Raw genomic sequence first — 56,954 nt, 5'->3', positions numbered from 1 at the left:
GAGCAATCAACCGCAGGTTGTGCTGCGAATAAGCACGCAGCATCAATACGCTAACCAGCATCATGGTCAGCCCGACCATCGCCACCGAAATCAGCGCAACGCTCAAACTGCCGCGCAAAAATGCCCAGCGCAGCGGTAGTCGTTCGGGCTGGCGGATGAACAGCAAACACCTCATGGCCGCTGCCTTGCCAGCTTGAGCACATTGGGATGCACGCGCACCGTACTGCGCGAGAGCGAATCCAAATTAATATTGAAATTCACCTGCTGCTTGGTAACCGCAAGACAAAACATATTGCCGAGCACGCATTCATCGTCCGCTTCGCTAATCAAAAGCGTTGACTTGCCCAAAAAGCGGGCGAACAGCGCCTGCTGAGTGGCGGCTGGCAGCTTGCCCAAATACAGTGCGTTGCAGTTAGGCGGCAGCGCATCAGCACTGGCATAGTGCTGCACGCGCAGCGCTTGACCATTAGCTTGGCGCAAGTCATCGGTCAGCAACGAGGCAAACTGCACTTCACCTACGACACAAAGGGTTAAATGCTCAGACGGCCACGGCCAGCGGACGAAACTCAAGATACCCAGTACCGTGCGTGTTACTGCAAGGCTCGCCTGCTCGCGTTCTTGTGCAGGCAAAGCTTGCTCGGCCAGCGAGCCTTTGCCAAGACTTGCCAACAACAAAACAAACACCACAAACCATCGATACAAGCGCGATGCAGCCACAAAGGCTCCTGATACAACAATGAGTTAATGCATCAGTTTAACCGGTTTGCCCGCCCGTTGGGTTAGGGTTTGTTCCCGTTTCAAACCCTATCAGGCTACCCCCTTATGGCATAATCGCCGGTCTTCTTTTTCAGGTAGTTAACATGTCCGCCTTGCTTTACGGCATTAAAGCCTGCGACACGGTTAAAAAAGCACGCCACTGGCTGGATAGCCATCAAGTGGCTTATCAGTTTCACGATTATAAAACGCAAGGCATTGACCAGCCTCGCTTGCAACAATGGTGCAGGCAGCACGGCTGGGACAAAGTGCTTAACCGAAACGGCACGACCTTTCGCAAATTGGATGATGCGCAAAAGCAGGATTTAAACGAAGACAAAGCCATTGAGCTGATGCTGGCGCAGCCTTCAATGATTAAACGCCCCATGCTTGATAACGGCGAACAAAGCTTGCTCGGATTTAACGCAGAACGTTACGCCGCCTTCTTTAATCTGTAAGGATATTGCCCATGTCATGTTTTGCTCTCGCCTTTGGTATCGGCAGTCAAAATCTTCAAGGCCAGTGGCTGGAAGTCTTCTATCCCAAGCCGCTGCTTAATCCGCCTGATGCGCTGCTGGCCGCCGTTAAGCAGTCACTCAAGCTCGCGCAAGAAAACTGCGCCCTTGCCCTTAGCAGGGAGCAGGTCAAGACGCTGGCAACGGCTTTGCAATCCGTCGATAGCGAACAGGCCGCTTTGCTTATCCAGCTTGCGCAAAGCCGCAAACCCTTGGTTGCCACGCTATTACTGCAAGACTGCGCTCCTGCCTCTACCCCCGAGGCCTATCTTAAGTTGCACCTGCTCTCACACCGTTTAGTTAAGCCGCACGGCGTGAATTTGTCCGGCATTTTTGCGCTGCTGCCGAATGTCGCCTGGACTAATGAAGGTGCCATTGATTTGGCCGAGCTGCCGGCGCGCAGGCTCGCGGCTCGTTTGGCTGAACGCAAGCTTTGCGTCACCTCGGTGGATAAATTCCCCAAGATGACCGACTACGTCGTCCCCAGCGGCGTGCGCATTGCCGATACCGCGCGGGTGCGCTTGGGCGCTTATCTGGGCGAAGGCACCACGGTAATGCACGAAGGCTTTGTCAACTTTAATGCCGGTTGCGCAGGTCCGAACATGATTGAAGGGCGGATTTCCGCCGGGGTGTTTATCGGTAAGGGTTCCGATTTGGGCGGTGGCTGCTCAACCATGGGCACACTCTCAGGTGGCGGAGAGGTGCTCATCAGTGTGGGCGAAAACAGCCTGATTGGTGCCAACGCCGGTATCGGTATCCCGCTAGGCGACCGTAATACGGTCGAGGCCGGGCTTTATCTCACCGCAGGCAGCAAAGTCACTTTATTGGACAGCGACAACCAGCCGCTCAAAGTCGTTAAAGCACGGGAACTGGCTGGCAAGCCCGACCTGCTATTTCGCCGCAATTCACAAACTGGCGCGATTGAATGCAAAGTCAGCCAAAGCGGCATTGAACTAAACGCCGTGCTGCATGCGCACAATTAAACCCCAATGACTGACCCAATGCTCTCTCCTACCGCGATTCTTGCTTGCGAGCTTATCCGCCGTCCTTCCATCACGCCGGATGACCAAGGCTGCCAGCAACTGATGATGCAACGCCTTGAATCCATCGGCTTTCGCTGCGAAGCCATGCGCATCGGCGAGGTGGACAACTTCTGGGCGCTGCGCGGGACAAGCGGTCCTGTGCTCTGTTTTGCCGGACATACCGATGTGGTGCCGATTGGCGATTTAGCGGCCTGGACCTACCCGCCCTTTGCCGCACATATCGACCAGGCAGGCATGCTGCACGGGCGCGGTGCCGCCGACATGAAAGGCAGCCTCGCCGCCATGCTGGTTGCGGTGGAGCGTTTTGTCGCCGAGCACCCAAGCCACAGCGGGCAGATTGCCTTTTTGATTACCAGTGACGAAGAAGGCCCGGCCGTGCACGGCACTAAAGCCGTTGTCGAGCGTTTGCAGGCACGCGGCCAGCCGCTTGACTGGTGCATCGTCGGCGAGCCGTCTTCCACCGAACGCTTAGCCGATGTGGTGAAAAACGGGCGGCGCGGCTCGCTAAGCTGCGATATTCGCGTACGCGGCAAGCAGGGGCACGTGGCCTATCCGCATTTGGCACGTAACCCCATTCATCTGGCCGCGCCAGCGCTTGCGCAATTAACCGCTGAGCACTGGGATGCGGGCAATGATTTTTTCCCGCCGACCAGTTTCCAGATTTCCAATATTAAGGGCGGAACCGGCGCGGGCAATGTCATCCCAGGCGAGCTCTTGGTGCAGTGCAACTTTCGTTTTTCCACCGAATCGAGCGTAGACAGCCTAAAGCGGCGCGTTATCGCCATTTTCGAACAACACGCACTGGACGTGGAACTGAACTGGACATTGTTTGGCGAACCCTTTTTTACCGCTCCGGGCGTGCTGCTCGATGCGGTTTGCCAAAGTGTCCAGCAAGTCTGCGGCTACCGCCCCGAAGCACAGACCACAGGCGGCACTTCCGACGGACGCTTTATCGCCAAAATGGGCTGCCAAGTGGTCGAACTTGGGCCACTTAATACGACTATCCACCAGATTGACGAGCAGGTTTGCTTAAACGACCTTGAGCGTCTTACCAGCATCTATCAAAACTGTCTAAAACACCTGCTGCTTTGAACCTAAAAAAACCTTTGCTTTTTTGCCTTAGTCGATAGAATGCGCGCCGCTTGACTGCTATAACGCAATGACCATAAGCCAACCGAGGTTGTACGATGAGCGCGGATAATTTGGAACAAGATAACCTTTGCGGCGTTGAAGACGATGAGCCTTTAGCCGAAGCGGATGTTGAAGAAGAAGCTGAAGATGCAGGCGATACAGAAGTCGCCGCGATACCTTCCAGCAAAAAATCCACTAAAACCGCAGCCGTCGCTAATCCCGACGAACTGCCCAGCTTGGAAGCCAAGCAAAAAGAACGTGAAGCGCTGGACAAAGCCATTGCCGAGTTCCTCGCCCGTGGCGGCAAAGTACAGGAAATCGGCAGCAACGTGCTCGCCGACCCGCCTAAAAAACCCGAAAACAAATACGGCAGCCGCCCCATTTAACGCCTTGCCCTCTCCCATTGATGGGAGAGGGCTGTCTCTCTACTCTGCCCTAGCCACCAAGCGATTCCACAACCGATAAATCGGCGAGGCCAGAAAGACCAGTAAAAACAAACGCAGCACCTGCAAAGCGGCTACCAGTGCCACGGATAATTGCAGGGCTTCGGCGCTGAGTGTCAGCTCGGCAATACCGCCTGGCATCATGCCCAGCATCAAGCTAAAGCTATCGACCTTGGCAAAGCTTGCAAGCAGCCAGGCGAGCGGCACTATGCCGAGCATGCCGAGCAAGGTCGAAAGCAGCACGAGGCCTAAAAAGCGCGGTGCGCTGCGAAAAAAACTGCGATCAAAATAGCAACCGAGCGAACAGCCAATCAGCCACTGTCCCAGTTCGCCAAACCCCAACGGCAGGCTCAGTTGCCAATCAAGGACAAGGCTAATCGCGGCGCTGCTGCAAAGCGGCCCGAGCATCCACGGGTTAGGCTGCCTCAAACGTGACCAAAGGAGGGCGACGGCTGTGCCTGAAAGCAAAAGCAAAGCCAGTTGCGCGGCACTTGCCACTTGGCTTGCCAGGTGAATGCCGGTTTTCGGCAGATACCAAGCAAACAGTGACGGCACCAGCAAGACCACCAATAAAAGACGCAAACTGTGTGCCGCAGCCACTCGCGCCGGATCTGCGCCAAAGCGCAGTCCCAGCATGACCATTTCGGACGAACCGCCGGGCAGGCTGGCAAAAAATGCCGTCGCTCGATCGACCCCGGCGCGGCGCAGCAGCCACATGCCCAGCAAGGCCAGCAGCAGTGTGCAGCAAGCTCCCAGCAGTATCAGCAGACCATGACTTGGCACCTGCTGCCCTACCTCGCGGGTAAAGTGCAGGCCAATGCCGCTGCCGACCAAGCAAAGCCCCAGTCTGCGCCCGCTGGCAGGCAGTGCTTTGGCTTGCGGCTGCCACAAGCAGCGCAGCGCAATCACCGCCAGCAAACTGCCCAGCACCCAAGGCAGCGGCCAGTGCACAAGGCTGGCACAAAGGCCACCCGCCGCACCGGCCAAAGGCACTTGCCAGTGCTGGCTAAACGCGCCTTTTAGCCGGGTAAAACGCATTCATCTAAACCTTGGGAAGTTTCTCGCGGCTCAGTTTAGGGCGCAGCACGCGCCAAATGGGCAAAATCACCATCAGCGCGGTCAGCGCCCAAGCGCCCCAGGTAATCGGGCTGGCGAACAGTATGCTTAAATCCCCGTCGGAAATGGACAGTGCGCGGCGCAGGCTTTGCTCCATCATCCCACCCAGAATAAAACCCAAGAGGATGGCCGACAGCGGAAAATCCAGCTTGCGCAGCAGGTATCCGGCCACACCAATGGCAATCATCAGGTACAGGTCAAAGGTCGTGGCATGCACGGCGTACACGCCAATCGAAGTGATGATGGCAATCGCCGGTACCAGCGCCCAGTACGGCACGGCGAGGATGCGGGTGAAGACTTTAATCAGTGGAATGTTCATCACAATCAGCATCAAATTGGCGACAAACAATGAAGCAATCAGCCCCCAGACGATTTCCGGCTGATGCTGAAAGAGCAGCGGCCCGGGCGTGATGTTGTACAGCGTAAGCGCCCCGAGCATCACCGCGGTTGTTCCTGAACCCGGCACGCCCAAGGTCAGCATCGGTACCATCGAGCCGCAAGCCGAGGCGCTGTTGGCGGTTTCCGGCGCGGCAAGGCCGCGTAAATCGCCGTTGCCGAAACGGTTGCCTTCTTTCGCCAAGCGCTTTTCACTCATATAAGCGACTGCGCTCGCGAGCGTTGCGCCCGCACCGGGCAAAATCCCAAGGCCAAAGCCCAGCGCGCCGCTACGCAGATTGGTCGCCAGCACCGATGCGCCTTCTTTAAGGTTAAACAGCATGCGTCCACCGGCTTTAATGGCTTGCTGCCCTTGGTGACTGCGTTCAAGCAAGACCAGAATTTCGCTGACGGAAAACAGCCCCAGCACCAGCACGACAAACTGAATGCCGTCGGCCAGCCCCAGGCTGCCGAAGGTAAAGCGGTACACGCCGCTGCCCGAATCAATGCCGATACAGGACAAAAACAGACCCAGACAGCAGGCGATTGCGGTTTTCAGCGGCTTGTTACCGGCCATCCCTGCGAGGCAGGTCAAGGCAAAGACCATCAGCGCAAAGTATTCCGCAGGACCAAAGGCCACCGCCCATTTAGCCAAAAGCGGGGCAAACAGCACCACGCCTAGCGTGGCTATCAGTCCGCCGATAAACGAACTCCAGGCGGAAATGGACAGCGCAATCCCGGCCTTGCCCTGCTGTGCCAAGGGATAGCCATCGAGTGTGGTCATCACTGCCGAAGCTTCGCCTGGAATATTGAGCAAGATGGAGGAAATCCGCCCGCCGTATTCGCAGCCCAAATACACCGCGGCGAGCAAAATCAACGCGCTTTCCGGCGGCAAGCCCATGGCATAGGCAATCGGGATCAGTAGCGCCACTCCGTTAATCGGCCCGAGACCTGGCAGCAAGCCCACCACCGTGCCAATCAGCGTGCCTGCCAAGGCGGTGGCCAAGTTGTAGGGCGACAGCGCAACGCCAAAGCCTTGTTGCAAATACTCTAAGGTGCCCATCCGTTAAATCTCCCAATCCGACAGCACGCCCAGCGGCAGCGGTACGTCCAACGCCTTGTCAAACAGCAGGTAAAGCCCTATCCCCAAGATCAAGCCGCTGGCCAGCGCAAGCGACCAGCGTCCGTCGTACAGCCGCGCCAAGCCCACTCCCAGCAGCATGGCCGAAGGAATAAAGCCCAAGGTTTCAAACAGCGCGGCATAAATCAGCAGCAGCAGCACGCAGCCGCTCACTTTGGCCGATAGCCGATAGTCGGCCTTGGGCTTTTCTTCGCTTGCTTTGACTTGTGGGGAAAGCAGCAGCGCCAGTGCGCCCAGTCCCAGCAAAGCGAGCAGTATCAAAGGCCAGGCACGGGGGCCTACCGGTTCGTAGGAAAACGGCGCTTGATAGCCAAAGGCCACCACCGCAAGCGCGGCGCAAATCAGCAGCAGCAAGACGGAAAAACTTCTTTGCAACATAAGAAAATCCTCTGCATTGCGCCTTTGTTTTTTCTTAAGGAGCAATGGACAGGTTGTTTATTGGGGATGTAAGTGTTAGTTCCTGCACTTAAAACGCTGCTCGTGCTTCCCTATCAATAGGAACAATTCCCCTCGCCCGCGTGCGGGAGAGGGGAAGGGAAAGAGGGTGCGAAGGATTAGCGAATCAGGCCAAATTCCTGTGCCAATTCGCGGTACTGCGCCACTTGTTGCTTAACAAAAGCGTCCAGCTCTTCCCCGCTTAAGGCGAACGGATAGAGTTCGCGTTCTTCACGCAGCTTGGCAAAATCCTCTGAAGCCAGCAGTTGGTCAAAGGTGTTTTTCCACCATTGATAATCCTTATCGCTGACTTTCGGGCCGACATAAAAACCGCGTACCACCGGCCAACTGACATCCACGCCCTGTTCTTTGGCGGTGGGGATGTTTTCCGTGGTGGCACCCGGCAGGCGTTCATCAGCCAGCACCGCCAAGATGCGCATATCGCCGCTTTGCACGTGCGGAATGGAGTCGGAAATATCGGTACTGGCGACCTTGATATGCCCGCCCAGCAGCGCCGTTGCCAGTTCGCCGCCGCCTTCCATCGCCACATAGCGCAGCTTGTGCGGGTCAACCCCGGCGACGCGGGCAAGCAGCGCCACTTGCATCCAATCCTGACTGCCCACCGTGCCGCCTGAACCAATCACCACTTGGCTGGGGTCTTGTTTAAGCGCTTCAATCAACTCCGGCAGCGTTTGCCAGGGCGCGTCTTTACGCACGACGATGGCGCCGTAGCTGGTGCCGACGGCTGCCAGCCATTTCACTGCGTTTTCATCAAAGCGGCCAAACTTGCCTTGCGCCAAATTCAGCAGCGAGCCGCTGGAAAACGCGACGATGGTGCCGGGATCTTTCGGGCGCTGCGCGACTACCGCGTTGTAGGCCACCGCGCCAATACCGCCGGGCATATAGGTGACGCGCATGGGATTGCTCAAATGTTTTTCCTGCACCAGCGCGGTTTGCGCGAGCTTGCAGGTCAAGTCAAAACCGCCGCCGGGTGCCGCCGGAGCGATACATTCCGGGCGGCGCGGCTCGCCCGCCTGCACAGTGCAGGAAAGCGCCAAGCCAAGCGCTGTTATAGCGCGAATGATCGATAAGGGTTTCATCGTTTTTCCTTATAGTCAGCTCTTATGGCAGAGCATGGGGAGTTACAGCAACGACAGGCTATAACTAATAATCAGGCGGGTTTCATCCGCGTCGCGGGAAAACTCGCTGCGGTACTGAGCGTTACGCAGGCGTAATGACAAGCCTTTAAACCTTCCTTGTTGCACCTGGTATTGCAATTCCAAATCGCGCTCGCGTTCGGCATAAGCGCCCGAGCGACCTGGAATATGCGCGCTGCGGCCTTGCAAATAACGCGCCATAAAGGAAAGCCCCGGCATAAGGTCTTTAAAGTCAAAGTCGTAACGGCCTTGCCAAGAACGCTCGCCCGCCTCGCCAAAATTACCTATCTGCACAAAGTTGACGAGATAAGGATCTCCGCCACCAATATGAGCAAAGCCCGTTTTGCCGTCCATCTGCTGCCAACCAAGACCGACTTTTTGTGCGCCCAACTTGTAGCTAAATAAGCTGCTAAAGGCGTGGTTATCGACTTTTCCGGCGAGTGACTGGCCGCTGTCTTTACTGCGGAAAAAGCGCACATCGGCACTCACTGTGCCAGCAGGCAGCTTGTGGCTGGCGGTGAGCCCGACAAATTGCTGCTGGTAAACGTCTTTTAACTCGGACTGCCAATAACGCGCGGTGATGTCTTGAGTCACCTTCCAGTCCGCACCGAACAGGCTAAGGTGCTTGCTTTCTACGCCGCCGCGGTAGCGGCCACCGTTACCCGCTAGCGTCAATTTTTCGGCGTTGGTGGAAGCACGGTCAATGACCTTAGAAAATCGCGCGGCGGTTAGCGCCAAGCCATCCACTTCAGCGCTTTGCAGCGTCGTACCTGCAAACACTTGCGGCAACAGGCGTGAAGTGCTGCTTGAGACCACCGGCAGTTTCGGCACGTGCGAGCCAAAACGCAGTTCTGTAGCAGAAACCTTGGCCTTGGCGGTTGCCTGCAAGCGGCTGAACTCATCCGCCGAATGCCCATCATCGTGCCTTGGCAGCAGGCCGGTACCGGTGCGGCCACCGCCGGAGTCAAGCTTTAAACCTAACGCTGCGTTAGCATCAAGACCGAAACCGACCGTACCTTCGGTAAAGCCTGAGCGCATCTCCAGCGCAAAAGCCTGCCCCCATTCTTCGCGCTTGTTCTGCCCCGAGCCTTCACGGAAATCGCGGTTAAAGTAGATATTGTTGGCGGAAAACTTGACCTTGCTATCCTCAAGCAAAGCCGCCTGTGCAGGCAGGGCGGCAAGACTGGATGAGGCGGCGAGCATTACAATGTTTTTTTTAGCTAAAGCAACTTTCATCAGCGGGTTTCCTGGCTTGTTTTTTATTCCTCTGCACGACGACAGAGGGGCATTTTTGCCAAGCCTAAAACGCCAACCTTTCAGCAGCCTTTCAATGCGCCCTTTTTTGCCATGCGGATTTTATTAGTCGAAGACCATCCCACCATCGCGCTAAGCATTCAAAACGCGCTGCAAGCGGCCGGTTTCGCTGTGGATAGTCTGGCCGACGGCATTGTCGCCGACCTTGCGCTACAGAGCAGCGACTACGCGCTCGCGATTATCGATGTCGGCCTGCCGCGCCTCGATGGTTTTGCCCTGCTCGGCAAACTGCGCAGTCGCGGCCAGCGCCTGCCGGTCATGATGCTGACCGCTCGTGGTGAAGTGCGTGACCGCGTGCAGGGACTTAATCTGGGTGCGGACGACTATCTGGCTAAACCCTTTGCTTTGGCTGAACTCGAAGCCCGTGTGAAAGCGCTGCTGCGCCGCACTCTGGCCGATGGCGAGAAGCAGCAGCAATGCGGCGCTCTGCTCTATGAGTTAAGCCAGCGCCGTTTTAGCTTAAAGGGTCAGCCGCTACCCTTAACCGCGCGTGAACAGGCCGTTTTAGAAAGTCTGATCAACCGCCCCGGGCGGGTACTGAGCAAGGAGCAACTGGCGGCTAAAGTCTTTGGTGTTCATCAAGAGGCGAGCCTTGATGCGATTGAAATTTACATCCACCGCCTGCGCAAAAAGCTAAGCGGCAGCGGCGTACAGATTGTCACCTTTCGCGGCCTGGGTTATCTACTGGAAGACCGCACGTCATGAAATTGCGTTTTCGCAGCCTTCGCTCGCGCTTGCTGCTGCGCATGAGCCTACTGCTGCTGCCGCTTTTGGTATTGTCTTGCCTGCACGCTTATTTAACGGCGAGCCAGGCGGCCGATACCGCTTACGACCGCAGCCTGCTGCTCGCCGCACGAAGCATTGCCGAGAGATTGCACGATGCGCAAGGCCAGTTACTGCTGCAAGTGCCTTATCTGGCGCTGGATAACCTCGCCTGGGACAGCAGCGGGCAGATTTACTATCAAATTCTTAACCAAAACGGCGAGTTATTGTCCGGCTACGAAAACCTGCCCGCGCCGCCCGAAGATACGCCATTAACCACGGATTATCCGGCGCTGGCACGGTTTTACGATGGCGACTACCAAAACCAGCCGGTGCGCCTGATTAGCCTGTTGCAGCCAGAAGCCTCTGGCATGCTGGAAATTCGCCTGGCGGAAACGCGCAGTGCACGAAAGCGCCTGGAGGGTCGTCTGCTTAGCGTAAGCCTTTGGCATTTGGGGCTACTCGCCGCCAGCGTGCTGCTGCTGTCGGTGTTCGCCGTACAACTGGCGCTGCGTCCGCTCGGTACCTTGCAACAGATGCTAAGCCAAAGGCGCAGCGGCGATTTACAGCCACTTTCGCTTAAGCGGCTGCCACGCGAAGTGCTGCCGCTGGTAAAAACGCTCAATCACTTCCACCGTAAATTGCGCCGTTTATTCAGTCAGCAGAGCGCTTTTATCAGCGATGCCGCCCATGAGCTACGCACCCCGTTGGCGGCGCTCAAAGCACGGATTGAACTCGGCCAGCGCAGTGCACAGCCTGAAGATTGGCAACTCGCCTTAAAACAAGCAGGCGAGCAAAGCGAGCGGCTGATAAGCCTTGCCAATCAACTGTTATCGCTGGCACGGATTGAAAGCGGCGCACAGGCGATTGCAGATGGTGCCAGCCAACCCGTTAATTTAACCCTGCTCACCCGCGAAACCGCGCAGGCATTAGCCGCGCTCGCCCATCAACGCGGCCTTACCTTGGAGCTTTTCGCCGCGCAGCCGGTTTGGATTAAAGGCGAGGCCAATCTGCTCTGCGAACTACTCGGCAACCTGATCGATAACGCACTTTGCCACGCGCAAAGCCGAGTGATTTTGCGCGTATCGGAAAGCGGCCTGCTGGAAGTCGAAGACGACGGCTGCGGCCTGCCCGAGGCCGATTACAGCAAAGCCTTTGCCCGCTTTTGGCAACAGCAAGACCGCCAAAACCGAAGCGGCGTGGGGCTTGGCCTTGCCATCGTGCAGGAAATCTGCCGCGCCCATCAGGCCAGCATCAGCCTGCATCCGGCGCAGCCCTCTGGTCTGTTGGTGCGCGTGCAATTTGCCCGGTTGGCCGCAGCCGATATTGCTCCGGCACCTGCGCCAAGCCGCGCACGGTGACTTTTAAATCCTTCCAGATACCATCTTTAATGCCGTAGATACAGCCGTGCACGGCAAGGCTCTGCCCGCGCTGCCAAGCGTTTTGCACAATGCCGGTATGACTGACATTGGCGACTTGCGCGACCACATTAAGTTCACACAGGCGGTCTACTTTGTCCTCCATCGTGGGGAAACGCGCAAGGTCTTCGCGTTTCTCCCAAGCAAGCTCGCGGATGCTGCGCAGCCAGCCGTCAATCAAACCCAGCTGGGTATCCTGTAATGCCGCACGAATACCGCCGCAGCCGTAGTGGCCGGTGACCAGAATATGCTTGACCTTAAGCACATCGACGGCGTATTGCAGCACCGACAAACAGTTCATATCGGTATGCAAAACCAGATTGCCGACATTGCGGTGGACAAATAAATCCCCCGGCAACAGCCCAACAATCTCATTGGCCGGAACGCGGGCATCGGAGCAGCCAATCCACAGATATTCCGGCGCTTGCTGACGCGCAAGGCGAACAAAAAACTCAGGGTCCGTCTCCTTGATTGATTTCGCCCAGCGGGCATTGTTCTCAATCAAATCCTGTAATTCGCTCATAAGGGGTCTGCTCTGCGCTAAAGACGGAGGAAAGGGCGCGGCAGCGCACCTTAAAAGGTTGCCGGCCACTTTTCAAATGCGGCAAAGTACGCGCCCCTTCACCTTGAGACAGTCAATGAAACAACAAGCCCTGCGTGCTGATTTTTTAATGTTGCTGGCGGCCATGATTTGGGGCGCTTCCTTTGTGGCGCAGCAAGTGGGCATGGAGTATATCGGTCCACTGGTATTTACCGGCACAAGGATGTTGTTGGGCGCGTTGGTGTTACTGCCGCTACTGAGATTGCGCCGTGCGGGCAGAAGCCATGACTTTACCCGCCGCGACCTATGGCTAGGTGGCACGCTGATGGGGCTGGCATTGGCGCTGGGTTCCAATTTGCAGCAGGTCGGGCTTTTGTTTACCAGCGTGACCAATTCCGGCTTTATCACCGGTCTTTACGTGATTATCGTGCCACTTTTGGGACTATTTTTCGGCCAACGCAGCCATTTGGGCATTTGGCTGGGCGCAAGTCTTGCCGTGATCGGCATGTTTTTGCTGTCGGTTGGTGAAGGCTTTTCGGTTGCCTCTGGCGACTGGCTGCAACTCGCCGGGGCTTTTGTTTGGGCGAGCCATGTGCTGCTGATTGGCTATTTTGCGCGGCGCGCCGACCCTATCGGGCTAAGTATTATTCAGTGCTTGGTCTGCGCGCTGATCAGCCTGATACTCGCGCCGTTTTTTGAACCACTTAGCTTAGATGGCTTAAACAAAGCGCTGCCTTCTCTGCTGTTTGCCGGGGTCGCCTCGGTCGGTATTGCTTACACCTTGCAAGTCTTTGCGCAGCGTCACGCGATTGCTTCACACGCCGCCATTATTTTATCGCTGGAAGCGGTATTCGCCGCGATTGCCGGAGCGCTAATGCTGGATGAATCCTTAGGACTACGCGGCTATATCGGCTGCGCACTAATGCTTGGCGGCATGCTGGTCGCGCAGCTTTGGCCGAAGAAGCAGCAAGCGCCGGCGTAATCTTCCCCAGCCCTCGCCCGCTTGCGGGAGAGGGCTGAGGCGCCTTTCGTTTACTGCTCTTTAATACCCAGCAATTCCACATCAAATACCAGTACCGAATTAGGCGGAATGTCGGCGCTGGGGCTTTGTTCGCCGTAGGCGAGATTGCCCGGGAGATACAGGCGGTATTTCTCGCCAACCTGCATCAGTTGCAGTCCTTCCGTCCAACCTTTGATCACACCGCCTAGCGGGAACTCAACCGGCTCGCCGCGGGCGATGGAGCTGTCAAACACTTTGCCGTCTATCAATTTGCCCTCGTAGTGCACGCTGACCACATCGGTTTCTTTGGGTTTGGCACCCGTGGCTTTTTTCAGCACTTCGTATTGCAAGCCGGAGGCCGTGGTCACTACGCCTTTGCGTTTACCGTTGGTTTCGAGGAATTTTTTACCGGCGGCGGCGTTTTCTTCGCCCAGTTTGGCAAGCTTCTCCTCAGTGTCGCGCTGCAAAAAGACAAAAGCGGCGTCCAGTTCCGAATCACTTAACCTGGACTCTTTATTGCCCAGCGCATCTTCAATACCCAGGAAAAGCGCTTTTAAATCAAGGTCATTTAATCCGCCTTGCGCCAGACTTTTGCCCATGTTAAGGCCGATGCCATAGGCGGCTTTTTGCGGTTCAGTGCCCTTTTTAATATCCAAGGGCGCGGCGACAGCGGAAAAACTCAGTCCCAGCAGCACAAAAGCCGCCGCGAAATAAGGTTGTTTCATTGGGTTTCCTTGTGAGCGTAGTAAAAGATGCCCGAAGCAGGCGGGCGCTGTATCATAGACTCAATCAATCCACTCCATGCCATCAATCAATTTAATCTTTCAATGGCCTTGTGTCAGGATGCAACCCATGCCTTGAGCCAAGGCCTTCACCCCTAAAGATAGGAGCTGTAAACCATGTCGCTTATCAATACTCAAGTGCAACCTTTTAAGGTCAGTGCTTTCCATAACGGCCAGTTTGTTGACTTAACCGAACAAAGCCTGCTCGGCAAGTGGTCGGTGCTGATTTTTATGCCAGCGGCCTTTACCTTTAACTGCCCGACTGAAGTGGAAGATGCCGCAGACAGCTACGCCGAGTTCCAGGCCGCTGGTGCAGAGGTCTACATCGTCACCACCGATACGCAGTTTTCGCACAAGGTCTGGCACGAAACCTCGCCAGCCGTCGGCAAAGCCAAATTCCCGCTGATTGGCGACCCCACCCACCAATTGACCCGCGCTTTTGGCGTGCATATTGAAGAAGAAGGCCTCGCTCTGCGCGGCACCTTTATCATCAATCCAGAAGGCGTGATCAAGACGCTGGAAATCCACTCCAACGAAATCGCTCGTGATGTGACAGAAACCCTGCGCAAGCTCAAAGCCGCACAGTACACCGCCGCGCACCCGGGCGAGGTCTGCCCGGCCAAGTGGAAGGAAGGCGCAAAAACCTTAACGCCCTCGCTGGATTTGGTCGGCAAAATCTAACCCCGCTGCATCCTTTCGGTCTGCCTTTATTGGCAGACCGAAGCCTGCCCGGTGTCCCGGGCATTTTTTTGTCCGTTATTTTTGTTTTAAAGAGTAAAAACCGTGTTGGATGACAGTATCAAAAGCCAATTAACCAGCCACTTTGCCCATATCAAGCAACCCTTTGTCATCACCGCTTCGCTTGATGAAAGCGAGCAATCGAAAGAAATGCTTAGCCTTTTACAAGATATTGTCGGTTTAACCGACAAAATCACTCTGCGCACCGATGGTAACGCCTCGCGCCGCCCCTCTTTTGCGTTAAACCGTATCGAATTTGTCGGCCTGCCGATGGGGCATGAGTTCAGCTCCTTAGTGCTCGCACTGCTGCAAACCGGCGGGCATCCATCCAAATTGGACGAACAAAGCATTTCGCGCATCCAAGGCATTGAAGGGCGCTTTGAGTTTGAGACCTGGTTTTCGCAGTCCTGCCAGAACTGCCCGGATGTGGTGCAGGCGCTTAACCTGCTCGCGGTACTTAATCCCAATATTCGCCATCAGGCGATTGACGGCGCACTCTTTGCCGATGAAGCCGAAGGTCGCCAGATTTTGACCGTACCCAGCGTTTGGTTAAACGGCGAACCGTTCGCCCAAGGGCGAATGGAAGTTACGGATATTCTTGCCAAAATCGATAGCCAAGGCAGCGCGCGTGAAACCGCAGCGCTTAGCGAAAAAGCCCCCTTTGATGTACTGGTATTAGGCGCAGGCCCTGCCGGTGCGGCGGCTGCCATCTACGCCGCACGTAAAGGTATTCGTACCGGTTTGGTGGCTGAACGCTTTGGCGGACAGGTGCAAGATACGATGGCGATTGAGAACTTTATCTCAGTCACCCATACCGAAGGCCCGCAGCTTTCCCGCGCCCTGGAAGAACACGTCAAATCCTATGAGGTGGACATTATCCGCGCTCAGCGTGCAGAACAACTGCTGCCTGCTGCCCATGCCGGGGAACTGCACCAAGTCACACTTGAAAGCGGCGCGACGCTTAAAAGCAAGACGCTGATTATTGCAACCGGTGCCCGCTGGCGCGAAATGGGCGTGCCTGGCGAACAACAATACAAAGCGCGCGGCGTATGCTTTTGCCCACACTGCGACGGCCCGCTGTTTAAAGGCAAGCGCGTGGCGGTGATTGGCGGCGGCAATTCCGGCGTGGAAGCGGCCATTGATTTGGCCGGGATCGTTGCCCATGTCACTTTGCTTGAGTTCGATAGTCAATTACGCGCCGATGAGGTATTGCAGCGCAAACTGGCAATCCTGCCCAATGTACAAGTGATTACCCACGCACAAACCACCGAAGTCTTGGGCGATGGCAGCAAAGTCACCGGCCTGCGTTACCAGCCAAGAAACGGCGGCGAAGGTCAAGAGCTGGCACTTGAAGGCATCTTTGTACAGATTGGCCTGCTGCCCAATACCGACTGGCTAAAAGACCAGCTTGCCATAAACCGCGGCGAAATCATCACCGATGCGCGTGGTGCCACCAGCATCGGCGGCATCTTTGCCGCAGGCGACTGCACCAACGTGCCCTACAAGCAAATCGTTATCGCCACTGGCGAAGGTGCCAAAGCCGCGCTGTCGGCCTTTGACCATTTGATTCGAACCTGTTGAAAGACTGCTAAAATCCACTCCTTTTTAACCAAGGCCTGATGATGTCGCAAAGCCCCTTGCCGACTGCTACCGGTCGCCGCGTGATGGTCGGCATGTCCGGCGGAGTGGATTCCTCGGTCGCTGCCTTGTTGCTTTTGCAGCAAGGTTGGCAGGTCGAGGGGCTGTTTATGAAGAACTGGGAAGAGGACGACGGTAGCGAGTACTGCACGGCAATGGCTGATTTAGCCGATGCCCGCGCAGTTTGCGAGCGTTTGGGCATTCGTTTGCATACGGCAAACTTTGCCGCCGAATATTGGGACAACGTATTTGAGCATTTTTTGGCCGAATACCAAGCCGGTCGCACACCGAACCCGGACATTCTGTGTAACCGTGAAATCAAGTTCAAAGCCTTTCTCGATTACGCCTTAAGCCTTGGCGCAGACTTTATTGCCACCGGCCACTACGCCCGTTTGCGTGCGCGTGACGACAAGCAGAGCGAGCTGCTCAAAGGCTTGGATGCCAATAAAGACCAGAGCTACTTTCTGCACGCGGTGGCCGGCGAGCAATTAGCTAAAAGCCTGTTTGTGCTGGGTGAACTGGAAAAACCCGCGGTTCGCGCGCTGGCCGCCAAACACCGGCTGGCGACGGCCAAAAAGAAGGATTCCACCGGCATTTGCTTTATCGGCGAACGACGCTTTCGGGATTTTCTCGCGCAATACCTGCCCGCGCAGCCCGGTTCGATTGAAGATACCGATGGCAAAATCCTTGGCCAGCACAACGGCTTGATGTACCACACCATCGGCCAACGCCAAGGGCTTGGCATCGGCGGGCAAAAAGATGCAGGCGAAGAACCTTGGTACGTACTCGCTAAAGACTTAACGCGCAATGTATTGATTGTCGGCCAGGGCAATGACCACCCGCTGCTTTTTTCCAGCACCCTTTATTGTTCACATATCCATTGGATAAATCCCATCGACTATAAGCAGCCGCTGCACCTTTGCGGCAAAGTGCGCTACCGCCAAGCTGACCAGCCCTGCCTGCTTAAACAAAGCGCAAAAGGCTGGCAAGTCGAGTTTGAGCAACCGCAACGCGCGGTCACGCCTGGGCAATCGGTAGTTTTCTATCAAGGCGAGCGCTGCTTAGGTGGCGGCGTGATTGAGCAGGTCAAAGGATAACCGCATGGCACAACTGCAAGAACAACTGACAGCACTCGGCGGCCTGTTCGCTTGTGCGGCGGCGGTTGACCGTATCGCCCACGGTGAGCGCATGGGCGAAACGGTGCTGGCAAGCCTGCTCGGCAGCCTGTTGGTACGCGACCCACAAACCACGCTGGAAGTTTATGGCGGCGACGACTTCAGTCTGCGCGAAGGCTACCGCGCCTTGCAGGGCATGCTCGAACGCGACCCGCAAAGCCTGCAACGCGAAACGCTGCGCTATGCGCTTTCGCTGATCACGTTGGAGCGTAAACTGGCGCAGCGCGGCGATTTACTGGATAAAATCAGCAGCCGCTTAAATCAAATCCAGCAGCAAGTTGCGATGTTCGGGCAAACCCATGACAACGTGATAGCCTCCTGCGCCGCGCTCTATCAAGACAGCCTAAGCGCCTTTCGCCAGCGCATTTTGGTACACGGTGACATGCGCACGCTGGAACAACCGTCCAATGCCGCCAAAATCCGCGCCCTGCTGCTTGCCGGTATCCGCTCAGCCAGACTTTGGCGGCAATTGGGTGGGCGGCGCTGGCACCTGCTGTTTGCCCGCCGCAAGCTGCTGCAAGCCCTGTACAACTTGCAGCGCGGGCATTAACCATGAAAGTACGCTGCAAAATCTGCGGCATTACCCGCCCGCAAGATGCACTCGCTGCGGTACAGGCCGGAGCCGATGCGCTGGGCTTGGTGTTCTATGCCGAAAGTCCCCGCGCGGTCAGCCTTGCACAAGCCAAAGCCATCCGCGCCGCACTGCCACCTTTTATCTGTTTGACCGGACTTTTCGTCAACGAAAGCCGCGAGCAAATCGCACAAACGCTGCGCGAAGTGCCGCTCGATTTATTGCAGTTTCACGGCGACGAAACACCTGAGGACTGCGCAGGCTTTGGCCGCCCTTGGATTAAAGCGCTACGCGTTGGCGCTTTTGATGACATCAAAAGCCAAGCGGCAGGTTACCCAAACGCCTGCGGGATTTTGCTGGACAGCCAAGTCGCCGGACAATACGGCGGCACTGGCACCGTATTTGACTGGAGCCTGATCCCCACAGACTTAAGGTACCCGCTGATATTGGCCGGCGGACTTAATCCGCAAAATGTCGGCAAAGCCATTGCCCAAGTGCGCCCGTTCGCGGTGGACGTGAGCGGCGGGGTGGAAGCGGCCAAAGGCATCAAAGATGCACAAAAAATGCACGCTTTTATCCGCGAAGTACGCAAAGCAGAGCAAGCCATAAACAACCCGTCATAACCTGCTGGTACAATTCGCGCCTGCTAAAAACTGCCCGCAACCGTTGCGGCTTTGGAGAAACACTGCATGAGCAACTGGCTGGTAGACAAGCTGATTCCTTCCATCATCCGTTCCGAAGTGAAAAAAAGCTCGGTACCGGAAGGACTTTGGCACAAATGCCCGTCCTGTGATGCGGCGCTGTATCGCCCTGAGCTGGAAAAAAACCTCGAAGTTTGCCCCAAGTGCGACTACCACATGCGCATTGGCGCACGTAAGCGGCTGGATATTTTCCTCGACCAGGAAGGCCGCGAAGAAATCGGCGCAAACCTGGAACCCATCGACCGCCTGAAATTCCGTGACAGCAAGCGCTACAAAGACCGTATCGCTGCGGCACAAAAGCAAACCGGCGAAAAAGACGCACTGATTGCCTTTAAAGGCTGCGTGCAAGATTTAGCACTAGTCGCCTGCGCCTTTGAATTTGAATTTATGGGCGGTTCAATGGGTGCGGTGGTTGGCGAGCGCTTTGTCCGCGCAGCAAAAGTTGCACTTGATGAAAGGCTGCCGCTTGTGTGCTTTTCCGCCTCTGGTGGCGCTCGCATGCAAGAAGCGCTGATTTCACTGATGCAAATGGCAAAAACCTCAGCAGCACTGGCAAGGCTGCGCGAAGAGGGTCTGCCGTTTATTTCCGTATTGACCGACCCGGTCTACGGCGGCGTTTCCGCAAGCCTTGCCATGCTCGGTGACGTGATTATCGGCGAACCCAAAGCCTTAATCGGCTTTGCCGGGCCGCGCGTGATTGAGCAAACCGTACGCGAGAAACTGCCAGAAGGCTTTCAGCGCAGCGAATTTTTACTGGAACACGGCGCCATCGACCTGATTATCCATCGCCGAGACTTGCGCGAACGCCTTGCCAAACTACTCGCCCAATTAACCGGCCAGCCAAGCCCGCAAACCGGCAGCGAAGTGGCGGCCTTTGCATAATGGATTGCTTGGCTCCCAGCGCAGGCAGAGCCGCTAGCGCCTACGACTTAACCCGCTGGCTCGCTTATCTGGAGCGCCTGCACCCCACCAGCATTGAACTGGGTCTTGAGCGCGTAGCAATGGTGGCTCAGCGTTTAAAGCTGCAACGCCCAGCCAAGCAAGTGATTACCGTCACCGGCACCAACGGCAAAGGCTCCACCTGCGCCCTGCTCGCCGCATTGCTGCAAACACAAAAGCTCAAAGTAGGCGTTTACAGTTCACCACATTTGCTGCGCTACAACGAGCGCGTGCGCATTAATGGCATTGAAGCGAGCGACGGTGAACTGTGCCGAGCCTTTGCCGCCGTGGAAGCGGTGCGCGGCGATACTTCGCTGACCTACTTTGAAATGGGCACCCTCGCCGCCTTCTGGCTGTTTGAACGCGCAAAGCTGGATGTCGCCATCCTCGAAGTGGGTCTTGGCGGGAGGCTGGATGCCGTTAATCTTATCGATGCCGACCTTGCACTCATCACTAATATCGCACTCGACCACAGTGAATGGTTAGGCCATTCGCGCGCACAGGTCGCCTTTGAAAAAGCCGCCATCTTTCGCCCTGGCCGCCCTGCCCTGTGCGGCGACCAAGACCCACCGCCGGCTGTTTTCGATACGGCAAAACAACGAGCCGCACCGCTGTTTTTGCGCGGGCGCGATTATGATTTTGCGCAAACCGATAGCACTTGGCATTGGCGCGGACAATGCCTGCAAGGTACACAACGGCAATGCCACGACCTGCCATTGCCATCCTTGCCACTGCCTAGCGCGGCACTGGCACTGCAAGCTTATGCACTGCTCGATTTACCTTGGCAACAGGACCTGTTGGCCGATGCACTGGTTCACACTCAGCTTGCCGGTCGCATGCAGCGCCTTTCGCTAAACTGGCAGGGAAAATCCTTGAGGCTACTGCTGGACGTCGGCCATAACCCCAATGCTGCCGACTATTTAGCCGAGCAACTGGCCGCAAAACCAGCCCACCAGCATCTGGCGGTCTTTGGCCTGCTGGGTGACAAAGATTTATCCGGCGTGATCACGCCCTTATTGCCCTTGCTGCAACATTGGGCGGTGGCCACACTGCCCACGCCGCGCAGCCTTGCAGCGGGCGAACTCGCCACCGCCCTGCAAACCTCGGGCGCTGCCGTTAAGCCTTATCCAACCATTATTGATGCCCTGAAAGCGCAATGCGAACAAGCACAAGAAGGCGATGAAATAGTGGTATTCGGCTCGTTTTATTGCGTGAGCGAAGCGCTTGACTTTCTACAGAGCTTGGCTCATCCGTAATAAAACGCACGGGCAAGCCAAGCACAATGGATTTAATTCACCCGCAACTTACTGCGGTTTTTCTCCAAAATAGCCGCGCCTATGCCTTTGACTTCCAGCAACTCATCCACCGAAACAAACGGCCCGTGCTCCTGCCTGTAATCCACAATAGCTTTGGCCTTAACCGCACCAACACCCGTTAACGCCTGCTGCAAAGCCTGCGCATCAGCACTGTTAAGATCAATGGTTTGTTCGCCAGTAACGACTGCGGTGGACTGAGCATCCACACTCACCACTTCACCGGCCGCGCTGACAAACAGCGGCAGGCTGGTAAAAACGATAAAAATCAAGCGTAAAAGATAGTGTTTCATGGTAGAAGTTCCTTTTCTTTGGATTTGTAAGGTCGCTATCTGCGGTACTTTTGAACCGCTTAAAAAGGCTAGGCCACATCTGCAAAAATGCAAATAAATCCATAAAAAGGATGTCTGCGGAGAGTCAGAAATTCTTTGCCCATTCAACAAATCCGGCGGACAAGTCCGATTGGCAGTTACTGAAGGGCCACCTTTCCTGTGTCGGCGAACTGGCGGCGCGTAATGCCGCCCATTTCGACGCGGCGCATCTGGCCAGGCCCATGGGCTTGCTGCACGATCTCGGAAAATACACGAACGCATTCCAAAAGCGCCTGAGCGGCGAATTTCCGAAGGTGGACCATTCCACCTGGGGCGCACGAATCGCGCAGAAAGAATACGGGGAGCTGGGCCTGTTGATGGCTTATGGCATCGCCGGCCACCACGCTGGCCTCGCCAACGGCAGGCGGAGAAAGGCACGGACGACGCTCCAGGAACGGCTGCAAAACGAACTGCCCAAACTGCTGCCGCAGTGGAAGACGGAAATTAACCTTCCCGACGCTGCGGAAATCAACAAACTGCCCAAGGATTTCAAGATTTGCAGCGAGCGCGTCGCCTTCCAATTCGCGCTATTGACCCGGATGCTGTTTTCCTGCCTGGTCGATGCCGACTTCATCGATACCGACAATTTCTACCGCCGGATAGAAGGGCGGCCGGCCCGGGACGGCACGTCCCGCCCCAGCCTGGCGCAGTTGCGGGAGCGTCTCGATGCCAGGCTCTCGGATTTTCGGGGCGACAGCGAGGTCAATCGTCTACGCGCCGGCATCTTGTCCCACGTGCGCGGGCAGGCGGCGCATGAGCCGGGGCTGTTTTCGCTCACTGTCCCGACGGGGGGCGGCAAGACCTTGGCTTCACTGGCTTTCGCGCTGGATCACGCCATCGCTCATGGTCTGCGCCGGGTGATTTTCGTGATTCCTTTCACCAGTATCGTCGAGCAGAATGCGCAGGTGTTCCGCGAAGCGTTCGGCGAGCTTGGCGAAAGCGCGGTGCTGGAGCATCACAGCGCTTTTGTCGACGATCCTGAAAAATTTGTCGACGATCCTGAAAAATCCGCCCAGTCCAGGGAAAAACGCCAGTTGGCCATGGAAAACTGGGATGCTCCCGTTATTGTCACCACCGCCGTGCAGTTCTTTGAAAGCCTGTTCGCCGACCGTCCTTCGCGCTGCCGCAAGCTGCACAACATCGCCGGCAGCGTCGTGATCCTGGACGAGGCGCAGACGCTGCCCCTGAAACTGCTGCGCCCTTGCGTGACTTTGCTGGACGAGCTGACGCTCAATTACCGCACCAGTATCGTTCTGTGTACCGCCACCCAGCCTGCCCTTAATGACGCCGACGGTTTTCGCAACGGACTAAAAGGTGTACGTGAACTGGCCCCCGACCCCGCCGACCTGTACCGGCGACTGCGCCGGGTCAACGTGCGCCACCTCGGCACACTGGACGACGAGGCGTTGGCCGGCCACTTGCGGCAACGCGAACAGGTGCTGTGCATCGTCAACAACCGCCGCCATGCCCGCGCGCTCTTTGACGCCATTGCCGATCAACCCGGTGCCTGTCACCTGACCACGCTGATGTGCGCCAAGCATCGCAGCGCGGTGCTGGGCGAAATCAGGCAGCGGTTGAAAGACGCTCTGCCATGTCGCCTGATATCGACGTCGCTGATCGAGGCGGGTGTGGACATCGACCTGCCCACGGTGTTGCGTGCGCAAGCCGGCCTGGATTCGATTGCCCAAGCCGCCGGCCGCTGCAATCGCGAAGGACGGCGCGAGCCTGCGGACAGCGAGGTGCTGGTTTTCGCCACCGCAAACCCGGATTGGGCCGCGCCGCCTGAGTTAAAGCAGTTCGCCCAGGCGTTTCGCAGCGTCGAGCCGCGCTATCGTGACGACTTGCTGGCGCCGGAAGCCATACGGGCCTATTTTCGTGAGATTTACTGGCAAAAAGGCGACAAGGAACTCGATGCCTGCGGACTGTTGGACCTGCTCAAAGCCAGCCGGGAGGACAGTCTGCCATTCGAAAACCTTGCATCTGATTTCCGGCTGATCGAAACCACGATGCGCCCGGTCATCATCCCTTGGGACGACATCGCCCGGGATGCCCTGGCCAAGCTGCCATTTGCGCAGGGTTGCGGCGCCATTGCCCGCCGTTTGCAGCCCTATGTGGTGCAACTGCCCAAGCAGGCCTACGACGCGCTATCGCACGCCCATGCGATACAGGCGGTGCGGCCAGATATCTACGGCGAACAGTTCATGCAGTTGGTTAATCCCCGGCTATATGACGAACGCTTCGGCCTGCACTGGGACAATCCGCAATTTATTCAAGCCGAACGCCTCGTGTATTGATGCCGTAATGATTTTTTGAAAATTGTCATAAAAAGATTATAAAAACCGCCTAAAGCTTGCAAAATAGTAAAAATAGGGACGACAAGAAACATGGCTTACGGCATCAAACTCCATATTTGGGGCGATTGGGCGCTATTCACCCGTCCAGAAATGAAGGTGGAGAGAGTCTCGTACGACACGATCACACCGTCCGCCGCCCGCGGCGTCCTGGAGGCGATCCACTGGAAGCCAAGTATTCGTTGGTGCATCGACAGCATCCAGGTACTGAAGCCCATCCGCTTCGAGGCGATCCGGCGCAATGAAGTCGGCAGCAAGATTTCCGCCGCCAGCGTCGGCAAGGCAATCAAGGCCGGACGCACCGACGGTCTGGTCAACTACGTCGAAGACGATCGCCAGCAACGCGCCGCCATTGTGTTGCGTGATGTCGCCTATGTGATAGAAGCCCACTTCGAGTTGACCGATCGCGCAGGGCCGGACGACAGCGTTGGTAAGCATCTCGATATCTTTAACCGCCGCGCCCGCAAGGGCCAGTATTTCCAGGCACCTTGCCTGGGCACGCGCGAATTCCCCGCCAGTTTCGTGCTCCTGGAAAGCGGTGCCTGCGCACCGCCGGTCCACGAGGCCTTGTCGGGAGAGCGCGACCTGGGCTGGATGTTGCACGACATCGATTTCGCCGACGGCATGACGCCGCGCTTTTTCCGCGCCCGCATGATCGACGGACGGATCGCCGTTCCCGCTTTCGCAAGCGCAGAGATCCGCTCATGATTCTATCCGCGCTCAACAGTTACTATCAGCGTCTGCTGCTGGACAGCGATTCCGGCATTTCCCCACCCGGATATAGCCAGGAAAAAATCAGCTACGCGATCGTGCTCGGCTCGGACGGGGCCGTCGTCGATGTCATGGACATCCGCGATACCAGCGGCAAGAAGCCAACGCCGAAGAGCCTGAGCGTGCCCGCATCGTTCAAGCGTACAGTCGGCGTAAAGTCTTTCTTTCTCTGGGATAAGACCAGCTATGCGCTGGGCGTCAGCGCCAACAGCAAGCGCTGCGAACAGGAGCACGCCGCATTCCGGCTGTTGCATGAACAATCGCTGGCGGGGACGGAGGATCCGGGATTGAAAGCGCTGCTGGCCTTTCTCGAAACCTGGACCCCAGAACAATTCCAGAAGCACCCGGCATTCGTCCCGCATCGCGAGGCCATGCTGGATGCCAACATCGTGTTCCGGTTCGACGACTTCGCCGACAAGCACCAGTATCTGCACCAACGCCCCGCTGCCGACCAGGCCTGGTCGAAGCTGTTCGATGGAGACGCTGAAGACCGCCAGGGCATTTGTTTGGTGACGGGCGAGCGAGCACCATTGGCGCGCCTGCATCCCTCCATCAAGGGCGTCAGGGGTGCGCAAAGTTCCGGTGCCTCCATCGTCTCCTTCAACCTGGAGTCGTTCACTTCCTATGGCAAGGAACAAGGCGAGAACGCCCCCATATCCGAGCAAGCCGCTTTTGCCTACACCACGGCGCTGAACCACCTGTTGCGCCGCGAAAGCCGCCAGCAAATCCAGATTGGTGATGCCACGGTCGTCTTTTGGGCACAGGCGACGGATGCCGATCAAGCGGAAAATGCCGAGTCGCTGTTGAGCCTGTTCTTCGACCCGCGGGACGAAGACCCGCGTGAAATACAGAAACTGCGCGATGCCCTGGACCAGGTCCGGCAAGGGCTGCCGCTGCAAGCGCTCGATCCCGGGCTGAATGATGGTACCCATATCTTCGTGCTCGGCATTTCGCCTAATGCCGCGCGCTTGTCGATCCGTTTCTGGGAAACGCAGACGCTGGCGACTTTCGCGGCGCGATTGGCGCGCCACTTCGATGATCTTCGGCTTGAGCCGTCGCCCTGGCGCGCGCCGCCGGCGATCTGGCGCCTTTTGCTTGCCTGCGCGCCCTCGCGCGATGGCCGATCCAAGAATGAGGACGTACCGCCCTTCCTGGCTGGCGAAACGACCCGTGCCATTCTCGCGGGCACCCCTTATCCACGCAGCCTGCTCGGCACCATCCTCATGCGCCTGCGCGCCGATGGCCACATCTCCGGCACGCGCGTGGCGTTGTGCAAAGCTATCCTGGCCCGAGATGCGCGGCTGGGCAACATCAACAAGGAGCCACCACCCGTGAGTCTCGATTCGACCAACACCAATCCGGGGTATCTGCTCGGACGACTGTTCTCCACCTTAGAGCGTGTGCAAGGCGACGCCCTGGGCCCCCAGATTAATGCCACCATCCGCGATCGCTATTACGGCGCCGCCTCGGCGACGCCCGCCATTGTATTTCCGCTGCTTTTGCGCAATGCCCAAAACCATTTGAGCCGCGTGCGCAAAGACAATCCGGGTCGTGCCGTGAACCTGGAAAAGGAAATCGGCGAGATCATTGATGCGCTGGGCACCACCTTTCCGCGCAGCCTGCGCATGGAGGCCCAGGGCCATTTTGCCATCGGTTATTACCACCAGAAGACCAAGCCGCGCTCCGCCCGCCCTGATACGCAGACCACCACTGACAACGATTCCGCAGGAGAAAATGAATGAGCACCCTCAGCCACCGTTACGAGTTCGTCTACCTGTTCGATGTCACCAACGGGAATCCGAACGGCGACCCCGACGCTGGCAATCTTCCACGCCTGGATCCGGAAACCAATCGCGGCCTGGTCACTGACGTCGCGATCAAGCGCAAGATTCGCAACTATGTGGCGTTGGAGAAGGAAGGCGAACCGGGTCACGCGATCTACATGCAGGAAAAATCGGTCCTGAACAAGCAGCACAATCAAGCCTATGCTGCCCTGGGTATCAAACCTGAGGCCAAGAAGCTGCCCAAGGACGAGGCGAAGGCCCGCGAGCTGACCGCCTGGATGTGCAAGAACTTCTTCGACGTGCGTACCTTTGGTGCGGTGATGACGACTGAGGTCAACGCCGGCCAGGTGCGCGGCCCGGTGCAGATCGCCTTCGCCACCTCCATCGACCCGGTGCTGCCGTTGGAAGTCGCGATCACCCGTGTCGCGGTCACCAACGAGAAAGACGCGGACAAAGAACGCACCATGGGCCGCAAGCATATCCTGCCCTATGGCCTGTACCGCATGCACGGCTTTATCTCGGCCAAGCTGGCCGAACGCACCGGGTTCTCCGAGGACGACTTGCAGTTGCTGTGGCGCGCGCTCACCAATTTGTTCGAACACGACCGCTCTGCTGCGCGTGGCGAGATGGCCGCGCGCAAGCTGATCGTATTCGAGCACGAGCACCCGATGGGAAATGCGCCGGCCCATGTGTTGTTTGACCGTGTCAAGGTGCGTCGCATCAATGGGCAGGATGATTCCCCGGCGCGCAATTACGCGGACTATCAAGTGGATATCGACCGCGACAAGCTGCCTGCCGGCGTTTCGATTAACGAAATCTTTTGACCGCAGGGCGGACTGACGTGGATGACGCAGACCTGATACCCATTTCCGCCCTCCAACATTACCTGTATTGTCCACGTCAATGCGCGCTAATCCATGTCGAGCGGCAGTGGGCTGAGAACCGGCAAACGGCGCAAGGTCGGCTGCTGCATTCGCGTGCGGACCAGCCCCTGTCCGAGCGGCGTAAAGGGGTGCGCGCGATCACCGCAATGCCATTAGTGTCTCTGGAACTGGGTATCACCGGCGTTGCCGATGTGGTGGAATTCCACGATTCTCTGCCCTTTCCGGTCGAATACAAACGAGGCAAGCCCAAAATCCATCGCGCCGATGAGGTGCAGCTTTGTGCGCAGGCCTTGTGCCTGGAAAGCATGTTCGATGACGCCATTCCCCAAGGCGCCTTGTTCTATGGTCAGACGCGACGGCGTCGGGACGTCGCCTTCGACGATGATTTGCGTGCATTGACTCGTGATACTGTGATCCAAACTCGGAATATGATCGCTGCGGGGGAAACCCCTCTGGCGAAATATTCACCTGGCCTTTGCAATGCCTGTTCACTGCTCGATCTATGCCAGCCCAAGCTACTGGCGCAAGGACAAGGTGTGTCCCGTTGGTTGCTCAAACAACTGGCAGATTGATGCGTCGTCAACTCAACACCTTGTATGTCACCACCGAAGGCTCGTGGCTGTACAAAGATGGCGAGAATCTGGTCCTGGAAGTGGAGAAAGAAGTCCGTGCCCGCTTGCCAGCGCACATGCTGGAAAGCCTGGTCTGCATCGGCCGCGTTTCGGTCAGCCCGCCATTGCTCGGCTTTTGCAGCAGCAACGGTATCAGCATCTGTTATTTAACCGCCCAAGGCTGTTTCCTCGCGCGCGTCGAGGGACCGGTATCCGGTAATGTGCTGCTGCGCCGCGAGCAATACCGGCGCAGCGACGATCCCGCGAAATGCGCGCAGATCGTCCGCAACCTTTTGGCCGGAAAGATCCACAATCAACGTGCGGTACTGGCTCGCGGCTGGCGCGATCACGGCGAGAAACTGACCGACGTTGCCGCGTTTGAGCGCGCGCTCGCCCGTTTGAAGCGCATTCCTTATCGGCTGCTCCAAGAGGACGCTGTCGATACGCTGCGCGGATTGGAAGGGGAGGCAGCACAGGTGTATTTCGGCGTGTTCGATCAATTGATCCGCAGCGGATCGCCATTACTGCGTTTTGGCGGCCGCAATCGCAGGCCGCCGCGCGACGCCTTCAATGCTTTACTCTCGTTTTTGTACACGCTGCTGACCCACGATTGTCGATCCGCGCTGGAAACGGTGGGGCTCGATCCTGCGGTCGGCTTCTTGCATCGCGACCGTCCCGGGCGTCCGAGTCTTGCCCTTGATCTGGCTGAGGAATTCCGGCCGTTGCTGGGAGAGCGCCTGGCGTTGTCCTTGATCAATCGCAAGCAGTTGAATGAACGAGATTTCCGCTACGTCGAGAATGGTACGGTGCTGTTGAAGGACGACGCACGCAAGACGGTTCTGGTTGCCTACCAGGAGCGCAAGCGGGAACAATTGCAGCATGTCTTTCTCGGTGAAAAGGTTGATATTGGCCTGCTGCCTTATCTGCAAGCACAATTACTGGCCCGTCATCTGCGCGGCGACCTGGACGCTTATCCCCCTTTCTTGTGGAAGTGAGAGAAAATCATGCTGATTCTGGTCAGCTACGATGTGAGCACCATCGCCGTCGGCGGCGAAAAACGTCTGCGGCGTATTGCCAAGGTATGCCAGGATTTTGGCCAACGCGTCCAGTTTTCCGTGTTCGAACTCGACGTCGATAATGCTCGCTGGGTCGGAATACGCCAGCGCCTGTGTGATCTGATCAATCCCGATACGGACAGCCTGCGCTTCTACTATTTGGGAAATAATTGGCAGAACAAAGTCGAGCACGTCGGCGCAAAGCCCGTCCTTGACCTGCACGGCCCCCTTGTTCTCTGACCAAATAGCGCGGCAAGCTACAGAATCAACCCCATCATCACCCGCGGTAGGCGTACGATCACTGGCCGCATAACGCGATTCAAATATCCGCCAGTCTTGCTCATCAAGCAAGCACGAGACCTTCAGCGTCCTGTGCTCCTTCAAATCACTCAGGTACTGTTGCAGATGTACCGTGCCAACAAACAACGCAGCCCGGTTGCCGTCAACGAAGCGACGGCCACTTTCTATCGCGCTCTTGACCTGTCTGGCAGCCACAGCCTCTGGGGCTTTTCCAAATCACTCAAACTGCGCGGTAGGATCAGACACTCGACGGGTGATCTCTCTGTGCTGACGAAGACAACAACGGCCAGTATAGCGACGGAGGCTTTCGCGACAGGCTCTTTAGCAAGGGAGGATGTCAAAACGCGAACCCCAAGCGCCCTGCATAACCCTGGCAGGTTCGCGCGCACATAAGTCATTGATTCCAATTTAACTTCAGAGCGTATCCAGTCGAATCCCATCGAATCTTTGCGCGATGACACCCACATTCGCGAAACTGGCTCCAGTTTCTTAGATTACACAAACAGTTATCATAGGGGCAGTCGCGCCCTACGCGGGCGCGTGGATTGAAACAAGACGCCGATGCGCGGCCATCACTGCATGCCCGGGTCGCGCCCTACGCGGGCGCGTGGATTGAAACCTCCAACTTGTCCGCAAGCTCGTTCGCGGCAGCAAGTCGCGCCCTACGCGGGCGCGTGGATTGAAACAACCGCATCCGCGCCGCGGCGACCGCTGTAGCCTTGTCGCGCCCTACGCGGGCGCGTGGATTGAAACACGGCGTTGCCGGTGGAAGTTGCGCATCTGTTGGGGTCGCGCCCTACACGGGCGCGTGGATTAAAACTTGCTCGGCTAGCGGGTAGAGCGGGCTTTCAATACATATAGGCGAGCACATCCTGTTCGGCACCACCCATCAGCCTTGCGAGTTTCGGCACCTTCGGCCTGATCTGGTCGGCAAGATTGCGCCATTGGGCGCTTGCCGCCGTCCACAATCAAGAACGTGCTGCATATGTTGCGCCCCTGTCGCGACAACCTGATTTTTAATGCCTGCTCCAGCAGACTACCCCGGCTACCCCCATCACGCGGCGCATTGCACTTGGCAAAATAGGGGTACACCGTGCTCCATTTGGGAAAATCACGCGGCAACGCCCGCCACTGCAACCCGTGCGCAACACATATAGCACCGCGTGCCTGCTCCAACAATGGACAAATCAACTCAAATTGGGCGCGGCGAGTGTCGCTGGGATAACCTATTCTGCTCATCCGCCAAAAAGACCAGATACTCTTTAGATCGCAAACAGGCTCTAATAACGCTTTTCCAGTAAGAGTAACTACCAATTTGCAAGGATCATCTATTCCTGATGTTATTTATCAGAACAATAAAATAAAAACCGCTCATGGCGATATTTATATTGAAGACAGCCGAGGCAAAGGCGAACATTCACGCATCATTTGCGCCGAATATACTCGGCAATATCAAAGTAGTTAAAGATAATCAAAACGGCCGGTAAAAATAACCTGCAACTGACAGCCCTCACCGGTTTTATGCCGACGGGGTTTTGTTTGTCTATTAAAAATAGGGCAAAATCGACTCTTGCTCACAGTAGGCCAGCCCAATCCTATGAACAGGTCGCAAATTTACCAGGTAGACATTATCGAACGAAAAACCTGCTTTGAAGGGTTTTATCGGCTTGACCGACTGCGTTTGCGTCATCAGCAGTTTGCCGGGGGCATGGGGCCGCTTTTAACGCGAGAGCTGTTTGTCCGTCCCGATGCGGTCTGCGTGCTGCCCTATGACCCGCTCCAAGACGCTGTAGTGCTGGTTGAGCAGTTTCGTATCGGCACATTGGAGAAAAGCGAAAATCCTTGGCTCTTGGAATTGGTCGCCGGGCTTATTGATACCCATGAGACGCCCGAAGCGGTCGCGCGCCGTGAAGCCATCGAAGAAGCCGGGCTTACTTTAAGCGAACTCTGGTCTTTGCATTGCTACTACCCATCACCTGGCGGCAGTGATGAACGGGTGCATCTGTTTGTTGGGCGCTGCGACAGCCGCGGTGCCGGCGGGGTACATGGGCTGGTGGAAGAAGGCGAAGATATTCGCGTGCATGTTCTGCCGCTCGCCGGTGCACTGCAAGCCTGTAGCGATGGGCGCATTAACAACGCCGCTAGCTTGATAGCACTGTCTTGGCTCGCGCTGAACCGCGATCAGGTTCGGGCAAAGTGGCTGTAACCTTGACGGCGCGCCGCCTACGCCGCTTTAACTTGGCTTCGCTACAGGCGCAGTGTGCGCTCAACTATGTCCATCTCATACGACTGCTGCCGCAAATACGGCAAATCGGCAGCAGCAAGCCCATTGCGTTGACACATGGGTGCCATGATTGGGGTGTGCTGCATTTCCAAGTGCTGGAAGTCTGCCCGTGGACGTCCAGTGTGCAGCTTACCCACGATTACAGCGGCACTTGGCTGCATCTACCGGCCTTGGTGGTGCGCGTCTACCACGATTTGCGCTTGGCAGAAGTGATTACTGCACAAAGTCACCATTCACTAGCCAGCCGCTATCCCTACCCCAACCCCGCCATGCACCAGCCGGATGAAAAAAGCCAACTGAACGGCTTTCTCGGCCAATGTCTTAATCACTGCTTGGCGATAGGGCATCAGCCGCTGCCGGTTTGAGCACTATGTCTACCCAACCGCTACTACTGGTGCAACTGACCGACCCGCACCTGTTTGCAGAAGAGGACGGGCGCTTGCTGGGGCTTGCCACGACAGACAGTCTGCAACAGGTGGTCGAATTAGTAGGCAAGGAACAGCCGCAAATTGACCTATTGCTCGCTACCGGCGACCTCGCGCAAGATGGCAGCCTTGGCGCCTATCAGCGCTTTGCGCAGATAACCGCGCCACTTTGCGCTAACGCACGCTGGACGGCGGGCAACCATGATTGTCTGCAAACCCTGCAACAAGCCTGTGCAGAAACGGATCGGCTGGAAGCGGTCACGGACATCGGCCATTGGCGGATTATCCTGCTCAACTCCTCTGTGCCAAATGAGGCTTATGGCTGGCTGCAAGACGAACAATTAACGCTCCTTGAGCGCGCATTAAACGAAGCGCCCACGAGGCACTGCCTGATTGCCCTGCATCATCATCCGGTTGATGTCGGTTGTGCTTGGCTTAGCCCCATTAGCCTGCGCAATGCCGATGCCTTGTTCGCCTTGCTTGACCGCTTCACGCAAGTGCGTGTATTGCTTTGGGGACATGTGCATCAGCCGTTTGCGCAAAAACGCGGCAAGCTGCATTTGCTCGGTTCGCCTTCTTGCTGCATTCAATTTGCCGCGCAAAGTGAAGATTTTAATGTCAGCGTTGAAGCACCCGGTTATCGCTGGCTTAGATTGCATCAGGATGGACAAATCGAAAGCGGCATTTCCCGTATCGACAGCGCTATTTGTCACAGTATTGATTTAAGCGGGCAAGGCTACTAGGGCAAAACCCGATTGGCACCCAAATAACGCTTGCTCCAATAGCGATCACTCAAATAATCCATCCGCACCGTGCCGCCGGAAGAGGGTGCGTGCACAAAACGGCCATCACCGCTGTAAATACCGGCATGGCTTACTTTTTTGCCGCCATTGGTGGCAAAAAACACTAAATCGCCTACTTCCAAGGCGCTGCGCTTAACCCGTGGCACAGACATGGACATCAATCCGCCGGTCGTGCGCGGCAGCGAGATGCCCACCGCCTGGCGAAATACGTAACCAATCAGTCCGCTGCAATCAAAGCCACCCCCCGGCGTATTGCCTCCGTATCGATAAGGCGTGCCAACCAATCCCAAGGCTTGCAACAATACCTCGCCACGCAAATGGCTCGCCCGGGTCGAAACCGTGGGTTTAGACGAAACCGCCGTTGTCTGCGGCGCAGTGACGGGTGTCGATTGGCAGCCTAATAGCAGCCCGCCAAACAACAAACAGGCCAGTTGCAGTCTTCTGACTATCCTCTTTAATGACACGGCAACTTCCTCAAAAACCAAACTCAATCGAGCTTGCCGCCAATAACTGCCAAGTGCAAGCGCTTGAATTTAAAGATTGACCAGTTTTAATAGCGGCGCGGTGCTTTTAGTTTCTTTGCGCAGATTAACAAAATCAAATAATTCACGGTCGGCCAATTGCGAGGGCGCCACATTTTGCAGGGCGCGAAACATAATCTCCGTGCGCCCTGGGGAGGTGCGCTCCCAATCCTGCAACATCGTCTTAATGACTTGTCTTTGTAGATTCTCCTGCGAGCCACACAGATTGCAGGGAATAATCGGGAACTGTTTAAGCGTCGCATAAGCTTGGATGTCTTTTTCACTGCAATAAGCGAGCGGACGAATTAACAGGTTACGGCCATCGTCGGATAACAGCTTGGGCGGCATGGCCTTTAACCTGCCGCCGTAAAACAGATTTAAAAAGAAGGTTTCCAGAATATCGTCACGATGATGGCCGAGCGCCAGTTTGCTCGCACCGATCTGCTCGGCAAAGTCATACAGCGTGCCACGGCGCAGCCTTGAACAGAGCGAGCAGGTGGTTTTGCCTTGCGGGATTTTTTCCTGAACGATGGAATAAGTGTCTTTTTCAATCACATGCCAAGGCACGCCGAGTGCCTCTAAATACTGTGGCAGTACCTGTTCGGGAAAGCCCGGCTGCTTTTGATCCAGATTAACCGCAACCAGTTCAAAGCGGATCGGCGCTATTTTCTGCAAATACAGCAGCACATCCAGCATGCTGTAACTGTCCTTGCCGCCGGATAGGCAAACCATCACCTTGTCGCCGTCTTCAATCATCTTGAAGTCGCTAATCGCCTGCGAGACTTGGCGACGAATGCGCTTTTGCAATTTGTTCTGACTCACCGAAAAATCGCCCACTGTTTAACCTGGCTCAATAAAAGTGGCGCATTTTAGTGAAAATTACTTGCCACAGGGTCTATACTGCGTCACAAGGTCGCAGACCGAAAAGCTGTCAGCAGGCCGGTGCCGGCATCAACGCTGTCACTTAAGCCAGATAACAAGGGACAAAAAAGGAGTTTCAAACATGATCCATCATGTTGTTGGGTTGTTTACCCATCCTGACCAAGAATGGCAAGAAATCCGCGGTGAAGAAGAATCCATCAGCCATATCTATCTCACCCACGTACTGCTGCTCGCCGCCATTCCGGCGATTTGTGCCTATATCGGCACCACGCGGGTCGGCTGGAGTATCGGCGGCGGTGCACCGGTGACACTGATTGAAAGCAGTGCGCTGAGTATGGTGATTATGTCTTACTTGACCATGCTGGCAGGGGTTGCGGTGATGGGCGGTTTTATCCACTGGCTGGCGCGCACCTACGATGCCTCGCCCAGCCTCGCCCGTTGCATCGTGTTTGCTGCTTATACGGCAACGCCGCTGTTTATCGGCGGATTGGCCGCGCTCTATCCCAATTTGTGGCTGGCGATGATTGTCGGCACGGCTTCCATCTGTTACACGATCTACCTGCTGTATGTGGGTATTCCTACCTTTATGAATATTCCCAAAGAGGAAGGCTTTTTGTTTTCCAGCTCGGTACTCGCCGTAGGCTTGGTCACGCTGGTGGCCATTATTGCCTTGACCGTAGTGATTTGGAGCATCGGCGCAGGCCCGGTATACCGCTATTAAAACGGGATCCGTCCACAAACCCCGGGCTTTTTGCCCGGGTTTGTTGTTTAAGCGCCAAATGATTCGCTTTAAAGACCACCGCGCATTGCCCTTGACTACACACTTAAGTGAAAATAAACACTATTTTCTATTAAAAATACCGTATTCGCCTAAGGAGTCTTGTCATGGTAAGCCGTCGTGATCGCGCCAATGCGGTTCGTGCTCTTTGTATGGATGCCGTTGAGAAAGCAAGTAGCGGCCATCCGGGTGCGCCTCTTGGGATGGCCGACATGGCTGAAGTCCTTTGGCGTGATTACTTAAAGCACAATCCGGCCAACCCGAGTTGGGCAGACCGCGACCGCTTTGTACTGTCCAACGGCCACGCCTCCATGCTGCTCTACGCCTTGCTGTATCTTTCTGGCTATGATTTATCGCTGGACGATTTACAAGATTTTCGCCAGTTGCACAGCAAAACCCCAGGCCATCCCGAATACGGACAAACGCCCGGAGTCGAAACCACCACCGGCCCGCTGGGACAAGGCATTGCCAATGCAATCGGCATGGCGATTGCGGAAAAAACCCTCGCCGCACAGTTCAACCGTGACGGACACGAGATCGTCAATCACTACACTTACGCCTTTGTCGGTGACGGTTGCCTGATGGAAGGCATCTCGCACGAAGTTTGCTCGCTGGCCGGCACCTTAGGCTTGGGCAAGCTGATTGTGCTGTACGACGACAACGGCATTTCCATCGACGGTGAAGTCGAAGGCTGGTTTACCGACGATACCGCGCAGCGTTTTGAAGCCTACGGCTGGCAGGTCATCCGCCATGTCAATGGTCACGATGCCGATGAAATCAAAACAGCGCTGGATACCGCACAAAAAACGCCCAGCCGCCCAACGCTCATTTGCTGCGAAACCACCATCGGCTTTGGCTCGCCCAATAAACAAGGCAAAGAGCAATGCCACGGCGCACCGCTGGGCGAAACTGAAATTGCCGCCACCCGCAAGGCGCTGAACTGGCCGCACCCACCTTTTTTAATCCCGGAAGACATCCTTGAGCAGTGGAATGCCCAAAAAGCCGGAGCCGAACGCGAAGCCGACTGGAATCAGCGTTTTGCCGCCTATGCGGCCGAATATCCCGAGTTGGCGAATGAATTTAAGCGCCGCATACAAGGTGATTTACCGGAAGACTTTGCCGCCAAAGCCGCGGCCTATACCGCTGAAGTCGCCGTCAAAGGTGAAAGCATCGCCAGCCGCAAAGCCAGCCAAAACGCACTGGCAGCTTTCGGCCCATTACTGCCGGAACTCTTGGGCGGTTCGGCGGATCTGGCCGGTTCCAACCTCACCCTTTGGCCTGGCAGTCAAGCGATAACGGCGGCGGACGCGACCGGCAACTACCTGCACTACGGCGTACGCGAATTTGGCATGGCTGCCATCATGAACGGCCTTGCCCTGCACGGTGGTTTTATTCCTTACGGCGCGACTTTTTTGGTGTTTTTGGACTACATGCGCAACGCCGTGCGCCTGTCCGCGCTGATGCGACAGCGCGTCATTTATGTATTGACCCATGATTCCATCGGTTTGGGCGAAGACGGCCCCACCCATCAGCCCATTGAACAGCTCGCCAGCCTGCGCAGCACGCCCTACCTGGATACTTGGCGACCGGCCGATGCCGTGGAATCTGCCGTGGCCTGGCAAGCGGCGCTACAGCGCAAGGATGGCCCGTCTGCCTTGGTCTTCAGTCGGCAAAATCTGCCGCACCAAAAACGCGACGAAGCACAGCTTGCTGAGGTCAAACGCGGCGGCTATATCTTGAGCGATTGCCAAGGCACGCCTGAACTGCTACTGCTGGCAACAGGTTCAGAAGTCGCGCTCGCCCTCTGTGCGCAGGAAAAACTGCACGCCCAGGGAAGGCGCGTGCGCGTCATCTCGCTGCCCTGCCTGGAAGTGTTTGAGCGCCAAGACAAAACCTGGCGCGACAGCGTACTGCCGCCTGCTATGCGCACACGTATCGCCATTGAAGCGGCACATAGCGATTTTTGGTACAAGTACGTAGGTCTTGATGGGCGGGTTATCGGCATGCAAGGCTTTGGCGAATCCGCACCGGCACAGGCGCTGTTTGAGCACTTTGGTTTTACCGCCGAAAAGGTAGTTAAGGTTGCAGAAGACCTGCTGATGCAGTCCACCCATGCCGTTTAAGCTCGCCATTAACGGCTATGGTCGCATTGGCCGCTGCGTGCTGCGGGCGCTGCACGAACGCAAACAAGCGGGGCAAAACAACGAGCTGGAAATTGTTGCCATCAATGAACTGGCCCATCTCGAAAGCCTTGAATACTTAACCCGTTTTGACTCCACCCACGGGCGCTTTCCGGCGCATATCGGTGCCGATAACAGCAGGCTGCTTATTGACGGCAAAGCGATCCAAGTATTTTCAGCAAAAGCGCCGGAAGCCATTGATTGGGCGGCGCTCGGTATCGACCTGCTGCTGGAATGCTCAGGCCAATACCCAAGCCGCGAACAAGCTATGCGCTTTTTACACGCGGGAGCGCCACGCGTGCTGTTCTCGCAGCCGATGGTCAGTGCAGAAGCGGTCGATGCCACCATAGTCTACGGCATTAACCAGCAGCAGCTAAGCGGCGACGAGCGGCTGGTTTCCAACGCCTCCTGCACCACCAATTGCAGCGTACCGCTACTTTGGCTGCTCAATCGAACCATCGGCATTGATTATGTCTCCATCACCACCATTCATTCGGCGATGAACGACCAGCCGCTGATTGACGCTTACCATCATCAGGATTTACGTCGTACCCGTTCGGCCTTTCAGTCGGTTATTCCGGTAGCCACCGAGCTTTCGCGCGGGATTGAGCGATTACTGCCCGAGCTTGCTGGCCGCGTGCAAGCCAAAGCCATGCGCGTGCCGACGCTTAATGTGTCGGCGCTGGATATTCATATCCAAACGCGGCGCAAAACCAGTGCGGCAGAAGTCAATCAGATTTTGCACAAAGCCGCCGCGAACGAGTTAAATGGCCTGGTGGCCTACACCGAACTGCCCCACGCAAGCTTTGATTTTAACCACGACCCCCATTCCGCCATAGTCGATGGCAGCCAAACCAGCGCCAGCGGTGCGCAGTTAATTAATCTGCTCGCTTGGTTTGACAACGAATGGGGTTTTGCCAACCGCATGCTGGATGTCAGCGCTTATTGGCTGCATCTGGCTTATTCCTTATCTGCCCAGGACGCTCCATAAATGACCCTATTACATATGCAAGACATTGACCTTGCAGGTAAATCTGTATTAATTAGGGAAGATTTCAACGTGCCGCTCAAGGATGGAGCCATTACCAGCGCCGCAAGGCTCGAAGCCGCCCTGCCCGGTATTCGTCTGGCGCTTGATAAAGGTGCGGCGCTGCTGCTCTGCTCACATCTGGGCAGACCCAGCGAAGGGCAATTCGATGAACACTTAAGCCTTGCGCCGGTCGCCGATTGGCTAAGCGCTGCGCTGAAACGTCCGGTGCCGCTGCTGCGCGATTATTTAGATGGCGTGACTATCCAAGCAGGAGAAGTCGCACTGCTGGAAAACGTGCGCTTTAACATCGGTGAAAAAACCAACGACGATACCCTTGCGCAGCGTTACGCCAGCCTCTGTGATGTCTTTGTTATGGATGCCTTTGGCACGGCGCACCGCAGCGAGGCTTCCACCGTGGGCGTTGCCAAGTTTGCCAAGGTCGCCTGCGCAGGGCCCTTACTTGCGGCGGAACTTAACGCCTTGGGCAAAGCGCTGGATAATCCGACGCGGCCACTGACCGCCATCGTCGGCGGCTCGAAAGTCTCCAGCAAACTGGCGGTACTCAATGCGTTAAGCGAGCGCTGCGACCAATTGATTGTCGGCGGCGGCATTGCCAATTGCTTTTTGGCCTCCGCCGGCTTTACCGTCGGCCAGTCGTTGTACGAAGCGGATTTAATCGATGCTGCCCGCCGTATTGCCGTCAAGGTCAATATCCCGCTGCCGATTGATGTCGTGGTCGCCAAAGCCTTGGTTGAAGACGCAGCGCCCAAGGTCAAATCCATCGACAAAGTGGCCGATGACGAGATGATTTTGGATATAGGCCCAAAAACCGCCGTGCACTTTGCTGGCCTGTTAAAAGACAGCGGCACCATTTTGTGGAACGGCCCGGTCGGCGTGTTCGAGTGGGCTGCCTTTAGCAGCGGCACACGCACGCTGGCCACCGCCATTGCCGAAAGCCGCGCGTTTTCCATCGCGGGTGGCGGCGATACCTTGGCGGCTATCGACAAATTCGGCGTAGCCGCGCAAATGTCCTACATATCCACCGGCGGCGGCGCGTTTTTGGAATTTGTCGAAGGCAAAACCCTGCCCGCACTGGCCGCTCTGATGGAAAAATAACAAGAAGACTCCGCGCGGTTTAAACCCACCGCACGGGGGCAGATTTAGCGGCGTGGTTCGGGTAATTCCTCGCCGCCCAAGGCTTCAAACAGAGCCGACAAAAACTCGCTTAAGGTCAGCATCATCAAGGTAAAGCTCGCGTCCTGTTCGGCTAGCGCGTCATCGCCGCCGTCGGTTGCGGCTTGTTCGGTTAAAAGGTCAGCAAAACGCAGGCGCTTGATCACCAGTTTGTCATCGAGCACAAAGGTGATTTTTTCCTGCCAATCCAGCGCCAGTTGAGTGACGATTTTGCCGCTTGCAAGATGAAGCTGGATTTCTTCACTGGCTAAATCCTGCCGCTGGCAGCGCACTATTCCGCCGTCTTCATGGGTATCACGCAGTTCGCAGTCGCCTTGCAAAACAAAGCCGTCGGCGGCTTTTTGGTTTTTTAGCCAATCGGTTAGCGTCGCACTGGGCGCGATTTTTACCGAAACCGGACGCAGCGGCAGCGAGCCAATGGCTTCGCGCAGCGTTGTCAGTAACTCTTCCGCTCGATTGGCACTGGCTCCATTGACCAGCAACAAGCCAAGCTTTGGCGCAATAGCGGCCAAGGTCTGCGAACGGCGGATAAAGGCACGCGGCAGCAAGGATTGCACGATTTCATCTTGCATCTGCTCGCGCTCTTTGCGGTAGACCTTGCGCATCTGCGCGCTTTCAATTTCCTCAATTTTTTCTTTGAGCGCGTCTTTGACCACCGCACCCGGCAGCAGGCGTTCCTCCTTGCTCGCCGCTATCAGTAAAAAGTCGCCGCTGGCATGCACCAGCGGCGCATCCGCGCCCTTGCCAAGCGGTGCGCTAAAGCCGTAGCTAAAAAGCTCGCCGCTGGCACAAGGTTTGGCCGCTTTGGCGGTCAGTGCCTTAGCCAGGTGTTCGGCATCCAGATTGATGTCTTGGGTAAAGCGATAAACCAGCAGATTGCGAAACCACATGCCAATGTTCCTTGAAATAAAGCCGCGCATTATGCCGCAAGCCGGATACAAGGTTTCCCTGCGCGATTAAAAATCCCGCCGGTACAGCAAATCCAGTGAATTGGCGAGGCTGCTGGCGACTTCCAGATAGAGGCTGCGAGTGAGTTGGTAGCGCAGGGCGAGGGTGCCTTGCGGCTCAAACAGCCCCACGCCGTAACTTACGGACAGTCGATTAGCGAGCGTGCCGCTAACCATTACTTGGGTATTTTCCCCACTGCCTTGGGTGCCCAATTCAAAATTTGAAAGGCCTATTTGCTCGCCAAAACGCTCAGTCAGCGTTTCGCCACCGGCAAGCCCCAATCCCAGCGCGGCTTTTAGCAGTAAATCATTGCTGCCTTCAGCATCACTGCCCAGCGGTTTGCCCAGCACCAAGTACGACAGCGCCTGTTCATCGCTCATCGAAGGCTCGGCGAAAATCCGCGTCTGCGGCCTATCGGCTGAACCGCTGATGCGAAGCCCAGCGACCAGATTGTCCACCTCGCGCACCGCTTCAATATCAATAAAAGGCTGCTGCAATGAGCCGGTAAACAGTAAACGGGCGCGGCGCACTTTAAGGTTTTGTCCATAGGAGCGGTAACGCCCGCCGCGCAAATTAAGCTCGCCCTGAGTGCTTAAGTTATCGCCGATATGCAGTGCGCCGGCAAGTGTAGCCTGCAAGCCAAAGCCGTTAAAGCTGACCCGTTCGCTGCCGACTTGCAGCGCGATATTCATGCCGATGCTGTGCTGAGCACGGGGACCAACTTCTCGCCCGACCACCGAAGCGTCCATTGATGGACGCACCACCGAAGGCGGCAGGCTGTGGATTTCAATCGCGCCGCTTGGCACTTGAATACGTCCATCGATGGACAGTTTGTCTTCAGCAAGATGCAGCGTTAAATCGGGAAAAACCTGCAACTGCGCATAAGGCGGCAGGGAAACCGGCAGTTTTTCGCCGCTTAGGTGAATCTCGCCAGATAGCCCTTGCTGCCAAGATAGCTGCCCGTTCAGTGCGCCGCGTCCCTGTTCACCGCTGGCAAAACCGCCGCCAAGTTGCATCTGCTCGCCGCGCACACGGGCGGCAAATTCAAGCTGATGCAGCTTGAGCGGCAAATCCGCGCCGCTGATTTGCCCCTGTTTAAGCGCCATATCGGCCTCGATTTGTGGGGCAAGTAAAGCGCCTTGCACTCGCCCTTGGCCAGAAAGCTGGCCGCCTAAATCGCTAAGCTGCGGCAAAAAAGGCAGCAGCAAGGCGAGGTCAAGCCCGTCCACCTGCCACTGCCCGTGAATGGGTTTATCCGCTAGATCGGGATTAATTTGCAGCGCTGCGGTAAAGCTACCCAGCACTTTGCTTTGAAAATCCAGCGCCCCGTCAATCGCCGTTTTATTCATTTGCCCGTTAAGGGTAAAACGCTGCCAAGGCAAATCCAGCCACTTTTCTTCTTGCTGCACGCGCAGCGTGCCGCTTTCGCTTGCAAGGCGCAGCGAACCGTTTAATTCAGTGGAAAGGTCCAGCGCCAGCTCGCCAAAAACGGATCCGGCGAGGCGCAGATTATCCGGCAGCCAAAAGGCAAGACTGGCCAAGTCAAAGTTTTGCAGGCGGTAGTTCAGGCGCACTTGCGGCAGCAGCTTAAGGTTATCGGCGCACAGGCTTGCCGCGGCGCTTTGCAGGCAATGGGCGGCGAGGCTTAACGGCCCGTCGGCTTGTTTTTCAAGGCGGGTCGGTTTGCTCAGTTGCCAATCCTGCCCGTAGCCGGAAAGCTCAAACCTTCGCAAATCGCCCAGCCACTGCCAGCCTGAGCCAAGCACTTGGTATTGCCCGTTCAGTGCAAATGCCGCTTTAACTAATTCACCGCGCCATTTGCCGTTCAATTCACCGATCAATTGCTGCTCTGCGCCTTTTTGGCGCGTGTTTAGCGCAAGACGGGAAAAACGCTGTCCAAGCGCGTCTATATCCGTAGCGAGCAGTTGCAGCGTACCGTTATCTTCCAAGAATTGGCCGTCGATATTCAGTGCGCCAATGGATTGCTCGGCCAAGATCAGTTTTTGCGCGGCAAGCTGCACCGTACCTTGCGGCCTGATCAGTGTGCCATGTAGCTGAATGCGCCCATTGGCACTGCCGGAAAGTTCAGGCCAAAGCTGTTTAAGCTGCGCCAGCGTTAAGGTCAAGTCGGCCTGCAACTGCTCGCCCGCGCCACTGGCTGTGCCGTTAAGCCGATTATTGCCAAGCTGTATATTCAGCCGCTTAAGATTCCACTGGGCTTGACTGCCCTGCCCTTCGGCCAACAAATGCGCCGGCTGCCCGCGCAGTTTGCCGTTAAGGTCAAAGGCCAAATCGCCCTGCAGCGCCGCGCCTTGCCATTTCCCTTGGCTGCTTAGCGAACCGGAAAGCTGCCCGGGCAGCTCATCCAGCCAAAATGCCGGATTAAGCTGGTGCAAAGTCAATGCAAGCTGCCAGGCCAGAGCATCGGCGAACTGCACATGGAGCTTTCCCTGCGCGCCGCCAGCATCGGTTTTTAGTTGCAAATCGCTCAAGGTTAGCTGCGTTAAATCGCCTGCAAATGGGCCGCTTAAGCTGACATTTGCGCCTGCCCCGCCAAGCTCTGTCGCAAAATCGCCCAGGTACTGCCCATTTTCGTACTGCACCTTGGCATTGATTTGCCTGAGTGCCAGCGGCAATTGTTCAAGCGGATACAGCCGCTGCCAAGGAAAATCCCGCCCGTGCAAATCAAGCTGCGCCGTTAAGCCTGGTTGCAGGCGGATAACGCCAGAGGCGGTTAATGACTGAGTATCGCTTGCAGCCAGTTGTAACTGCTTAATCTCGACCTGCTTATGAAAAGCCAAGGCTTGCAGATGGACAGTCAATGGCGGTTGGTTATCCGCGGTGTCAGCCAAGTTCGCGCGGGCTTTTATCTGATAACCGGTTTCCCCGTCGCCACTGGCGTTTACTTGCAACTGGCTCAATTGCAGATTATCCGGCAATCCCAAAAACGGCGGTTGTTCGCTGTCAAGCTCAAGGTTAAGCGGCAAATGCTGCGCAAGCGGCGTAATACTCCCGCCTATCTGCGCGTTAAGCCAGCCTTGGCTTTGTCCTTGTACGGCGAGGGTTTCAAGCAGATTGCCGCTGGCCGTGAGCTTAAGCTGCCACTCTTCGCCATCAGGTGCAGGCAGAAAAAGCTGCGCCGCTGCATTAAGCGGCCAGTTTTTCTGCATCTGCAACTCGCAGGATAAGGTGATCAATCGTCCTTGCTGGCGGGCGCGGGCTTGTTCAATAACAACGTTATGACCGCTCCAGTGAGCTTGCAGATTAACCTCAGTAAGCCATTCGTCCGTATCCAGATACAAGCGGCCAAGCTGCACTTGGGAAAGCTCCAAGGCGAGAAGCGGTAAGCGTAGCGGCGGCAGATACAGTGGCGCAGTATCGGCCTCGCCTTTCGAAGCAGGCGGCAGATGCAGGTCAAGTCGTCCAACCTTAAGTTGTTCTACACAAAGTGTTAAGTGCAGCAGACAAGCGGGATTTATAGCCATTTGTACATCGGACAACGCCACCCTCTGGCCGTTTTCTTGCCAAATCAAACGCTGCGCTTGCCAAGACTTAAGCAAGCGCCCGTCAAAGTCTTGCACTTGCAAACCGGGCACCTGTGCCAGCAGCCAGCGACTGCCGGTTGTGCTGACGAGCAGCAGTACAGCGGCCAACAAGGCCAGCACCAGCAAGGCCGCCAGTCCAAGCATCAGGCGTTTGAGCGCTATCACAAGCAGTATCTCTTTGACCGATTAAAACAACCCACTACTGTTTAATAAACTATCGCAATGGCAACCTTATATCGCCTATCTGTTACCATTCGCGGCTCTCAAGGCTTGATAAGCATTGAGCCAAGTCAATGTCTGCACAAAACGACTTGGGCATAATTTATTTGGATGTCTATTTTTATTCTTAAAAGATCAGGGAGCAATCATGAAAAAAAGTTTTTCTCGCGCCGCTATCGCCGCCTTGGCCTTGGCTAGCCCGCTCGCCATGGCACATCAAGCGGGTGATATTGTCGTTCGCGCCGGTGCCGTTAAGGTAGACCCGCACGAAAAAAGCAGCAAAATCAAGGCCGGCGGAGCAGCAATCGCTGGAAGCAAAGCCACGCTCAACAGCAATACCCAGCTTGGCCTGAACTTCGCCTATATGTTCAGCGACTACTTGGGCGTTGAACTGCTGGCGGCGACTCCTTTCAAACACAATATTGGGATTAAAGGAGTTGGTGGCGGTCTAGACGGCAAACTCGGTACAACCCGCCACTTGCCGCCGACCCTAAGCCTGGTTTATTACCCGCTTGGCAATAGTGAAGTGGTTCAACCTTATCTGGGAGCCGGGATTAATTACACTTGGTTCTTTGACAGCAGCCTAAAAAGCTCTGCAGAAAAAAACGGCTTTAGCGGCTTGGATGTTAAAGACTCATTTGGCTGGGCTGCGCAAATCGGCATGGATATCGATCTTGGCGACAACTTTTTATTTAATGCCCAAATGCGCTATATCGATATTAAGACCACCGGCACTACTAAACTCAACGGCGCTAGAGTCAAAGTGGACTTGGACGTAGATCCCTTGGTTTATATGATGGGCGTGGGTTATAAGTTCTAATCGCTTCCCCGCTTGTCAAAGAGCCAGCCTTAAAATAGCTGGCTCTTTTTATTTACCCATAAAAAAAGCACCCATAAAAAAGGCGACCTTTTCAGGTCGCCTTTTCTTTTAGCTTAAAGTCGCTTAGGCGGCTTTTTTGCCACTGGCGGCTTTGCTGGCTTCGCGGGTGGCTTGGTTGGCAGCGGTGGTTGCCGCAGCAATACCGTTTTCAGCGATTTCAGCGGCCTGTTTGGCGGCTTTTTGTGCGCTTTCGTAGACATTGCCAGCGGTTTCCAGTGCTGAACGCAGCACCGCAACAGCAGGTTCCGCACCAGCCGGTGCGTTTTTGGCGATGGTTTCGACCAATTCCTGCACTTGCTGGCTGCCAGAGGCCACTTGGCGCTCGGCGAGCTTGCTGATTTCGCTTTGCGTGCTGGAAATCAGTTCGTAGACCTTGCGGTTAAATTCCAGCACTTGTTCGGCTTGCGCGGCTTTCTGTGCGAAAGCGCCTTGCCAATCCAAAAATGCCTGCGGGTCACGGGTTTCGCTCAGTTTACGCAGGTTTTCAATTTGCGCATCGGCGCTGGCACGCAGGGTTTTAAACTGCAATTGACCGAGTTGCTCGGCGCTTTCAAACAGTTTGCCAGCAACCTGTTGCAGCAGGTCGATATTGGCTTTTTGTGCCGCGTTCAGTTTTTCAACATCAAAGAAGGACATAGGTGTCTCCTGATTGAGGGGTAAATTCGGTTTCAATGCTTTGACTTGCGTGGAAGCTAATATTGCACTGCACAAAAATAATTGCAAGCACTTTTTTGTGCAGTGCAACAAAATAATGGGAATCTGTCGCTTTCGCCTATTTACGGGTCGCAAAGCGGCCATTGCGAAGCTTTTTACTGCTTTTTTACTGCTTTTTTATTGCCTCGCATAAAAATGGCTAAAAATGGCTTAAACGGGCAAAACCCGCTACCCTTGCGCGTCCTTTGTTGGTGAAGAGCGAGCCATGAGCCAATACCTTTCCCGCCCCCCGGCACGCCCTGTGGTGCTGTGCCTGTCCGGTCACGACCCTTCCGGCGGAGCGGGTCTGCAAGCCGATATTGAAGCCCTGCTGGCGCAGCACTGCCAGGCGGCGGTTGCCGTCACCGCGCTCACCGTGCAGGACACGCAAAATGTGCTGGATTTTCGTGTATTGGATAAAGCGTGGATTTTGGCGCAGGCTCAGGCGGTGATGGCCGATATGCCGGTCGCAGCGATTAAGCTCGGCATGCTCGGTTCGCTGGAAGTGGTTGAGGCGGTTCTGCATATTAGGCAGATGCTGCCGGATGTGCCTTTGGTCTGCGATCCGGTGCTGCGTGCGGCAGGCGGCGGCTCATTAGGTTGTGATGAAGTGGGGCAGGCCATCGGCGAACAGATTCTGCCCATTGCCCGCATTGCCACGCCCAATCTGCCGGAGGCGCGCCTGCTTGCCGGTTTGCCGGATGGCAGCGCCGATGAATGCGCAGGTAAGCTGCTGCCCAACATGGCACGCGGCCAGTATCTGTTAATTACCGGTGGACACGGCGATGAGGCCGATGTCCATAACCGCCTGTACAGCACAGAAGGCACGCGTGAAGTCTTTACCTGCCCACGTCTGCCGGGGGTCTATCACGGCTCTGGTTGCACACTCGCCAGCAGCTTGGCCGGACGGCTCGCGCTTGGCGAAGCACTGCCTTCGGCGGTGCAATCGGCGCTTAATTACACATGGCGCACGCTGCGTGATGCCGAACGCCCCGGCCGCGGCCAATTTGTCCCGCGTCGCCTGCCGCTGCACTGTGATGCTTAAGGGGAGTCAAGGGCTTTACGCCATTACCGATAGCGAGCTTTTGGCAAACGACAAGCTGCTGCCTTACTGCGAAGCGGCGCTGCGTGGTGGTGCAAAGCTGCTGCAATACCGCGACAAATCCCAAAATCACGCCAGGCGTTTGCGCGAAGCCCGCCAACTGGCGCAGCTTTGCCAGCGTTACCAAGCGTATCTGATTATCAATGATGACCTTGAATTGGCCGCCTACTTAAACGTCGGGCTGCATTTGGGGCAGCAGGATGGCTCGATTGCCGAAGCACGGGCGCGTTTAGGCGAGCACGCCATTATCGGCGCGACCTGTCACGATAGCTTGCAACTGGCCGAACAGGCTCGATCTGAAGGTGCAAGCTATCTTGCCTTTGGCCGTTTTTTCCCGTCACAGACCAAGCAGGATGCACAGCCCGCTGATTTATCGGTGCTACAAAGCGCCGCACAGCGTTTTAACCTGCCTTTGGTCGCCATCGGCGGCATAACGCTGGATAATGCGCAGCCATTGCTGCATAACGGCGCGACCATGCTCGCCGTGGTGCACGATTTATTTGCACAAAATACAGCCGCTGCCGTGGAAAGTCGCGCCCGCGCTTTTGCGGCGCTGTTTAATTAAAGAGATTTGCCATGTCCCGTTCCCAAAGCCTGTTCCAACGCGCCCAGCAACATATTCCCGGCGGCGTTAATTCGCCGGTACGCGCCTTTAAAAGCGTCGGCGGCACGCCGCTGTTTTTTAAGCACGCCGAAGGCGCTTACGTCATCGATGAGGACGACAAACGCTATGTGGACTACGTCGGCTCTTGGGGGCCGATGATTTTAGGTCACAGCCACCCGCAAGTGCTTGCGGCGGTGCGCAGTCAACTGGAGCACGGCCTGTCCTACGGCGCGCCCACCGCGTTGGAAGTGGAAATGGCGGATTTGCTGTGCAGCCTGGTGCCTTCACTGGACATGGTGCGCATGGTCAATTCCGGCACTGAGGCGACCATGAGCGCCATCCGCCTCGCCCGTGGCTATACCGGTCGGGATAGCATTATCAAATTTGAAGGCTGCTACCACGGCCATTCCGACAGTCTGCTGGTAAAAGCCGGTTCCGGCGCACTGACCTTTGGCGTGCCCAACTCGCCTGGCGTACCACAAGCCTTCGCCCGTCATACCTTAACCTTGCCCTTTAACGACTTGGCAGCGGTAGAGCGCACATTGGACGAAACCCGCGAGCAAGTCGCCTGCATTATTGTCGAACCGATCGCCGGTAATATGAACTGCGTACCGCCTGCGCCTGGCTTTTTGCAGGGACTGCGTGAGGCTTGTGACAAGCACGGCGTGGTGCTGATTTTTGACGAGGTGATGACCGGCTTTCGCGTCGCCTTGGGCGGGGCGCAGGCGCTGTACGGCGTAACGCCTGATTTATCGACCTTCGGCAAAATTATCGGCGGCGGCATGCCGGTGGGTGCTTTTGGTGGCAAGCGCGAAATCATGCAGCAGATTTCCCCGTTAGGGCCGGTTTATCAGGCGGGAACCTTATCCGGCAATCCGCTCGCCATGGCCGCAGGGCTCGCCACTTTGCGCTTAATCACTGAGAGCGGTTTCCACCAGCGTTTAACCGACTTCACCACGGCGCTGCTACGCGGCCTGCAAGCGCTTGCCGATGCGACGGGGGTGCCTTTTACCACCACTCAAGCGGGCGGCATGTTTGGCCTGTTTTTTAGTGAGCAGCGCGAAATTCGCAGCTTTGCGGATGCAACCGGCTGCAACCTTGAGCGTTTTAACCGCTTCTTTCATCAGATGCTGCAAAGCGGGGTTTACCTTGCACCGAGCGCCTTTGAAGCGGGCTTTACTTCAGCCGCGCATGGCGACACGGAACTTACCTTGACGCTGGATGCGGCAAAACAGGCTTTTGCTGCGTTATAAACAAACCCTCTCCCATTTTTATGGGAGAGGGGAAAATCAATCTATGGTGGTTTTTAAGCGGGTAATCAAACTGGAAGTATCCCAGCGCCCACCGCCTGCGGCCTGAACTTGCGAGTAGAACTGGTCAACCAATGCGGTCAGTGGAAGCTGTGCGCCGTTGCGGCGGGCTTCATCCAGCGCAAAGTTTAAATCCTTGCGCATCCAATTGACCGCAAAACCAAAGTCAAAGCGCCCTTCGCTCATGCTCTGCCAGCGGTTTTGCTGCTGCCAGGACTGCGCCGCGCCTTGACCTATCACCTCCATTGCAGCGGCAATATCAAGACCCGCCGCCTGCGCAAAGTGCAGTCCTTCGGCCAGTCCCTGCACAATACCGGCAATACAGATTTGGTTGACCATCTTGGTCAATTGCCCGCTGCCGACCGGCCCCATGTGTTTGACCAACTTGCCATAGGCTTCTAAAACCGGCGCGGCGCGCGCGTAAACCTCCTGCTTGCCGCCAACGGCAATCGACAGCATGCCCGCTTCCGCGCCTGACTGGCCGCCGGATACCGGTGCATCAAGAAACTCAATGCCGCGCTGTTCGGCAATGGCCGAAAGTTCCCGTGCCGCTTGAGCAGAAGCGGTGGTGTGGTCAATCAGGATGCTGCCTTTTTTCATTGCGGCAAACGCGCCGTTATCGCCTAGCAGTACGCTGCGCAAATCATCGTCATTGCCGACGCAGCACATCACCATCTCAGCGCCCTCTGCCGCCTCGCGCGGGGTCAGTGCTGCTTCACCTGCAAACTCGTCCAGCCAGAGCTTGACCCGCCCTTGCGTGCGGTTGTAAACGCGCACTTGATGCCCTTCACAGGCCAAATGTCCGGCCATGTTAAAGCCCATCACGCCAAGGCCAATAAATGCGGTATCTGCCATCTCCCTGCTCCTTGTGTTTTTTTGCGGATATTGGCAGAGCCTAGCATGTTAGTTGGAATGCGTCTTGTCTCCCGCATGCGAGCGACTAACGTTTCGGCAAATAAAGCAGCGGGTCTACCGCTTGGCTTTGATAGCGGATTTCAAAGTGCAGTTTGACGCGGTCGGTGCCGCTTGCACCCATTTCGGCGATAACTTGTCCGGCTTTGACTTGCTGGCCTTCTTTGACCAAAAGACGGCGGTTATGGCCGTACACACTCACCACCAAACTAGTGCCGTGCTTGATCACCAGCGCCTCGCCGTTGCCGTACAGGCCGTTACCGGCGTAAGTGACCAGCCCGTCGGCGGCGGCTTTCACGGGTTGTCCGGCTTTTCCAGCAATATCAATACCTTTGTTTAACCCGTTGTTTGCGGCAAAGCGGGCAATCAAGGTGCCATCGGTCGGCCAGCGCCATTGAATGGCAGAAAGTGCCGCACTTCCTGCCGCCGGTGGCGTCTGCCGTGGTGGCGGATTAGTGGTTTTTGCCGGTTGGCGTGAAACCGAAGGTTTAGGTTTGCTGGGCGTAGCAGGCGGTTTGCTGGCGGTTTGCCGCGGCGGCGGGGTGCTGCGGCGAGGGGCAGATGCAGGCGTTTGCCGCGGCAGTGGGCGATTGTCAAAACGGATAATCTGCCCGACTTTTAAGCGATAGGGACTGCCAATGCGGTTATGCGCGGCGAGCGCTTTCCAATCCCAACCGTGGCGGCGGGCAATGGAGTACAAGGTATCGCCCCGGCGAACCACATATTGGCCGTGCATCACTTTGGGTATCACACGCACCTTGGCACTTGTCGGCGCGCGGCTGGTGGTGGTGCAAGCGCTCAGCCAGAAGGCCGAAAACAGCAGGAGCAATCCGCCAATACTGATTTTCAACCCTAACACCGCAATATCCCTTGGCTGCCGACTTACCCATCACATTCGTGATAGCCGGACTGTTCACAGCGCTTGGCGGCTTGTTCGGCAAGCTTGATTTGTTCCTCAGAGAGTACCGCGCGCACTTTGCTGTATAGCGCCAGCCAGTCATCGTTTTCTTCCAAGGAAGCATCGATGCTGGCCGCCAGCAGCAGCCAGAGCAGCGCTTTTTCACGGCCTTCCTGCCCGCCGTAATCCTGCCAGTACAAATCCGCAACGTTAATCTGCGCGGGCGCAAAGCCTTGCTCGGCGGCCAGGCGATACCAGTACATGGCCTCGGTATCACTACGTTCCACGCCAAAGCCCTCAAGGTACATCTGGCCAATTTCCCGCTGTGCATCGGGGTCGCCGCGCGCGGCGGCGAGGTGAAACCATTTCAGCGCTTCATCGTAATCGCGCATCACGCCAAGCCCTTCGCGGTACAGGCGGCCGACTTCAATTTGACTGGCGACATCGTTTTGTTCGGCGGCCATGCGATACCAGTGCATAGCTTGGCTGTAATTACGCATGACTTCACCTTGGCCTTTTTGATACAGATTGCCCAAGCCGCGCTGTGCACTGATGTCGCCTTGCTCGGCAGCGAGGCGATACCAGCGCACGGCTTCACTGACATCGGCCTCAGTACCAAGACCGTAGCGGTACAACCTGCCAAGCTGGCTCTGTGCGCTGACTTCACCTTGCAACGCGGCAAGGCGGTACCACTTAAACGCTTGCAAGTAATCACGCGGCACGCCAAAGCCGTTGCGGTAGAGAAAGCCAAGGCTCGCCTGTGATGGCGCGTCGCCTTTATCAGCAGCGAGCTGAAACCATTTCAGCGCCGCTGAATAGTCACGCGGCACGCCGCCCAGGCTGCGCACATAAAAATTGCCCAGCACACGCTGCGCCTCCACACTACCCGCCTCGGCGAGCACCGTAAATTCTTGCAATGCGCCCGCCACATCGCCTGCTTTGTATTTTTCCGTCGCGCTTTGAAAGTCGGCGGCCAGCAGCCAAGCCGGGCAATAAAGCAGCCAAGCGGCAAAAATCAGTTTTCCAATAAAAAGCGCAGGTTTCATACGCATCCTTTAATAAACCGTTCCACCCAGTAGCGGCACAAAGCGCACCGTATCCAACACAGTACGGGAAAACGTCTGTCCTTGGCGGACAATAACCTGCAACTGCTGAGTGTTGTCGCTGCCAACCGGAATCACCAGTCGGCCACCGTCAGTCAACTGCTCAAGCAGTGCTTGCGGTACTTCAGGCGCGGCGGCGGTGACCAAAATGCCCTGATAAGGCGCGAACGCATTCCAACCTTCAAAACCATCACCGAAGCGAAAAACCACATTATGCAAACCAAGCTGGGCAAGGCGTTGCTTGGCTTGCTGTTGCAGCGCGGCAATGCGCTCGACACTAAATACCCGCTCCACCAACTGCGCCAGTATCGCGCTCTGATAGCCCGAACCGGTGCCGATTTCCAGCACCTTGTTAAGCGTCCCGCCTGCCAGCAGCAACTCGCTCATCCGCCCAACGATCCAGGGCTGCGAGAGCGTCTGGCTGTGACCGATGGGCAGCGCGGTATCTTCGTAAGCGCGGTGCGCCAGCGCTTCATCGACAAACAAATGCCGCGGCGTATGGTTGATCGCCGAAAGCACCGCCGGATGACGCACGCCTTCCTCATACAGTCGCGCCGTCAAACGCTCGCGAGTACGCTGCGAGTGCATACCAATGCCTTGATGTCGCTGTGCTCTCACGGCGCAAGCTCCAACAGCCAAGCGCTCAGTTCGGCCACCGGCAATTCGCGGTGACCGATTTGTAGCGGCGTGACTGAGACAAAGCCTTGCCCTACCGCGTGAAAATCCGTTCCCTCGCCACCATCTTCTGCTTCACCGGCCACCGCCAGCCAAAAGCCCTGCTTGCCGCGCGGATTAACATGTGGCTGTGGCGCGCTCGCGCGGCGGCGCTGTCCCAGACGGGTAATACGAATGCCGCGAATCTGCTCAAGCGGCAAATCGGGGATATTGATGTTAAGCACAGTACGCGGCGGCAAATTCAGCCGTTCCTGCCCCCCCACCAACAAACGCGCAAAATGCGCCGCCGTGGGCAGATGAGTGGTTTTTTTTGATAGCAGCGAGAAGGCAAAAGCGGGGCGTTGCAAAAAGCGCCCTTCCATCGCCGCCGCGACCGTGCCGGAATAGAGCACGTCATCACCCAGATTGGCTCCCAGATTGATGCCAGAGACCACCAGCTCAGGCGGCTCGTCAAGCAGGCCGTTAAGCCCCAGATGCACACAATCCGCCGGCGTGCCGTTAATACTGAGCCAGCCGCTTGCGAGCCGCTCCGGATAGAGCGGGCGGTCTAACGTCAAGGCACTGCTGACCCCGCTTTGGTCTTCACTCGGCGCAACCACCGCGCATTCGGCAAAATCAGCCAGCGCCTCATGCAAGGCGGCAATACCTGGCGCATAAACGCCGTCATCATTGGAAATCAATATGCGCATAGGTTATCCGCTTTGTGTAACAGGGCATTTTAGGGTCTTTCCCGTTTCAAACGCGAGCCGCTTGCATTGTACAAAAGACCGGGCGAATGCCGCAGCCCTTTATAAAGCCTCAAAAACCGGCATGTTGTAAGTCTTTCAAAGGGACTTTTTAGGTTTATCCGCAATGGGAGACGGTTATTTTCGCGCCGCAAAATTGCATTCGTGGGACAATCGCGGCAAAAAACCATATTGCTTGTACGGGATTTTGGCATAATCGCCCACCTTGGCCGCTTTTAAGCGCTGGGCAAGACAATAAATTCCAATAAATCAAGGAGCACTACATGAGTAAATACCCACTCGGCAAACTCGCACTGTCGATTGCTTTGGTCTCAATGGGCAGCGTCTCTCAGGCCGCTCCAGTACTGGAAGGCGGTATACCTGCACAAACGCGTGAAATGCTGCTGGCACAGGCCAACGCTTGGGTTGAGATTGATGCCAAAGCCTTTGCCCATAACATCAATCAATTAAAAGGGCATCTTGCAGGCAAAACGCAAATCTGCGCAGTAATGAAAGCCGATGCCTACGGGCACAGCATCGCCCTGCTTATGCCCACCATCATTGCCCAAGGCGTTAACTGCGTGGGCGTGACCAGCAATGAAGAGGCTCGCGTCGCCCGCGCCAAGGGCTTTAAAGGACGGCTGATGCGTTTGCGCAGTGCAACGCCGGGCGAGATTGAAAGCGCACTGGCCTATGATATGGACGAACTGGTCGGCAATCTGGAAGTCGCTCGTTCCATCAGCGAACTGGCGCAGCGCAAAGAGCGCACCATCAACATTCATCTTGGTCTTAACGCCGGTGGTATGGATCGCAACGGGTTGGAAGTCGCCACCGAACAGGGCAAAAAAGACGCACTGGCCTTGGTCAAGCTGCCGGGCATCAAGCTCGCCGGCATCATGACCCACTTCCCCTACGAAGAACGCGACAAGGTGCTCGAAGGCTTTGCGCGCTTTAAAGAACAAACCGATTGGTTGATTAAAACGGCCAAGCTCAATCGCAAAGACTTGATTCTGCACTGCGCCAACAGCTTTACCACGCTCAATGTGCCGGAAGCCTGGATGGATATGGTGCGCCCGGGCTCAGCAATCTATGAACCTTTATACGATGCACACCCCGGTTATCAGCGCGTTATGCAATTTAAATCCCGTGTCGCTTCGGTAAATGCCTATCCTGCGGGCAGTACGGTGGGTTATGACGGCACCCATACGCTCACGCGCGACTCATTGCTTGCCAATATCCCGCTGGGCTATTCCGACGGCTACCGCCGCATACTGTCCAACCAGGCCAATGTACTGATCAGCGGTCAGCGTGCGCCTTCGGTTGGCCGTGTATCGATGAATACCTTTATGGTCGATGTCACCGATATTAAAGGCGTTAAACCCGGTGATGAAGTGGTGCTGTACGGCAAACAGGGCAACGATGAAATCACTCAAGGCGAACTGGAAGAAGCGCTCGACCTGTGGATTGGCAACGCCTACGTGCTGTGGAGCAACTCCAACCCGCGCGTGTTAAAAGATTAAAGCCTCTCTACAAAACCCCTCTCCCGCAAGCGGGAGAGGGCAAGTAGGTTTATTGATGGGAAAAAGCATCCCATAAAGCATCCATCTCGGCTTGCTGCTCAATGCCGGGAGCACTTAATAGTTGCATGCGGTTTTTATTTTGCGCGGTCAATTGCAATAACGGACTATTTTGCAGTTCAGGCTTAAGAAACGGTTTGATATTTTTAAGCGGGCTGCCATAAAAAGTTTGGTTGACATTACGTGCAGAAATTTCCGGCTTCGACAAGAAGTTAATAAACTGATGAGCCGCCGCACTGTTTTTTGCTGTTTTCGGGATAACCAAAGCATCAAAGGCCATCGTTAAGGCATGGTTTGAGGGAAGTACCACCTGCACATCCTTGTTCATTTGCGCGGCACGGGAAATACCACCCGACCAACCCATCGCCAAGCACAAATCCCCCTTGCCGAGGTCATATAAATAACGGTCGCTATCGATATAACGCAAATTATTACGCAGCTCAAAAAGGTTTTTCCGGGTCAGGCGACGCATACGATTTAACGGTGTTTTATCCAATAATCCCGGATAACCACTGTAACTGAGCAGTGTGGCATAAAGTTCAACCGGCGCGTCCGCCACGGCAATACCACAGCCTTTTATCTTGGCATTTTGCGCAGCATCAAACAGCAGACTCCAATCTTCTTTAAAATCATCGCCCAATACCTTGGCAAGTGATGAACGGTTAAAACCCAGCGCAGCGGTATACCAAAGATAAGGCACGGCATAATCGCCTGCTCCGACTAATGTAACGCGACTTGCGATAAACGCATCAAGATTTTCGCGGGTAGGCTGCAGGGTGGCCTGTTCCAATGGAGAAAGTAGCCGTTTGCGAACCAACTGTTTCAGCATGAAATGTGGCACTACGGCAATATCTATCGGTTTCTTTTGTTCGAGTAACTGAATAATTTCATGCGCACTACTGAAGGTTTGATAATTGACTTTTATCCCGCTTTCTTGCTCAAAATCCGGCAGGATGGACAGGTCAATATAGTCGTACCAGTTATAGATATTAACAACGCCTTGCGCCTTAACCGCAAAGGAAAATAAAACCCCAAAAATCAGGGTCAAGTATTGCAGATTGCGGATTACGTATTTCAGCATGGTATATTGTATTTCCAATAAAGACAATAGATATCCTTCCTACCCCTTGGCTTCCATCAACAACGATGCGGATAATACAGAGCAAACAATAAATTCGTCAAACACGCATGACTTGATATTATCGATTGCCCTTTTTTATCCAATTCTGCCTTGGATTAAGGGACGCTTTCCGATGGGTCTTTTAATTAACGGCCATGCGCCAGCGAGTAGATATAAGCCGCCAGCACCTGCACCTTGTTCTCAGCCAAAAAATCCACCTGGACGGGCATCTGGCCTTGCAACGCTTACCCAGGGCAAGTAGGCTTATTGATTGACAAAAGCATCCCATAAAGCATCTATCTCGGCTTGCTGCTCAATACCGGGAGTACTTAACAGCTGCATGCGGTTTTTATTTTGCGCGGTCAATTGCAATAACGGACTATCTTGCAGTTCAGGCTTAAGAAACGGTTTGATATTTTTAAGCGGGCTGCCATAAAGGGTTTCGTTGACATTGCGTGCAGAAATTTCAGGCTTCGACAAGAAGTTAATAAACCGATGAGCCGCTGCACTGTTTTTTACTGTGCTCGGGATAACCAAAGCCTCAAAGGACAGTGTTAAGCCATCGTTTGAGGGAAGTACTACCTGCACATCCTTGTTCATTTGCGCGGCACGGGAAATACCACCCGACCAACCCATCGCCAGGCACAAATCCCCCTTGCCGAGGTCATATAAATAATTGTCGCTATCGATATAACGCAAATTATTACGCAGCGCTAAAAGGTTTTTCCGGGTAAGGCGACGCAGACGATTTAACGGTGTTTTTTCCAATAATCCCGGATAACCACTGTAACTGAGCAGCGTGGCATAAAGTTCAACCGGCGCGTCCGCCACGGCAATGCCACAGCCTTTTATCTTGGAATTTTGCGCGGCATCAAACAGCAGACTCCAATCTTCTTTAAAATCATCGCCCAATACCTTGGCAAGTGATGAGCGGTTAAAACCCAACGCAGCAATATTCCAAAGATAAGGCACGGCATAATCGCCTGCTCCGACCAAGTTAACGCGACTTGCGATAAACGCATCAAGATTTTCGCGGGCAGGCTGCAGGGCGGATTGCTCCAATGGAGAAAGTAGCTGTTTGCGAATCAACTGTTGCAGCAGGAAGTGTGGCACTACGGCAACATCTATCGGTGTCTTTTGTTCGATTAACTGAAGAATTTCCTGTCCGCTACTGAAGGTTTGATAATTGACTTTTATCCCGCTTTCTTGCTCAAAGTCCGGCAGAATGGATAGGTCAATAAAGTCGTACCAGTTATAGACGTTAACAACGCCTTGCGCCTTAACCGCAAAGGAAAATAAAACCCCAAAAATTAAAGCCAGGTATCGCCATTGCGGATTGCGGATTGCGGATTGCGGATTGCGGATTGCGGATTGCGGATTGCGGATTGCGGATTGCGGATTGCGGATTGCGGATTGCG

55 protein-coding genes, 1 pseudogene and 1 CRISPR repeat array (1 of these 57 running past the window's edge) are annotated in these 56,954 nt (G+C 55.9%); of the genes and pseudogenes, 33 read left to right on the top strand and 23 right to left on the bottom strand.

Annotated features, from left to right (window positions below; genetic code table 11):
• Both dgcN and yfiR read right to left on the bottom strand, forming a co-directional pair.
• A protein-coding gene (dgcN, locus tag AXE65_RS12160) for a diguanylate cyclase DgcN/YfiN (protein WP_068392917.1) crosses the window boundary here: on the bottom strand, positions 1–175 show its start. Its footprint begins 1,058 nt before the window's first position; only the first 175 of its 1,233 coding nucleotides appear in the window; it begins with the start codon at positions 173–175; its stop codon lies beyond the left edge, outside the window.
• A complete protein-coding gene (gene yfiR, locus AXE65_RS12155; protein WP_068392914.1) occupies positions 172–717 on the bottom strand; it encodes a regulatory sequestration protein YfiR in 546 nt (181 codons plus the stop codon). Before yfiR ends, dgcN begins: the two co-directional genes overlap by 4 nt.
• Positions 718–860: 143 nt before the next feature.
• Between yfiR and AXE65_RS12150 the strand changes: the two genes are divergently transcribed.
• From AXE65_RS12150 to AXE65_RS12135, 4 genes are all read left to right on the top strand, one after another.
• Positions 861–1,211, top strand: coding sequence for an ArsC family reductase (locus AXE65_RS12150; RefSeq protein ID WP_068392911.1), 351 nt, complete (start codon positions 861–863; stop codon positions 1,209–1,211).
• 11 nt (positions 1,212–1,222) lie between these two features.
• Complete coding sequence (gene dapD, locus AXE65_RS12145) at positions 1,223–2,251, top strand: 2,3,4,5-tetrahydropyridine-2,6-dicarboxylate N-succinyltransferase (RefSeq protein WP_068392908.1); 1,029 nt, start codon at positions 1,223–1,225, stop codon at positions 2,249–2,251.
• Between the two features lie 6 nt (positions 2,252–2,257).
• Positions 2,258–3,403, top strand: coding sequence for a succinyl-diaminopimelate desuccinylase (dapE, locus tag AXE65_RS12140; protein WP_068392905.1), 1,146 nt, complete (start codon positions 2,258–2,260; stop codon positions 3,401–3,403).
• A gap of 95 nt (positions 3,404–3,498) precedes the next feature.
• On the top strand, positions 3,499–3,828 hold the full coding sequence (locus AXE65_RS12135; protein ID WP_068392901.1) for a hypothetical protein: 330 nt from the start codon (positions 3,499–3,501) through the stop codon (positions 3,826–3,828).
• 39 nt (positions 3,829–3,867) lie between these two features.
• Here the strand turns inward: AXE65_RS12135 and AXE65_RS12130 are convergent, their stop codons facing one another.
• The 5 genes from AXE65_RS12130 to AXE65_RS12110 form a co-directional block, all read right to left on the bottom strand.
• Complete coding sequence (locus AXE65_RS12130) at positions 3,868–4,923, bottom strand: AbrB family transcriptional regulator (protein WP_068392898.1); 1,056 nt, start codon at positions 4,921–4,923, stop codon at positions 3,868–3,870.
• 4 nt (positions 4,924–4,927) lie between these two features.
• Positions 4,928–6,439 carry a tripartite tricarboxylate transporter permease gene (locus tag AXE65_RS12125; RefSeq protein ID WP_068392894.1) on the bottom strand — a complete coding sequence of 504 codons (1,512 nt, stop codon included), beginning with the start codon at positions 6,437–6,439 and terminating at the stop codon, positions 4,928–4,930.
• A 3-nt stretch (positions 6,440–6,442) separates the two neighbouring features.
• Complete coding sequence (locus AXE65_RS12120) at positions 6,443–6,895, bottom strand: tripartite tricarboxylate transporter TctB family protein (protein ID WP_068392891.1); 453 nt, start codon at positions 6,893–6,895, stop codon at positions 6,443–6,445.
• Positions 6,896–7,071: 176 nt separating this feature from the next.
• Entirely contained in the window at positions 7,072–8,052 is a 981-nt protein-coding gene (locus AXE65_RS12115) for a Bug family tripartite tricarboxylate transporter substrate binding protein (RefSeq protein WP_068392886.1), read from the bottom strand.
• Positions 8,053–8,094: 42 nt separating this feature from the next.
• Positions 8,095–9,345 carry an OprD family porin gene (locus AXE65_RS12110; RefSeq protein ID WP_068392883.1) on the bottom strand — a complete coding sequence of 417 codons (1,251 nt, stop codon included), beginning with the start codon at positions 9,343–9,345 and terminating at the stop codon, positions 8,095–8,097.
• A 111-nt stretch (positions 9,346–9,456) separates the two neighbouring features.
• On the opposite strand from AXE65_RS12110, the gene AXE65_RS12105 reads away from it, so the two are divergent.
• Together AXE65_RS12105 and AXE65_RS12100 are read left to right on the top strand one after the other, a co-directional pair.
• The gene (locus AXE65_RS12105) at positions 9,457–10,128 is read left to right on the top strand and encodes a response regulator (RefSeq protein ID WP_068392880.1); all 672 of its coding nucleotides are present in this window, start codon (positions 9,457–9,459) and stop codon (positions 10,126–10,128) included.
• A complete protein-coding gene (locus AXE65_RS12100; RefSeq protein WP_068392877.1) occupies positions 10,125–11,546 on the top strand; it encodes a sensor histidine kinase in 1,422 nt (473 codons plus the stop codon). The genes AXE65_RS12105 and AXE65_RS12100 overlap by 4 nt, the downstream gene beginning before the upstream one ends.
• Here the strand turns inward: AXE65_RS12100 and can are convergent.
• Entirely contained in the window at positions 11,440–12,126 is a 687-nt protein-coding gene (gene can / locus AXE65_RS12095; protein ID WP_068392874.1) for a carbonate dehydratase, read from the bottom strand. The two genes, AXE65_RS12100 and can, sit on opposite strands and share 107 nt — an antisense overlap.
• A 115-nt stretch (positions 12,127–12,241) precedes the next feature.
• Between can and AXE65_RS12090 the strand changes: the two genes are divergently transcribed.
• Entirely contained in the window at positions 12,242–13,126 is an 885-nt protein-coding gene (locus AXE65_RS12090; protein ID WP_068392871.1) for a DMT family transporter, read from the top strand.
• Between the two features lie 50 nt (positions 13,127–13,176).
• On the opposite strand, the gene bamJ is transcribed toward AXE65_RS12090, so the two are convergent.
• On the bottom strand, positions 13,177–13,869 hold the full coding sequence (gene bamJ, locus AXE65_RS12085) for a BamJ family beta-barrel-assembly machinery protein (RefSeq protein WP_068392868.1): 693 nt from the start codon (positions 13,867–13,869) through the stop codon (positions 13,177–13,179).
• Between the two features lie 174 nt (positions 13,870–14,043).
• On the opposite strand from bamJ, the gene ahpC reads away from it, so the two are divergent.
• From ahpC to folC, 7 genes are all read left to right on the top strand, one after another.
• Positions 14,044–14,607, top strand: a complete 564-nt coding sequence (gene ahpC, locus AXE65_RS12080; protein WP_068392865.1) for an alkyl hydroperoxide reductase subunit C — start codon at positions 14,044–14,046, stop codon at positions 14,605–14,607.
• A 102-nt stretch (positions 14,608–14,709) separates the two neighbouring features.
• A complete protein-coding gene (ahpF, locus tag AXE65_RS12075) occupies positions 14,710–16,245 on the top strand; it encodes an alkyl hydroperoxide reductase subunit F (protein WP_068392861.1) in 1,536 nt (511 codons plus the stop codon).
• A 41-nt stretch (positions 16,246–16,286) separates the two neighbouring features.
• Positions 16,287–17,399, top strand: coding sequence for a tRNA 2-thiouridine(34) synthase MnmA (mnmA, locus tag AXE65_RS12070; protein WP_068392859.1), 1,113 nt, complete (start codon positions 16,287–16,289; stop codon positions 17,397–17,399).
• 4 nt (positions 17,400–17,403) lie between these two features.
• A complete protein-coding gene (gene hflD, locus AXE65_RS12065; RefSeq protein ID WP_068392856.1) occupies positions 17,404–18,027 on the top strand; it encodes a high frequency lysogenization protein HflD in 624 nt (207 codons plus the stop codon).
• 2 nt (positions 18,028–18,029) lie between these two features.
• A complete protein-coding gene (locus AXE65_RS12060) occupies positions 18,030–18,671 on the top strand; it encodes a phosphoribosylanthranilate isomerase (RefSeq protein WP_068392853.1) in 642 nt (213 codons plus the stop codon).
• Between the two features lie 66 nt (positions 18,672–18,737).
• On the top strand, positions 18,738–19,631 hold the full coding sequence (gene accD, locus AXE65_RS12055) for an acetyl-CoA carboxylase, carboxyltransferase subunit beta (RefSeq protein ID WP_068392850.1): 894 nt from the start codon (positions 18,738–18,740) through the stop codon (positions 19,629–19,631).
• A complete protein-coding gene (gene folC, locus AXE65_RS12050; protein WP_068392847.1) occupies positions 19,631–20,944 on the top strand; it encodes a bifunctional tetrahydrofolate synthase/dihydrofolate synthase in 1,314 nt (437 codons plus the stop codon). Before accD ends, folC begins: the two co-directional genes overlap by 1 nt.
• A 32-nt stretch (positions 20,945–20,976) precedes the next feature.
• On the opposite strand, the gene AXE65_RS12045 is transcribed toward folC, so the two are convergent.
• Entirely contained in the window at positions 20,977–21,294 is a 318-nt protein-coding gene (locus AXE65_RS12045) for a ComEA family DNA-binding protein (RefSeq protein WP_068392844.1), read from the bottom strand.
• Between the two features lie 50 nt (positions 21,295–21,344).
• Here AXE65_RS12045 and AXE65_RS12040 point away from each other — a divergent pair, with 50 nt between their 5' ends.
• The 7 genes from AXE65_RS12040 to cas2 all read left to right on the top strand — a co-directional run bounded on the left by AXE65_RS12040 (position 21,345) and on the right by cas2 (position 29,068).
• The gene (locus tag AXE65_RS12040) at positions 21,345–23,666 is read left to right on the top strand and encodes a CRISPR-associated endonuclease Cas3'' (RefSeq protein WP_239685097.1); all 2,322 of its coding nucleotides are present in this window, start codon (positions 21,345–21,347) and stop codon (positions 23,664–23,666) included.
• 90 nt (positions 23,667–23,756) lie between these two features.
• Positions 23,757–24,431 (top strand): type I-C CRISPR-associated protein Cas5c, encoded by a 675-nt coding sequence (cas5c, locus tag AXE65_RS12035; protein WP_068392839.1) that lies wholly within the window; start codon positions 23,757–23,759, stop codon positions 24,429–24,431.
• Entirely contained in the window at positions 24,428–26,236 is a 1,809-nt protein-coding gene (gene cas8c, locus AXE65_RS12030) for a type I-C CRISPR-associated protein Cas8c/Csd1 (protein ID WP_068392836.1), read from the top strand. Before cas5c ends, cas8c begins: the two co-directional genes overlap by 4 nt.
• The gene (gene cas7c / locus AXE65_RS12025; RefSeq protein WP_068392833.1) at positions 26,233–27,102 is read left to right on the top strand and encodes a type I-C CRISPR-associated protein Cas7/Csd2; all 870 of its coding nucleotides are present in this window, start codon (positions 26,233–26,235) and stop codon (positions 27,100–27,102) included. Before cas8c ends, cas7c begins: the two co-directional genes overlap by 4 nt.
• Positions 27,103–27,119: 17 nt before the next feature.
• Positions 27,120–27,734: a CRISPR-associated protein Cas4 gene (gene cas4, locus AXE65_RS12020; RefSeq protein WP_068392828.1), complete on the top strand. Its 615-nt coding sequence runs from the start codon at positions 27,120–27,122 to the stop codon at positions 27,732–27,734.
• Entirely contained in the window at positions 27,734–28,768 is a 1,035-nt protein-coding gene (gene cas1c, locus AXE65_RS12015; protein WP_068392825.1) for a type I-C CRISPR-associated endonuclease Cas1c, read from the top strand. Before cas4 ends, cas1c begins: the two co-directional genes overlap by 1 nt.
• A gap of 9 nt (positions 28,769–28,777) precedes the next feature.
• On the top strand, positions 28,778–29,068 hold the full coding sequence (gene cas2 / locus AXE65_RS14530; protein ID WP_068392822.1) for a CRISPR-associated endonuclease Cas2: 291 nt from the start codon (positions 28,778–28,780) through the stop codon (positions 29,066–29,068).
• 580 nt (positions 29,069–29,648) lie between these two features.
• Positions 29,649–29,948: a CRISPR direct-repeat array (repeat unit 32 nt; unit sequence GTCGCGCCCTACGCGGGCGCGTGGATTGAAAC).
• A 140-nt stretch (positions 29,949–30,088) separates the two neighbouring features.
• Here the strand turns inward: cas2 and AXE65_RS14220 are convergent.
• Positions 30,089–30,367 (bottom strand): annotated as a pseudogene (locus AXE65_RS14220) (transposase); the annotation flags it as partial.
• Positions 30,368–30,725: 358 nt separating this feature from the next.
• Here AXE65_RS14220 and AXE65_RS12000 point away from each other — a divergent pair.
• The 3 genes from AXE65_RS12000 to cpdA are packed head-to-tail and all read left to right on the top strand — an operon-like array spanning position 30,726 to position 32,580.
• The gene (locus tag AXE65_RS12000; RefSeq protein WP_068392816.1) at positions 30,726–31,334 is read left to right on the top strand and encodes an NUDIX domain-containing protein; all 609 of its coding nucleotides are present in this window, start codon (positions 30,726–30,728) and stop codon (positions 31,332–31,334) included.
• Entirely contained in the window at positions 31,325–31,777 is a 453-nt protein-coding gene (locus AXE65_RS11995) for a DUF1249 domain-containing protein (RefSeq protein WP_079214162.1), read from the top strand. Before AXE65_RS12000 ends, AXE65_RS11995 begins: the two co-directional genes overlap by 10 nt.
• A gap of 5 nt (positions 31,778–31,782) precedes the next feature.
• Positions 31,783–32,580 (top strand): 3',5'-cyclic-AMP phosphodiesterase, encoded by a 798-nt coding sequence (gene cpdA, locus AXE65_RS11990; RefSeq protein WP_068392809.1) that lies wholly within the window; start codon positions 31,783–31,785, stop codon positions 32,578–32,580.
• Here the strand turns inward: cpdA and AXE65_RS11985 are convergent.
• Together AXE65_RS11985 and ttcA are read right to left on the bottom strand one after the other, a co-directional pair.
• A complete protein-coding gene (locus tag AXE65_RS11985; RefSeq protein ID WP_068392953.1) occupies positions 32,577–33,089 on the bottom strand; it encodes a C40 family peptidase in 513 nt (170 codons plus the stop codon). The genes cpdA and AXE65_RS11985 overlap by 4 nt on opposite strands.
• A gap of 84 nt (positions 33,090–33,173) precedes the next feature.
• On the bottom strand, positions 33,174–33,998 hold the full coding sequence (gene ttcA, locus AXE65_RS11980) for a tRNA 2-thiocytidine(32) synthetase TtcA (protein WP_068392806.1): 825 nt from the start codon (positions 33,996–33,998) through the stop codon (positions 33,174–33,176).
• 166 nt (positions 33,999–34,164) lie between these two features.
• On the opposite strand from ttcA, the gene AXE65_RS11975 reads away from it, so the two are divergent.
• The 4 genes from AXE65_RS11975 (at position 34,165) to AXE65_RS11960 (ending at position 39,147) form a co-directional block, all read left to right on the top strand.
• Positions 34,165–34,764, top strand: coding sequence for a Yip1 family protein (locus tag AXE65_RS11975; RefSeq protein ID WP_068392802.1), 600 nt, complete (start codon positions 34,165–34,167; stop codon positions 34,762–34,764).
• A 164-nt stretch (positions 34,765–34,928) separates the two neighbouring features.
• Positions 34,929–36,944, top strand: coding sequence for a transketolase (gene tkt, locus AXE65_RS11970; RefSeq protein WP_068392799.1), 2,016 nt, complete (start codon positions 34,929–34,931; stop codon positions 36,942–36,944).
• A complete protein-coding gene (locus tag AXE65_RS11965) occupies positions 36,934–37,992 on the top strand; it encodes a glyceraldehyde 3-phosphate dehydrogenase NAD-binding domain-containing protein (protein WP_068392797.1) in 1,059 nt (352 codons plus the stop codon). Before tkt ends, AXE65_RS11965 begins: the two co-directional genes overlap by 11 nt.
• Positions 37,993–39,147 (top strand): phosphoglycerate kinase, encoded by a 1,155-nt coding sequence (locus tag AXE65_RS11960; RefSeq protein ID WP_068392794.1) that lies wholly within the window; start codon positions 37,993–37,995, stop codon positions 39,145–39,147.
• Between the two features lie 44 nt (positions 39,148–39,191).
• On the opposite strand, the gene rdgC is transcribed toward AXE65_RS11960, so the two are convergent.
• Both rdgC and AXE65_RS11950 read right to left on the bottom strand, forming a co-directional pair.
• Complete coding sequence (gene rdgC / locus AXE65_RS11955) at positions 39,192–40,115, bottom strand: recombination-associated protein RdgC (protein WP_068392791.1); 924 nt, start codon at positions 40,113–40,115, stop codon at positions 39,192–39,194.
• A gap of 66 nt (positions 40,116–40,181) precedes the next feature.
• A complete protein-coding gene (locus tag AXE65_RS11950; protein ID WP_068392789.1) occupies positions 40,182–43,883 on the bottom strand; it encodes a translocation/assembly module TamB domain-containing protein in 3,702 nt (1,233 codons plus the stop codon).
• Between the two features lie 202 nt (positions 43,884–44,085).
• Here AXE65_RS11950 and AXE65_RS11945 point away from each other — a divergent pair, with 202 nt between their 5' ends.
• Complete coding sequence (locus AXE65_RS11945; RefSeq protein WP_068392787.1) at positions 44,086–44,757, top strand: OmpW/AlkL family protein; 672 nt, start codon at positions 44,086–44,088, stop codon at positions 44,755–44,757.
• Positions 44,758–44,880: 123 nt separating this feature from the next.
• On the opposite strand, the gene phaP is transcribed toward AXE65_RS11945, so the two are convergent.
• Entirely contained in the window at positions 44,881–45,453 is a 573-nt protein-coding gene (gene phaP / locus AXE65_RS11940) for a TIGR01841 family phasin (RefSeq protein WP_068392784.1), read from the bottom strand.
• Between the two features lie 283 nt (positions 45,454–45,736).
• On the opposite strand from phaP, the gene AXE65_RS11935 reads away from it, so the two are divergent.
• The 3 genes from AXE65_RS11935 to hemL are packed head-to-tail and all read left to right on the top strand — an operon-like array spanning position 45,737 to position 48,469.
• Positions 45,737–46,555: a bifunctional hydroxymethylpyrimidine kinase/phosphomethylpyrimidine kinase gene (locus AXE65_RS11935; protein ID WP_068392781.1), complete on the top strand. Its 819-nt coding sequence runs from the start codon at positions 45,737–45,739 to the stop codon at positions 46,553–46,555.
• Positions 46,548–47,177: a thiamine phosphate synthase gene (thiE, locus tag AXE65_RS11930; protein WP_068392775.1), complete on the top strand. Its 630-nt coding sequence runs from the start codon at positions 46,548–46,550 to the stop codon at positions 47,175–47,177. Before AXE65_RS11935 ends, thiE begins: the two co-directional genes overlap by 8 nt.
• A gap of 11 nt (positions 47,178–47,188) precedes the next feature.
• A complete protein-coding gene (hemL, locus tag AXE65_RS11925) occupies positions 47,189–48,469 on the top strand; it encodes a glutamate-1-semialdehyde 2,1-aminomutase (RefSeq protein WP_068392754.1) in 1,281 nt (426 codons plus the stop codon).
• Positions 48,470–48,505: 36 nt separating this feature from the next.
• Here the strand turns inward: hemL and AXE65_RS11920 are convergent, their stop codons facing one another.
• The 5 genes from AXE65_RS11920 to surE form a co-directional block, all read right to left on the bottom strand.
• A complete protein-coding gene (locus AXE65_RS11920; protein ID WP_068392752.1) occupies positions 48,506–49,381 on the bottom strand; it encodes an NAD(P)-dependent oxidoreductase in 876 nt (291 codons plus the stop codon).
• A gap of 85 nt (positions 49,382–49,466) precedes the next feature.
• Positions 49,467–50,297, bottom strand: coding sequence for a peptidoglycan DD-metalloendopeptidase family protein (locus AXE65_RS11915; protein ID WP_079214161.1), 831 nt, complete (start codon positions 50,295–50,297; stop codon positions 49,467–49,469).
• A 23-nt stretch (positions 50,298–50,320) separates the two neighbouring features.
• A complete protein-coding gene (locus AXE65_RS11910) occupies positions 50,321–51,382 on the bottom strand; it encodes a tetratricopeptide repeat protein (protein WP_068392750.1) in 1,062 nt (353 codons plus the stop codon).
• Positions 51,383–51,391: 9 nt separating this feature from the next.
• On the bottom strand, positions 51,392–52,027 hold the full coding sequence (locus tag AXE65_RS11905) for a protein-L-isoaspartate(D-aspartate) O-methyltransferase (protein ID WP_068392749.1): 636 nt from the start codon (positions 52,025–52,027) through the stop codon (positions 51,392–51,394).
• A 26-nt stretch (positions 52,028–52,053) separates the two neighbouring features.
• The gene (gene surE, locus AXE65_RS11900) at positions 52,054–52,803 is read right to left on the bottom strand and encodes a 5'/3'-nucleotidase SurE (RefSeq protein ID WP_068392747.1); all 750 of its coding nucleotides are present in this window, start codon (positions 52,801–52,803) and stop codon (positions 52,054–52,056) included.
• A 320-nt stretch (positions 52,804–53,123) separates the two neighbouring features.
• Between surE and alr the strand changes: the two genes are divergently transcribed.
• Positions 53,124–54,359 carry an alanine racemase gene (gene alr / locus AXE65_RS11895; RefSeq protein ID WP_068392744.1) on the top strand — a complete coding sequence of 412 codons (1,236 nt, stop codon included), beginning with the start codon at positions 53,124–53,126 and terminating at the stop codon, positions 54,357–54,359.
• 49 nt (positions 54,360–54,408) lie between these two features.
• Here the strand turns inward: alr and AXE65_RS11890 are convergent, their stop codons facing one another.
• Together AXE65_RS11890 and AXE65_RS11885 are read right to left on the bottom strand one after the other, a co-directional pair.
• Complete coding sequence (locus AXE65_RS11890) at positions 54,409–55,497, bottom strand: extracellular solute-binding protein (protein ID WP_153015468.1); 1,089 nt, start codon at positions 55,495–55,497, stop codon at positions 54,409–54,411.
• A gap of 303 nt (positions 55,498–55,800) precedes the next feature.
• The coding region (locus AXE65_RS11885; RefSeq protein WP_068392739.1) for an extracellular solute-binding protein at positions 55,801–56,954 on the bottom strand (1,154 nt) is incomplete at its 5' end.

This window comes from Ventosimonas gracilis, assembly GCF_001580025.1.
GTDB lineage: Bacteria > Pseudomonadota > Gammaproteobacteria > Pseudomonadales > Pseudomonadaceae > Ventosimonas > Ventosimonas gracilis.
Note: the sequence above shows the minus strand (reverse complement) of the source record. Positions and strands in the feature narration are given on the sequence as shown.

Coding starts and splice junctions, on each gene's coding strand:
- AXE65_RS11905 (WP_068392749.1), bottom strand. CDS start 52,027: ATGCACTCGCAGCGTACTCGCGAGCGTTTGACGGCGCGACTGTATGAG.
- AXE65_RS12150 (WP_068392911.1), top strand. CDS start 861: ATGTCCGCCTTGCTTTACGGCATTAAAGCCTGCGACACGGTTAAAAAA.
- AXE65_RS12110 (WP_068392883.1), bottom strand. CDS start 9,345: ATGAAAGTTGCTTTAGCTAAAAAAAACATTGTAATGCTCGCCGCCTCA.
- AXE65_RS12045 (WP_068392844.1), bottom strand. CDS start 21,294: ATGAAACACTATCTTTTACGCTTGATTTTTATCGTTTTTACCAGCCTG.
- AXE65_RS12135 (WP_068392901.1), top strand. CDS start 3,499: ATGAGCGCGGATAATTTGGAACAAGATAACCTTTGCGGCGTTGAAGAC.
- ahpC (WP_068392865.1), top strand. CDS start 14,044: ATGTCGCTTATCAATACTCAAGTGCAACCTTTTAAGGTCAGTGCTTTC.
- mnmA (WP_068392859.1), top strand. CDS start 16,287: ATGTCGCAAAGCCCCTTGCCGACTGCTACCGGTCGCCGCGTGATGGTC.
- can (WP_068392874.1), bottom strand. CDS start 12,126: ATGAGCGAATTACAGGATTTGATTGAGAACAATGCCCGCTGGGCGAAA.
- AXE65_RS12090 (WP_068392871.1), top strand. CDS start 12,242: ATGAAACAACAAGCCCTGCGTGCTGATTTTTTAATGTTGCTGGCGGCC.
- rdgC (WP_068392791.1), bottom strand. CDS start 40,115: ATGTGGTTTCGCAATCTGCTGGTTTATCGCTTTACCCAAGACATCAAT.
- phaP (WP_068392784.1), bottom strand. CDS start 45,453: ATGTCCTTCTTTGATGTTGAAAAACTGAACGCGGCACAAAAAGCCAAT.
- AXE65_RS12105 (WP_068392880.1), top strand. CDS start 9,457: ATGCGGATTTTATTAGTCGAAGACCATCCCACCATCGCGCTAAGCATT.
- cas5c (WP_068392839.1), top strand. CDS start 23,757: ATGGCTTACGGCATCAAACTCCATATTTGGGGCGATTGGGCGCTATTC.
- AXE65_RS12125 (WP_068392894.1), bottom strand. CDS start 6,439: ATGGGCACCTTAGAGTATTTGCAACAAGGCTTTGGCGTTGCGCTGTCG.
- dapD (WP_068392908.1), top strand. CDS start 1,223: ATGTCATGTTTTGCTCTCGCCTTTGGTATCGGCAGTCAAAATCTTCAA.
- AXE65_RS11960 (WP_068392794.1), top strand. CDS start 37,993: ATGACCCTATTACATATGCAAGACATTGACCTTGCAGGTAAATCTGTA.
- AXE65_RS12100 (WP_068392877.1), top strand. CDS start 10,125: ATGAAATTGCGTTTTCGCAGCCTTCGCTCGCGCTTGCTGCTGCGCATG.
- AXE65_RS12120 (WP_068392891.1), bottom strand. CDS start 6,895: ATGTTGCAAAGAAGTTTTTCCGTCTTGCTGCTGCTGATTTGCGCCGCG.
- accD (WP_068392850.1), top strand. CDS start 18,738: ATGAGCAACTGGCTGGTAGACAAGCTGATTCCTTCCATCATCCGTTCC.
- folC (WP_068392847.1), top strand. CDS start 19,631: ATGGATTGCTTGGCTCCCAGCGCAGGCAGAGCCGCTAGCGCCTACGAC.
- AXE65_RS12060 (WP_068392853.1), top strand. CDS start 18,030: ATGAAAGTACGCTGCAAAATCTGCGGCATTACCCGCCCGCAAGATGCA.
- cpdA (WP_068392809.1), top strand. CDS start 31,783: ATGTCTACCCAACCGCTACTACTGGTGCAACTGACCGACCCGCACCTG.
- hemL (WP_068392754.1), top strand. CDS start 47,189: ATGTCCCGTTCCCAAAGCCTGTTCCAACGCGCCCAGCAACATATTCCC.
- alr (WP_068392744.1), top strand. CDS start 53,124: ATGAGTAAATACCCACTCGGCAAACTCGCACTGTCGATTGCTTTGGTC.
- AXE65_RS12130 (WP_068392898.1), bottom strand. CDS start 4,923: ATGCGTTTTACCCGGCTAAAAGGCGCGTTTAGCCAGCACTGGCAAGTG.
- tkt (WP_068392799.1), top strand. CDS start 34,929: ATGGTAAGCCGTCGTGATCGCGCCAATGCGGTTCGTGCTCTTTGTATG.
- AXE65_RS12115 (WP_068392886.1), bottom strand. CDS start 8,052: ATGAAACCCTTATCGATCATTCGCGCTATAACAGCGCTTGGCTTGGCG.
- cas2 (WP_068392822.1), top strand. CDS start 28,778: ATGCTGATTCTGGTCAGCTACGATGTGAGCACCATCGCCGTCGGCGGC.
- AXE65_RS11890 (WP_153015468.1), bottom strand. CDS start 55,497: ATGCTGAAATACGTAATCCGCAATCTGCAATACTTGACCCTGATTTTT.
- AXE65_RS11975 (WP_068392802.1), top strand. CDS start 34,165: ATGATCCATCATGTTGTTGGGTTGTTTACCCATCCTGACCAAGAATGG.
- hflD (WP_068392856.1), top strand. CDS start 17,404: ATGGCACAACTGCAAGAACAACTGACAGCACTCGGCGGCCTGTTCGCT.
- AXE65_RS11965 (WP_068392797.1), top strand. CDS start 36,934: ATGCCGTTTAAGCTCGCCATTAACGGCTATGGTCGCATTGGCCGCTGC.
- dapE (WP_068392905.1), top strand. CDS start 2,258: ATGACTGACCCAATGCTCTCTCCTACCGCGATTCTTGCTTGCGAGCTT.
- AXE65_RS11910 (WP_068392750.1), bottom strand. CDS start 51,382: ATGAAACCTGCGCTTTTTATTGGAAAACTGATTTTTGCCGCTTGGCTG.
- AXE65_RS12000 (WP_068392816.1), top strand. CDS start 30,726: ATGAACAGGTCGCAAATTTACCAGGTAGACATTATCGAACGAAAAACC.
- cas7c (WP_068392833.1), top strand. CDS start 26,233: ATGAGCACCCTCAGCCACCGTTACGAGTTCGTCTACCTGTTCGATGTC.
- AXE65_RS11935 (WP_068392781.1), top strand. CDS start 45,737: ATGAGCCAATACCTTTCCCGCCCCCCGGCACGCCCTGTGGTGCTGTGC.
- cas1c (WP_068392825.1), top strand. CDS start 27,734: ATGCGTCGTCAACTCAACACCTTGTATGTCACCACCGAAGGCTCGTGG.
- AXE65_RS11920 (WP_068392752.1), bottom strand. CDS start 49,381: ATGGCAGATACCGCATTTATTGGCCTTGGCGTGATGGGCTTTAACATG.
- cas8c (WP_068392836.1), top strand. CDS start 24,428: ATGATTCTATCCGCGCTCAACAGTTACTATCAGCGTCTGCTGCTGGAC.
- thiE (WP_068392775.1), top strand. CDS start 46,548: ATGCTTAAGGGGAGTCAAGGGCTTTACGCCATTACCGATAGCGAGCTT.
- surE (WP_068392747.1), bottom strand. CDS start 52,803: ATGCGCATATTGATTTCCAATGATGACGGCGTTTATGCGCCAGGTATT.
- bamJ (WP_068392868.1), bottom strand. CDS start 13,869: ATGAAACAACCTTATTTCGCGGCGGCTTTTGTGCTGCTGGGACTGAGT.
- AXE65_RS11945 (WP_068392787.1), top strand. CDS start 44,086: ATGAAAAAAAGTTTTTCTCGCGCCGCTATCGCCGCCTTGGCCTTGGCT.